The sequence below is a fragment of the Mesorhizobium sp. M8A.F.Ca.ET.165.01.1.1 genome, from assembly GCF_004792065.1.
GTDB lineage: Bacteria > Pseudomonadota > Alphaproteobacteria > Rhizobiales > Rhizobiaceae > Mesorhizobium.
Genome location: NZ_SRTH01000011.1, coordinates 1 through 56,236 on the forward strand (window position 1 = coordinate 1; position 56,236 = coordinate 56,236).

Consider the following 56,236-nt stretch of genomic DNA (forward strand, 5'->3'; position numbering starts at 1 on the left):
GGACGGCCAATGGGCACTTACCTTCCATGATTATCCGCTTGGCATCATCGACACCAGACGTATGAAGCTCGTCCGCCGCAGCGCCGCGCCAACCAAACCGCTTGGCGCTGCGGCGGATGCATAGGGGGAGAACTGTTACCTATGTATCCGGTTCAATCTGTTACCCATCTATCGGCTGGACACCGGCAGGCAGGTGAGGGGCAACACAGACGCCGAAAGCTAGCAAGCGATTCGACCTTACAATGCCAGGCACTGGGCAGGTCTGTAACAAATGCCTATGTTGGGGCGAATATCCGGTTGCAACCAAGAACGAGCCGACAAGGCTGAGGAGATCAAATGGACACCCACACCTACCCCGTCACCCGCACCGATGCCGAATGGCGCGCCCGGCTGACGCCGGAGCAATACGCGGTCATGCGCAACCACGGCACCGAGCGGCCGGGAAGCTGCGCCCTGCTCTATGAGAAGCGTGCCGGCACTTTTTCCTGCGTCGGCTGCGACCAGCCGCTGTTCCAATCCACGCTGAAGTTCGAAAGCGGCACCGGCTGGCCGAGCTTCAACGATCCCGTTCCGGGCTCGGTCGAGAACACCGTTGACCGCAGCTACGGCATGGTCCGTACCGAGTGCCACTGCTCTCGTTGCGGCAGCCATCTCGGCCATGTCTTCGAGGACGGCCCGCCGCCGACCGGCCTGCGCTACTGCATCAACGGCGTGGCGCTGAAATTCGAGCCGGCGGCCTGACCTGTCCCGGATATGACCTCGCAAAGGGCGGCTTCGGCCGCCCTTTTTCGTATGGAGCAATTCCAGGAAAGTGTGACGCGGCTCAGGCGACTGCCGTCGCAATCAACCAAAGCGCCGAGCCAAGCATCATCAGTTGAGCCTTGAAGCCACCGGCCTTCTCGGCCGCGCGCCAGACCGCAATGGTCAGGAAGATGTTGTAGGGCACAGGCAGGAAATGCACCATCAGCACCAGCCAGAGCGGCAGTTTCAGCTCGAGCAGGACAAGCGCCAGCGCCGACGAGGCGACGCTGATCAAGGTGCCGACAAGCAGCGTGTCGCGCCAGAACAGGCGGCCGAGCGGCGCTTCGCCTCTCCAGCGCGTACGGAAAAAGTCCGTCATGACCGGCGACCTATCTCTGCCCCAGAACGTCGGTCACGGCTTCCTCGAAGCGTGAGCATTCCCTCACCAGCCAGTCGGTCATGGCCGGCCAATTGTCCTCGGAGTGGCAGTTCACCCGCCACATTGAGTTGATGCCGAGCCCCTCACAGCTCTGTTCGGGTTTGAGCTTCAGCCTGGCCTCGATCGCCGGTTGAAACGGTTTCAGCCGCGACCACGAGTCCGTGGCGCCGAACTTCTCGTTGCGCCCGAAGAAGACGCCGACATGGTTCTGCGCCGGCGCGACATACATGGAAAGCACCAGTGCGAAGTCGGGCAGCCCGCGCTGCCAGAACCAGGGTCCGCGCCGCGCCAGCCGGGCTCTTTCTTCCGGATGCCGTTCGGCAAACAGCGACCAGAAGCCGCGATGGCGGAATTCCGAGGCGCGACGGCCGCCGAAGTCGAATTCGCTCATGGTTCGAACCGTATCTCCGGCAACCGCATCGGGCGCCGGCCGCGAGCCTTACTCCATGCCGAGCGCGGCCATGTAGAGATCGAGGATGGCGTCCTCTTCCTGGCGTTCGGCCTGGTCCTTCTTGCGCAGCCGGATGATGGTGCGGATTGCCTTGGTGTCGAAGCCGGTGCCCTTGGCCTCGGCGAAAACTTCCTTGATGTCGTCGGCGATCGTCTTCTTTTCTTCCTCGAGCCGCTCGATGCGCTCGATCAAGGCACGCAGCTGGCCGGCGGCAACAGTCTGGCTGGTCTCGGTGATATCGTCGGCCATTTTTTTCTCCAAAGGAACGGTCCTGCCCCGCGACTCGGGAAGCAGCGGCGGCAAATTTGAGCCGGTTCGATGCCCGACCACGGGCGGCGGGTCAAGCTGTTATCGATGAAGGAACCGAGGCTGCCGCCATGATGCGGACAGCCACGCGGCCAGGGCGCAGATCAGCTGAAGGCTATCAGCAGATCTTTGGCATCGATCTGGTCGCCGGCCTTGACCAGCACCTCGGCGACCGTGCCGTCGCGCTCGGCATGCAATGCCGTCTCCATCTTCATCGCTTCGATGGAGAGCAGCACGTCGCCGGCCTTGACCGCCTGGCCGGCGGCAACCGCGAGCGCCGAAACCACACCCGGCATCGGCGCCCCGACATGCGCCTCATTGCCGGGCTCGGCCTTGCGGCGCGCCTTGGCGGCGGAAGCGCCATGCGCGCGGTCGGGCACCTTCACACGCCGCGGCTGGCCGTTGAGCTCGAAGAACACGGTGACCATGCCCTTGTCGTCGACATCGCCGAACGCCTGGCAGCGCACGACCAAGGTCTTGCCCTTTTCGATGTCGACGAAGATCTCGTCTTCCGATTTCATGCCGTAGAAATAGGTCGGCGTCGGCAGAACGCTGACCGGGCCGTAGGTTTCCTGGGCGGCGACGAAGTCGGAAAACACCTTCGGATACATCAGCCACGAGGCGAACTCATACTCCGACAGCTTGCGCTCGAGCTTGTCCTCGATCTCCTTGCGGCTCTTCTTGAGGTCGGCCGGCTTGAGCAACGAACCGGGCCGCGCCGTGATCGCCTTGTCGCCCTTCAGTGCCTTCTTCTGCAGCGCCTGCGGCCAGCCGCCCGGGGACTGGCCGAGGTCGCCGCGCAGCATCGAGACGACCGAGTCCGGGAAGGCGATGTCGCGGGCCGGATTCTCGACATCGGCAACGGTCAGATCCTGGCTCACCATCATCAGCGCCATGTCGCCGACGACCTTCGAGGACGGCGTCACCTTGACGATGTCGCCGAACATCAGGTTGACGTCATGATAGGTCTGCGCCACTTCGTGCCAGCGTGTCTCCAGCCCGAGCGAACGCGCCTGTTCCTTGAGGTTGGTGAACTGCCCGCCCGGCATTTCGTGCAGGTAGACCTCGGAAGCTGGACCTTTCAGGTCACTCTCGAAGGCGGCGTACTGGTTGCGCACCGCTTCCCAGTAGAACGAGATTTTCCGGATCCATTGCGGGTCGAGGCCCGGATCGCGTTCGGTGCCCTTCAGCGCTTCGACGATCGAACCCAGACATGGCTGCGAAGTGTTGCCGGAAAAGGCATCCATCGCCGCGTCGATGGCGTCGACACCGCTTTCCACCGCCGCCAGCACGGTTGCCGCCGACAGGCCCGATGTGTCGTGGGTGTGGAAATGGATCGGCAGGTCGGTCGCCTCGCGCAGCGCCTTGAACAGCACGCGGGCGGCACTCGGCTTCAACAGGCCGGCCATGTCCTTGACCGCGATGATATGGGCGCCGGCGGCCTGCAATTCGCTGGCCAGCCCGACATAATATTTCAGGTCGTACTTGGCCCGCGCCGGACCGAGAATGTCGCCGGTATAGCACATCGCCGCTTCGATCAGCTTGCCCTCGGCGCCCACGGCGTCCATGGCGACACGCATGTTCTCGACCCAGTTCAGGCAGTCGAAGACGCGGAACAGGTCGATGCCGCCCGCCGCTGCCTGCTTGACGAAATGCTGCACGACATTGTCGGGGTAATTGGTGTAGCCGACGCCGTTGGCGCCGCGCAGCAGCATCTGCAGCAACAGGTTGGGGGCGGCTTCCCGCACCAGCGACAGCCGTTCCCATGGATCCTCGGTGAGGAAGCGCATGGCGACGTCGAAAGTGGCGCCGCCCCAGCATTCCAATGAAAGAAGTTGCGGCAGCGCCCGCGCATAGGTGCCGGCGATGCCGGCAATGTCGTGCGTGCGCACGCGCGTGGCGAGCAGCGACTGGTGGCCGTCGCGCATCGTCGTGTCGGTGACCAGCACTTCCTTCTGCTCGCGCATCCAGGCGGCGAACTTCTCCGGCCCGAGCACGTCGAGTTTCTGCTTGCTGCCGCTCGGCACATTGCCGTTGAGATAGGGCACCACGGGCGGCGCCGCGTCCGCCTTCGGCGTCGGCCGGCCGCGCGTCTCGGGATGGCCGTTGACGCTGACGTCGGCCAGATAGTTGAGCAGCTTGGTGGCGCGGTCCTGGCGCTTGACCTGCTGGAACAGCTCCGGCGTCGTATCGATGAATTTCGTCGTATAGGAATTGTCGGCGAAGCTCGGGTGATTGATGATCGCTTCGAGGAAGGTGAGGTTGGTGGCGACGCCGCGGATGCGGAATTCGCGCAAGGCGCGGTTCATGCGGGCGATCGTCTCGGCCGGTGTCGGCGCCCAGGCCGTGACCTTCTCCAGCAGCGGATCGTAGAAGCGGGTGATGACCGCGCCGGAATAGGCCGTGCCGCCATCCAGACGGATGCCGAAGCCGGTGGCGCCGCGATAGGCGGTGATGCGGCCATAGTCCGGAATGAAATTGTGTTCGGGATCTTCCGTGGTGATGCGGCACTGCAAGGCATGGCCGTTCAGCCGGATGTCCCGCTGCGCCGGCACGCCCGATTCCGGCGTGCCGATGGCGAAGCCGTCGAGGATGTGTATCTGCGCTTTCACGATGTCGATGCCGGTCACCATCTCGGTGACGGTGTGCTCGACCTGGATGCGCGGATTGACCTCGATGAAATAGAACTTGCCGGTATCGGCATCCTGCAGGAATTCGACGGTGCCGGCACCGATATAGCTGGTCTCGCGCGCGATCTTCAGCGCGTAGCCGCAAAGTTCCTGGCGCAGGTCCTCGCTGAGATAGGGCGCTGGCGCGCGCTCGACGACCTTCTGGTTGCGGCGCTGGATCGAGCAGTCGCGCTCGAACAAATGCACCGCATTGCCGTGCGTGTCGCCAAGCACCTGCACTTCGACATGGCGGGCGCGCTCGATCAGCTTTTCGAGATAGACCTCGTCCTTGCCGAAGGCGGCTTTCGCCTCGCGCTTGCCCTCCATGACCTCGCGGGCGAGGTCGGCCTCGGAACGGATGGCGCGCATGCCGCGCCCGCCGCCGCCCCACGAGGCCTTGAGCATGACCGGATAACCGACCGTCTTGGCGAGTTCCTTGACCGCCTCCATATCGTCAGGCAACGGCTCGGTGGCCGGCACCACGGGCACGCCGACCTCGATGGCGAGATTGCGCGCGGCGACCTTGTTGCCCAGGCGCCGCATCGTGTCGGGCTTCGGTCCGATGAAGGTGATGCCTGCTTGCGCGCAAGCTTCGGCGAATTCGGGGCTTTCCGACAGGAGCCCGTAGCCGGGGTGGATGGCGTCGGCGCCCGAAAGCCTGGCGACGCGGATCACCTCCTCGATCGACAGGTAGCTCTCGATCGGCCCCATGTCCTTTTTGAGATGCGGACCGCGCCCGACCTGGTAGCTTTCGTCGGCCTTGAAGCGATGCAGTGAGTATTTGTCTTCCTCGGCCCAGATCGCCACGGTTTTGAGGCCCAGCTCATTGGCCGCGCGAAAGACGCGGATGGCGATTTCTGACCGGTTGGCGACGAGGATCTTCGTGATGGCCAAGGACTGGGCTCCAGCAGCGGAAGGGACGGGAAATCGGGGCAATGATTAGCGTGAAAATGCTGCAGTGCAAACAAAATCGACGTTGGTTTAAACCGATTTAAATCAATTATTCGGTCAACACTCGCATGCATTCGTCCGTATGGGCGGAACAATGGCGACAATTTCGATCCTGGATGCGATCTTCCCGGCTGGCTAAGGAACGCTGGCAGGGATGTCACGGCGCCAGCGGGCATCAAAGAAAATGCCCGGCGCGAGGCGCCGGGCATCGTTTGGTTTCGGATCCGAATGAATTACGACTTCGGGAACCAGGAATACTTGCCGTCGTCCTTCTTCTTCCATTCGTACATGATGTAGCCCGGCAGCTTCGGATCGCCCTTGGCGTCATAGGCGAGATCGCCCAGGACGGTCGGGAACGGGCCGTTTTCATGCATCGCCTTGGCGACGGCCTGCGGATCGTTCGTCTTGGCGGCGGCAGCTGCCTCGGCGACCACCTGCACGGCGGCGTAGGCGTAGAGCGTGTAGGCTTCCGGCTCGAAACCCTGCGCGCGGAACTTCTCGACGAGCTCCTTGTTGGCCGGGATCAGGCGCGGGTCGGGGCCGAACGTGTTGAGCGTGCCGGCGACGGCGTCGCCCGCGATCGCGGCGAGTTCGTCCGTCACGATGCCGTCGCCCGACATCATCGGTGCCTTGAGGCCCTGGTCCGCGGATTGACGGATGATCAGGCCGGCTTCGGTGTGCAGGCCTCCCCAGTAGATCAGGGTGACGCCGGCTTCCTTCATCTTGGCGATCAGCGCCGAGAAGTCCTTGTCGCCGACATTGACGCCTTCATACATCACTTCCTTGATGCCCGCGGCGTTCATCGCCTTCTTGGTTTCGTCCGCGAGGCCCTGGCCATAAGGGGTCTTGTCATGGATCACGGCGACTTTGGCATCCTTGAAGTTCGCGGCGATGTAGCCGCCGGCGATGCTGCCCTGCTGGTCGTCGCGTCCGCAGGTACGGAACACATTCCACAGGCCGCGCTCGGTGAACTTCGGGTTGGTTGCGGCCGGCGTGATTTCGACGATGTTGTTTTCGGCGTAGACTTCGGAGGCCGGGATCGACACGCCGGAGTTGAAGTGGCCGATCACAAACTTGACGCCGTCGCCGACGAACTTGTTGGCGACCGAGATGCCCTGCTTCGGGTCGGAGACGTCGTCGCCGATTTCGAGCTTGATCTGCTCGCCGTTGATTCCGCCCTTGGCATTGATCTCGGCGACCGCCGCTTCCGCGCCCTTCTGCAGCTGCGCGCCGAAGGCCGCGTTCGGACCGGTGATCGGTCCGGCGACGGCGAACATTACATCAGCCCACGCGTTGCCGCCGAACGCGACGAGCGCGGTCAGGGCCACGGCGGACAAAAGTGACTTTTTCATTTAAACGCTCCCATTAACGGAGTGGGCGTGGATGAAGCTTTCATGCGATGCCCACCCTTATCGCAGAAAGCATAGTTTGCCGATTTTCAGGCACTTGTCACGCCGATTCATCCCTGACGCGGCGTTAATGATGACCGTCAACCTTTCGGTTTCCAGCTCAAGATTGAAGCTCTTTCGTAGAGCCAATTATACTGTGTGACCATCTGGTTGGTTCGTGTGTATTGATAGCCGACAAAGCCCAGTATCATCAGCACGATTGTGTCGACGATATAGTAATGCAGCGAGAACATCGTACCGTCGAACAGCGCGTGATGGATGAAGCGGATGCCGATGCCAAGCCCGAGCAGATAGGCAAACAGCTGGATGAAGCTGCGCCATGTCTGGGCGCTGGCCTTGCCGGTCATCCATGCCGCCCATCCGCCGAGCAGGCAGGTGACGAAGAAGAACTGCCAGATCGACGGTTCCTCGTAGAGAATGCCTTGCATGGGAAGTCTCCTGAACTCAGTGATGTCCGCCTTCGAGATAAGCGGCGCGCACTTCCGGATTGGCGAGCAACTCCTTGCCGGTGCCGCTCATCGTCACATTGCCGTTGACCATGACGTAGCCGCGCGTGGCGAGCTTGAGCGCGCCGAACGCGTTCTGCTCGACCAGGAACACGGTCAGCCCTTGGGTGCGGTTCAATTCGCGGATGGCATCGAAGATCTGCTTGACGATCAGCGGCGCCAGACCCAGCGACGGCTCGTCGAGCAGCAGCAGTTTCGGCCGCGCCATCAATGCGCGTCCGATCGACAGCATCTGCTGTTCGCCGCCCGACAAGGTGCCGCCACGCTGGGCGATCCGCTCCTTCAGTCTGGGGAACAGCGTGAACACCTTCTCGACGTCCTCGCCGTAATATTTGAGGTTGTCGAGGCTGGCGCCCATCTGCAGGTTTTCCATCACCGTCATGCGCGGGAAGATGCGCCGGCCCTCGGGTGACTGGGCAATGCGCATGCGTGCGATTTCGTGCGTCGGCAGCTGGGTGATATCGGTCCCGGCGAAGGTGATGGTGCCGGTGCGGGCGCGTGGGGCCCCGAAGATGGTCATCATCAGCGTCGACTTGCCGGCGCCGTTGGCGCCGATCAGCGCCACGATCTCCCCTTGCTTGACGGTGACATTGACGCCGTTCAGCGCCCGGATGTTGCCGTAGTAGGTCTCCACGCCCTTGATATCGAGCAGCGTTGTCGTGGCCATCACTTGCCCCCTCCACGCTTGCCCTGAACGGGCTTGCCTGTGCTCGCGGCCTTGCCGGAAGCATGACTCGTCGCCACCTTGCCCGCATCGACGCGGCGCGAGAATTCCGTATCCTTGCCCTGACCGAGCAGCTTCGCCTGCTTGACCCACTCCTCGCGCGCGATGCGCCCGTCAAAGTCGAGATAGGCCTCGACCGCCTCGACGTCGGCCTTCTTCCAGGCGCCGATCTGGTCGAAGTGGAAGATGCCGTGTTCGTTGAGCTTCTTCTCGTTGACCGTACCGATGCCCTTGATGCGGGTCAGATTGTCGGCCTTGCCGCCACGGGGGGCAGCGAGGCGGTTCGAAACACCTTCGGCCTTCGTGGCAGGCGCCTTTGCGGCCGTTTTCCTTGGCGCCGCCTTCTTCGCGGCGGATTTGGCCGGCGTCGGGGTCGGCGCGACAGGCCTGCTTGCCACGGTGGCGGCGCGGGCGTCGACCTGCGCTGCCTTCGAGGCGCCTTTCGACACGGTCACCCGTTCGCCTTCGCTATGGCCGACGGTGTCGCTCACCGGCCCGGCCAGATACGACGCCGATGTCCCCGGGCCATGCGTGGAGTCGGGGCCGATATCGAGCTGTTCGATGACGTCCTCGTCGCCGACTTCGGTGAGCACGGTCTCGACCTCCTCGTCATCGACGCCGAGATAGGCGGCGATGACGCGCGGATCGGTGCGCACCGACTGCGGATTGCCGTCGGAGATCTTGCGGCCATATTCCAGCACCACGACGTGGTCGGAAATCTGCATGACCACGGACATGTCGTGCTCGATCAAGAGGATCGAGGTGCCGGTCGTATGCTTGATTCCCATCAGCAGTTCGTTGAGAGCCGCCGATTCCTTCGGGTTGAGGCCGGCCGCCGGTTCGTCGAGGCACAGCAGCTCAGGACCGGTGCACATGGCGCGCGCGATTTCGAGCCGCCGCTGCGCGCCATAGGGCAAGTCGCCTGCCGGATCGTCGGCACGATCGACGAGATCGGCCTTCTCCAGCCAGTGCTTGGCAAGCTCTACCGATTCGGCCGAGGCCTTGCGGTAACCGCTGAAGCCGAACAGGCCCAGGATCGTATAGCCCGAAGCCTTCATCAGCTTGTTGTGCTGGGCGACAAGCAGGTTCTCCAGCAGCGTCATGCCCGAGAACAGGCGGATGTTCTGGAAGGTGCGCGCCACCTTGGCTCGCGCCGGGATCTCGTGGTTGGGCAGCCGTTCCAGCAGGTAGCTGGAACCGTCGGCCCGGTTGAGCGTGATCATGCCTTCCGACGGTTTGTAGAAGCCGGTGATGCAATTGAACACCGTGGTCTTGCCGGCGCCGTTGGGACCGATCAGCGCGGTGATTTCGCCGCGCCTGGCGGTGAAGGACAGGTCGCCGATGGCGACCAGACCGCCGAACTTCATCGACAGATGCTCGACCTGCAGGATGGCGTCGTTCATTTGCGTGGTCGCATTCATCAGCCGTGGCCCTCCTTGGTGAAGGAGCCTGAGACAGCCCTTCGCTCCTTAAGGAAGGCGGTTGGTTCACGACTGCCGACAAAGCCGCGCGGCTTCCATAGCATGACGATGACCATGGCCATGCCGAACAGAAGCATGCGATAGAGTTCCGGTGTGAAATCGGGCCCGAAGACCTGCTTGAGGAAATCGAGTTCGCGCAGCGCCTCGGTGCCGCCGATCATCACCATCGCGGCGACGGCGATGCCGACCAGCGAGCCCATGCCGCCAAGGACGACGATGGCCAGGATAATGGCCGATTCCAGGAAGACGAAGGATTCCGGGCTGACAAAACCTTGCCGGGCGGCGAAGAAGGAGCCGGCAAAACCGCCGAACATGGCGCCGGTGGCAAAGGCGGTGAGCTTGGTCGTGGTGGTGTTGATGCCCAGCGAGCGGCAGGCGATCTCGTCCTCACGCAAGGCTTCCCAGGCGCGGCCGACCGGCAGGCGCCGCAGCCGGATGGTGACGAAGGCGGTTAACAGGCAGAGCCCAAGGATCAGGTAGTAGAGGAAGATCTTGTAGTAGGCGCTGGACGTGGCGATGTTCAGCACCTTGGCGATGTAGTTCGGGTCCGACACGTTGAAGGTCATCAGGCCGAAGAAGCTGACCTTGGGAATGCCGGAGATGCCGGCCGACCCATTGGTGACCTCGCGCCAGTTGATCAGCACGAGGCGGATGATCTCGCCGAAGGCGAGCGTCACGATCGCCAGATAGTCGCCGCGCAGGCGCAGCACGGGAAAGCCGAGCAGCACCCCCCAGAGCGCTGCCATGGCGCCCGCGGCGGGCAACAATATCCAGAACGACAGGCCGAAATGCGTGGCCAGAAGCGCATAGGCATAGGCGCCAAGCGCATAAAAAGCGACGTAGCCGAGATCGAGCAGACCGGCGAGGCCGACGACGATGTTCAGTCCCCAGGCCAGCATCACATAGATCAGGATCTGGATGCCGAAATTATCGACCCATTTCAACGAACCCTGCAGCCCTCCGGTGATCGACCAGGCGTTGAGCGACAGCACGGCGACCACGAGGATCGGGTACAGCACCAGGGCCGAGATGCCCAATTTGGTGAAGTTGGCATGGATGAAGGCGCGGAAGTAATAGATCACGCAGGCCAGCACATAGATGACCGACAGGGCACGCAGGAATTGCAGATAGCCGGCCGGCTCTGCCCCAACCCATCCGGCGAGAGAGCTGTTGAACACGAACAGCAGCACCATGGCGACCGCCGCTCCGATGAAGGCCGGCAGGGTGAAGAAGCGGGATGCCACGCTTGCCGGCATGAGGCCGGTGGTCACGTTGGCGACCTTCTGGTTGGCCATGAAGGGCTGGCCGTAGGCAACGTAAAGGAAGCGTCCGACGGCGGTGGCGATCACCACCGCGGCAAGCAGGCCCCAGCGCTGCACCACGACCAGTTCGTTGGACATGTTCTGGTCGGTCTTGAGGCCGATGAACAGCACGAACAGGCCAAGCGCGATGGCGCCGGCATAGAATGCCTCGCGCAGGGCGCGCTGCACGGGACTGGCGACGGTGTCGCGCTCTGGAGATACGGTTACGGCCATGGTCTCAGACCTTTTCGACTTCTGGCCGGCCCAATATGCCGGAAGGCAGGAAGATCAGGACGATCGCCAGGATCGAGAAGGCGGCGACATCCTTGTAGTCGATCGAGAAATAGGCCGACCACATGCTCTCGATGAAGCCGATCAGCAGTCCGCCGAGCACGGCCCCCGGAAGCGAGCCGATGCCGCCAAGCACCGCAGCCGTGAAGGCCTTCACACCCGGCACGAAGCCGTCGGAGAAGGCGATGACGCCGTAGTACATCAGGAAAAGCGTGCCGGCGACGGCGGCAAGGGCCGCACCCATGATGAAGGTGATCGAGATGGTGCGGTCGACGTCGATGCCCAGCAGTGCCGCCATCTTGCGGTCCTGCTCGCAGGCGCGTTGCGCCCGGCCAAGCGAGGTCTTGTTGACCAGGTACCAGAACACCGCCAGCAGCAAAGCTGTGACGATGACGATGATGATCTGCTTCAGCGACACACTGACGCCGTTGATGTTGTAGACTTGGCTGACCATCGGCGGGATCGGCTTGTTGCGCGGCCCTTGCGTCACCTGGACGAAGTTCGACAGCGCGATCGACATGCCGATGGCGGTGATCAGCGGCGCCAACCGGAACGAACCGCGCAGCGGCCGGTAGGCCACTTTCTCGATCGTCCAGTTGTAGAGGCTGGTGAGCAGCATCGCCACGATCATCATGACCAGCAGCGCGATGACCACGGGCACCGAATAAAACAGCGCGCCGAGGATGAGGAAGACGATCAGCGCCGTGAAAGCGCCCACCATGAAGATGTCGCCATGGGCGAAATTGATCATGCCGATGATGCCGTAGACCATCGTGTAGCCGATCGCGATCAGCCCATAGATCGATCCCAGCGTCAGCCCATTGATAAGCTGCTGGACGAAGTACTGCATGTGTACATGGCTCCCCTGGAATGTCGCCCATGCAGACGCATTCCTTTTCGTATTTCCCCTAGTCGTAAAGTTTCGAGGCCGGATTGCAACGTGATTTTTTTTGATCGCTCCGCGTGTTTCCAACCACGCCTTCCCGATCGCCCGTTTTTTCCACCCAGCCCCTGGACTATCGCGGACCCTATCATTGGCATAACGCAATGTCTTTGACGATTGCGCCTCATCATGCGCTCCGTTTCGAAGAAATCACCGTCAAAATTAGGTGATGAGAAGAATCGTTGCGTTCCTGACACGGTTCGTTTTTTCGTCACACTCCTTTCCGTAGGGTCAGGATTCTCCCTACTTGACCACAAAACCATGCGCGAACGGATCGCGGTCGTCGATGAAGATGGTGTTCAGTCCGGTCATCCTCGCCCAACCGCCAATCGAGGGGATGATTGCCTGCTTCCCGGCCAAGTTGACCTCCTTTTCGACCTTGCCCTTGAACAGCGACCCGATGATCGATTCATGGACGAAAGCGTCTCCGGCCTTGAGCTTGCCTTTGGCATGGAGCTGCGCCATGCGCGCCGAGGTGCCGGTGCCGCAGGGTGAGCGATCAATCGCCTTGTCGCCGTAGAAGACGGCATTGCGCGCATCCGCGCCCTCGACCGTCGGCTTGCCGGTCCACAGCATGTGCGACAGCCGGTTGATCCCTGGGTTTTCCGGATGCACGAAGGTATATTTCTCGTTGAGCCGTTGCCGCACCACCGGGCTCCAGGCGATGAGGTCGCCGGCCGAATAATCCGCCATGTCGCGATAATTCGCCTGCGGCTCGACGATGGCGTAGAAATTGCCGCCATAGGCGACATCCACCGTAATCTCGCCGAGGCCTGGACATTCGACCGTCAGCCCTTCGGCATGGAGGAACGACGGCACGTTGGTGATGCGCACCTCCTCGACATACTCGCCGACCTGTTTGTATTCGGCGATGACGAGGCCGGCCGGCGTGTCGAGCCTGAGCACGCCAGGCGTCTTCGGCACGATCAGCCCGTGCTCGATGGCCATCGTCACCGTGCCGATGGTGCCGTGGCCGCACATGGGCAGGCAGCCTGAAGTCTCGATGAACAGGATGGCGATGTCGCAGTCCTCGCGCGTCGGCGGATAGAGGATCGAGCCCGACATCACGTCATGGCCGCGTGGCTCGAACATCAGGCCGGTGCGGATCCAGTCGTATTCGGCGAGGAAATGCGCGCGCCGTTCCATCATTGTCGAGCCCTGCAGCAGCGGGCCGCCGCCGGCGACCAGCCGCACCGGGTTGCCGCAGGTGTGACCGTCGATGCAGAAGAAGGATTTCTTGGCCATGTCGCTCCTCGAAAATCAAAACCCGAAAAAATCAAAATCGTTGTGGGCTGAAGGGGACCAGATCGACGGACGAAGTCTGCCCCAGAACGAATTCCCTGATCAACCGCCCGGTTGCCGCAGCCTGGGTCAGGCCGAGATGGCCGTGGCCGAAGGCATAGATGACCGACCGGCTTCGCGCTGCCTTGCCTATGACGGGCACCGAATCCGGCAGCGAGGGCCGGAACCCCATCCATTCGCGTCCGCCCGTGGGATCGAGCCCCGGCAGGAATGCCTGCGCCTTCCGCAAGAGCGCTTTCGCCCTGTTGAAATTGGGCGGCCGTTCGATGCCGCCAAGCTCGACGGCACCGCCGACGCGCAGGCCCGTGTCGAGCGGGGTGATGACGAAGCCGTGGCCGGAGAAGATCAGTTGCCGCCTCACGTCGAACGCGGCTCTCGGCAATGTCGTGTTGTAGCCGCGTTCGGTTTCCAGCGGAATGCGGTCGCCGAGCTGCCGCGCCAGCAGGTGCGACCAGGCGCCCGCGGCAATGACGAGGTGCCTGGCCTGCCTGTTCGAGCCGTCTGCCAGCGTCAGTGTCGCGCCGTCTTGACCGGCGGCGACCCGGTCGATGCGGGCCATCTCGAAACGGGCACCCTTGGACTGCGCGTAGGCCCACACGGCCTTGCCGAGCAGTTTTGGATCGGCGACCGTCTTCCATCCCGGCACGAAGGTGCCCCTGACGAAACGCGGTGACAGCCCCGGCTGCAAGTCCGCCAGGTCCTTGCCCTCGACGTGCCGGAAGCCGATGCCGAAGCGCTCGCGCGCCGCCCAGCCCGACATCGAGGCGCGAAACTCGGCTTCGCTTTCATAGAGCTCGAGCGAACCGTCCTCACGCAGCATCGGCCGCGTGCCGGAACGATCGAGCAGATCCATCCACTCGGCCTCAGCAAGCTTCATCATGCCGGACTGCGCCGCCAGGCTCGCCTCGTATTTCCCTGGCGCGCCGGCGCGCCAGAAGCGAACCAGCCAGGGTAGCAGCTTCGGCAGGTAGACGGGCGGAATGCTGAGCGGGCCGAGCGGATCGGCGAGCCATTTCGGCAGCTGCCGGATCATGCCCTTGTGCGCCAGCGGCAGCACGTCGGAAAAGGCGAAGGCGGCGGCGTTGCCGGAACTCGTCTCCTCGCAGATACCGGTGCGGTCGAAGACCGTGACATCCAGTCCCGCCTCGGCAAGGAAGGCCGCCGCGCAGATGCCGATGATGCCGCCACCGATGATGGCGATGTCGATTACGGCATTGTTACTCATGGCGGCGCACAGTGCAAAACGCCCTCTCTCGCTTCTCCGTGCAGCCCCCTCATCCGGCCCTTCGGGCCACCTTCTCCCCGCTGGGGAGAAGAGGCTGACGCCAACGCTGGCGAACTCTTCTCCCCCTGGGGAGAAGGTGGCCGCGAAGCGGCCGGATGAGGGGGCCTGGGCCATCGCCAATTCAGAACTGCGGCAGCGTCGGCCGCACCGCGAGCGCATCCTTGACGATCTTCTCGACCGCTTTGCGGCGTTCGCCCGACAGCGGCATGCGCGGCATGCGCACGCGGTCATTGGTGTTGATGGCGAACACTTCGGCAAGCTTGATGTTCTGCACCAGATAGGTCGAGACATCGAGGTCGAGCAGCGGCCGGAACCAGCGGTAGATGGCGAGCGCCTCTTCGCGGCGTCCCTGCTTCATCAGCTGGTAGATGGCGACGGTCTCGCGCGGGAAGGCGGTGACCAGGCCAGCCACCCAGCCGATGGCGCCCACCGACAGCGCCTCGAAGGCGAGATTGTCGACGCCGGTGAACAGGTCGTAGCGGCTGCCCAGGCGGTTGATGATCTCGGTCGAGCGGCGGATGTCGTCGGAGGATTCCTTGATGGCGACGAAACGCTTGTCCGACGCAAGCTCCTCCATCTGGTCGACGGTGACATCGACGCGGTAGGCGAGCCGATTGGAATAGATCATGACCGGTAGGTCGCCGGCCTCGGCCACGGCGCGCAGCGCCGCCACGGTCTCTTCCGCGTTGGTATGATAGATCGGGCTCGGCACCACCATCAGGCCGTTGGCGCCTTCCTTGGCGGCGCGCCTGGCGATGCTGGCGGCCTCGCGGGTGCCGGCCTCGTTGACCGTCAGCAGCACCGGCTTCTTGCCAGCGACCTTCTGCGCGGTCTTCAGCACCTCGATCTTCTCGTCAGGCGACAGCATCGGCCCCTCGCCAAGCGAGCCGCAGACGATGATGCCGTCGCAGCCGGCCTCCATCTGCAGGCTGAAGCAACGCTCCATCTCGGCATGATCGAGCCGGTCGTCGGCGGTGAATTTGGTCGTGACGGCGGGGAAAACTCCGGTCCACATGACTATCTCTCCATCTGATATATCAGCCGTATATCTGTTAGGAAAGCCGCTGTCAATGCGGAATCTGTTATGATATATTTTAGATATATCAGGAGACCGCCTTTGATATCCATGGAAGCAAGCACCGTGTCCGAGCCCGCGGCGACCAGGGCTTATCGCGTCCTCGAACACATGATCGTGACGCTCGAACTGGCGCCGGCGAGTTTTGTCACCGAGGGCTCCCTGATCGAGCGGCTGGCGCTCGGCCGCACGCCGGTGCGCGAGGCGATCCAGCGGCTGGCCTGGGAGGGACTGCTCGATGTCAGGCCGCGTGCCGGCATCGCGATCGCACCGCTGCATCCCGGCGACTGGCTGCGCGTGCTCGACGCAAGGCGCGGCGTCGAGGTGGTGCTGGCACGATCGGCCGCACGCTTCGTCACCCGCGAAGCCGCCGACCTGTTTCACGAGGCCGCGCTTGCCATGCAGAAGGCGGTGATCTCGGGCAATGTGCTTGCCTTCATCCAGGCCGACAAGGCGCTCGACGAAGCGCTGGCGCTGGCCGCCGACAATCCGTTCGCCGCCCGGCTGGCCGCCCCGTTGCAGACCCACAGCCGCCGCTTCTGGTTCCGCTACAAGGCGGACACCGGGCTGGCGGAATCCGCTGAGCACCATGTCGCGTTGATCCGCTCGATCCTCGACGGCGACGAGGAGGGCGCCGCCAAGGACGCCAAGAAGCTGATGGCGCTGCTGCGCGGCCATGCCGAGGTGGCTGCGACACGATAGGCTCGGTCAGGCGTCGGCGGAGCCCTTTTGCGCCGCCCATTTCAACAGGGCATCGAGAGCCGGGCACAGGGCCTGACCCCAATCGGTCAGGCAATACTCGACCTTTGGCGGTACTTGATGGTGAACGATACGGCGGACAATCCCGTCGGCGCCCATCTGCCGGAGCTGCTGGATCAGCATTTTCTGCGAAATAGCCGGTATCGCCCGCTCGAGGTCTGAAAAGCGCAGCACTTTGCCGCCGAACAGATGGAACAGGATCACCAGCTTCCAACGGCCCTCGAGGATGCGTAGCACGTTTTCCACACCGCTCGCTGCGGAGAGCGGCGTCAGCGTCTCAGCCTCACTTTCGGGTAAGTACCTTACTTTTTCGTCGGTTCTTGTCATTTCTCCAGCATACCTCATCTTAGCGGCCGACAACAGCCGCCCCCTCCCACAGACGGCGGCATCCAATTGGAGACAAACCGTGACCGTGACCCTTCCTCCGCCGCTGGCGGATTATTTCGCCGCCAACAACCGCCACGACATCGGCGCGATGCTCGCGCCTTTCACGCTGGACGCCATCGTCAAGGACGAAGGCGAGACCCATCGCGGAACCGAAGCGATCCGCAGGTGGATGCAAAGTACGACCGACAAATATCACGCGACAGTCGAGGTGAAGGAGGCCGGTGTCACAGCCAACGCATGGCGGATCGCCGGTATCGTCTCCGGTGACTTCCCCGGCAGCCCGATAACGCTCCACTACAATTTCACGCTGGGCGGCGACCGGATCGCGAAACTGGAGATTGGCCTATGACCATCCGGCAGACATTCGCGATCGATGACCAGGAGTTCCGGGGCAGGCGCGTGCTGGTCACCGGCGGCACCAAAGGCGCCGGCGAAGCTATCGTTCACCGGCTTGCCGCAGCAGGTGCAACGGTCGCGACGACAGCCCGTTCGCCCGACGCCGGATCACCGGCGGAACTCTTCGTGCAAGCTGACGTCGCCACTCTCGACGGTGCGGCAAACGTGGCCGCCGCCATCATCGACCGTCTTGGCGGCATCGACATCGTCATTCACAGCGTTGGCGGGTCGAAAAGCCCAGGCGGCGGTTTCGCGGCGCTGTCCGACCGGATCTGGCAGGATGAACTCAATCTTAATCTGCTTGCGGCGGTGCGGCTCGACCGCCTGCTTGTCCCGCGCATGATCGAGCAGGGCTCCGGGGCGATCGTACACATCTCGTCGATCCAGCGCCGGTTGCCGCTCCACGAATCCACCATCGCCTATGCGGCGGCGAAGGCGGCCCTTTCAAATTACAGCAAGGCGCTGTCCAAGGAACTCGGCCCACAAGGCATTCGCGTGAACATAGTGGCGCCGGGCTGGATCCACACCACCGCCTCGGAGGCAATGGTGAAGCGGCTGGCGGCCCATTCGGGCTCGGATGAGGAGACCGCCCGCCAAGGTATCATGGACGCGATGGGCGGCATCCCAATCGGCCGGCCGGCATGGCCGCAAGAGATCGCGGAACTGGTGGCCTTCCTCGTTTCGGATCGCGCATCCGCAATCCACGGCGCCGAGTACGTCATCGATGGCGGCACAATTCCGACGGTCTGAAGGCCGCCGCCGGGAGGTCCCGCTGCAGCGTCGCGCCGTCAAGCGCCCGGCATCGCCGCGGTGATGGTCGGGCTGTCCCAGCCTTCGCCGACCGACAGAACACAACTCTGGCCTTTGGTGTCCGAGGCCAGCACGGTCCAGCTACCCTTATCCGAGATGAAGATCTCGAGGACGACGTTCGGATTGATCAGGCCGCGCCCGGCCTCGGTTTCGTGGAATTTGTCGCCGAGCGCCTTGATGATGTCCGCGCGCGCCGCGCATTGCGCCGCCGCGTTCGCTGGCGCGATTCCACCGGTCATCGCGGCCGCCGCCAAAAGTGTCGCCATAAGAAATCGTGTCATCTGACACCTCCTTGCGCCAGACGAGAACCCCGGCTGCCACCGGCGCTGTTTGATTGCCTGCACGCGTGGCAGGAATAAAGCCTAAGGCGGATGGTGGTCTGTTGGTTCCATCACACGGCGATGGAATTATTAGAATGTGGAGATGCTCGCGGGGCGCGAGGCATTGGCATAATGTACCTGACGTTGCGCTCGCGGCGGCGCAGCTGGACGGCGCAAGGCTTAAGCGGACGAAAGCCCCCACATTCCCGACGCCCATGAAAAAGAAGCGCGGTTTGCACCGCGCTTTCTCAACTTCGGTTTAGGGGAGCGTCAGGTCAGCTCATCGTCGGGATGACGAACTCGGTTCCGTCCTTGATGCCGGCCCGCGCGCCCGCAGCCGAAGGCGAGGACGCGCAGCCAAGAAACCGTCCGGCTTAGTTCATCGTCGGGATGACGAACTCGGCACCGTCCTTGATGCCGGACGGCCAGCGCGAGGTCACCGTCTTGGTCTTGGTGTAGAAGCGGAAGGCGTCCGGGCCGTGCTGGTTGAGGTCGCCGAAGGAAGACGCCTTCCAGCCGCCGAACGTGTAGTAGGCGATCGGCACCGGGATCGGCACGTTGACGCCGACCATGCCGACCTGGACCCGGCTGGCGAAGTCGCGGGCGGCATCGCCGTCGCGGGTGAAGATGGCGACGCCATTGCCCATCTCGTGGTCGTTGGCGAGCTTGATCGCATCCTCATAGCGCGGCGCACGCACAACCGAGAGCACCGGTCCGAAGATCTCTTCCTTGTAGATGCGCATGTCCGCGGTCACGTTGTCGAACAGGCAGCCGCCCATATAGTAGCCGTCCTCGTAACCCTGCATCTTGAAGCCGCGGCCGTCGACCACCAGCTTGGCGCCTTCCTTGACGCCGGTGTCGACATAACCCTTGACGCGCTCCAGCGCCTGGGCGGTGACCAGCGGGCCGAAATCGGCGGCCGAATCCGTCGACGGACCGACCTTCAGGCTCTCGACGCGAGGGATCAGCTTTTCCATCAGCCGGTTGGCGGTGTCGTTGCCGACTGGCACGGCGACCGAGATTGCCATGCAGCGCTCGCCGGCCGAACCGTAGCCGGCGCCGATCAGCGCGTCGACGGTCTGGTCCATGTCGGCATCGGGCATGATGATCATGTGGTTCTTGGCGCCGCCGAAGCACTGCACGCGTTTGCCGGCCGCCGTGCCGCGCGAATAGATGTAGTGGGCGATCGGCGTCGAGCCGACAAAGCCGATGGCCTTGATGTCGGGATCGTCGAGGATGGCGTCGACGACATCCTTGTCGCCATTGACGACGTTGAGGATGCCGGCAGGCAGGCCGGCCTCGATGAACAGTTCGGCAATGCGCATCGGCACGCCCGGATCACGCTCCGAAGGCTTCAGGATGAAGGCATTGCCGCAAGCGATCGCCGGCGCGATTTTCCAAAGCGGGATCATGGCGGGGAAATTGAACGGCGTGATGCCTGCGACCACGCCGAGCGGCTGGCGCATCGAATAGACGTCGATGCCGGGGCCGGCGCCGTCGGTGAATTCGCCCTTCATCATATGCGGCGCGCCGATGCAGACCTCGACCACTTCGAGGCCGCGCTGGATGTCGCCCTTGGCGTCGGCGATGGTCTTGCCGTGTTCGCGCGCCAGGATGTCGGCCAGTTCGTCATAGTCGCGGGCGACCAGTTCGAGGAATTTCATCAGCACGCGCACGCGGCGCTGCGGATTGGTGGCCGCCCATGCGGGCTGCGCGGCCTTGGCATTTTCGACCGCCGCGCGCAGTTCCGCCTGCGAGGCCAGCGCCACGGTGCCGCGCACCGAGCCGTCCATCGGCTGCATGACGTCCTGCTTGCGCCCGCTGGTGCCGGCGACACGCTTGCCGCCGATGAAATGACCGTAGTCGATCATGATTTCTCTCCCTTGTTTGTGATGGCGCATTGTCCGCCTTTGTGGTGGCGAAGGCAACGCGAGGGAGAACGCAACCGTTGTGCGGAAAATAGATAACGGTGGGTGCCTGTGCATCAATTGTCGCAAATGGTAGGGTGAGTTTGTCATCGCTGGAATCGTTAAGTTGAGTTCCCTCACACGCCCCTCCGTCCTGTCGGACCACGCCCTTGAACTGGGATGACGTGCGCATCTTCCTCGCCGTGGCGCGCGCCGGCCAGATCCTTGGCGCCGCGCGGCGGCTGGAGCTCAACCATGCCACCGTCTCGCGCCGCATCGCGGCCCTGGAGGAAGCACTGAGGACAAAACTCTTCCGCCGCCTGACCACCGGCAGCGAGCTGACGCCGGCAGGCGAGCGCTTCCTCGACATCGCCGAGCGCATGGAAGGCGACATGATCGCCGCCCGCTCGACCATATCGGGCGAAGGCGACGACGTGTCCGGAACCGTGCGCATCGGTGCACCCGACGGCTTCGGCGTCGCCTTCCTGGCCAAGCGGCTGGGCGAACTCACCGCCCTGCACCGCGAACTCACCATCCAGCTCGTGCCGGTGCCGCGCTCCTTTTCGCTGTCGCGGCGCGAGGCCGATATCGCGATTACCGTCGAGCGGCCGACCGAAGGGCGGCTGGTTGCCGGAAAGCTGGTCGACTATTCGCTCGGCCTGTTCGCGTCGCGCGCCTACGCCGAAGCCAATGGACTGCCCAGAACCGCCGCCGAACTCGGCCGGCACACCCTCATCGGCTATGTGCCGGACCTCATCGTCAGCCCGTCGCTCGACTACGCGGCCGAATTCAGCGCGGACTGGCGCACCAGCTTCGCCATCTCTTCTGCGCTCGGCCAAGCCGAAGCCGTGCGCTCGGGCGCCGGCATCGGCATCCTGCACACCTTCGTCGCCCGCTCGATGCCGGAGCTGGTGGCCGTCGACGTGGTCGCGCCCATCCGCCGCGCCTACTGGCTGGTCTACCATGAATCGGTGAGGCCGCTGCGCCGCGTCCAGATCGTCGCCAGCTTCATCACCAAGGCGGTTGAGCGTGAGCGGGGCCTCTTCCTGTAGAAGCGCCGTCACGGCACAAACACGGCCGGTCCCCACACGCCGCCTTTTCCTTGCCACAAAACCAGCCAGTGTGGCATCAGGCGTGCGGCCCTCGGCCACGCAAGGCGGGCGCCGGGTGGGGACATCTTTCAGAAAGCTGGCGCGGATAGACATGCGAGCCGTTCTTGCCATCCTGCCGCTGCTTCTTGTCTCCGCATGCGCCAATCCATGGACAAAGGTACCGGAAGCCGAATTGCCCAGGCCGATCCGCTACGCCATGGCGCGCCCCTCGCCTTTCGTCATCGGCAATTACTGCGGTCCCGGCACCCGCACCGGCGATCTGTCGGCCCGGCCGGTCGACCGCCTCGACGCCGTTTGCCGAACCCATGACGCCTGCTACATCGCCCGCCGCGACCATTGCGACTGCGACGGCGCCCTTGTCGCCTCGGCGCGGGCAATCCGCGACGACAAGACGGCACCGCGCAAGACGCGCAGCGAGGCCGAACTGCTGATCGCCACCTTCGCCATACCCGTCTGCAAGGTTTTTCCGCAAGGTTTCATGCCGCCGCGCGACCCGGCGCAGTTGAGCGCCATGAAGGCCGGAGCCAACGGGTGAATAGCCGCACGATCGTCATCCTCGCCCTGTTCGGGCTGGCTGCCCTTGCCGGTTGTGCCGGTGCGGGTAGCAATGCCTGCGACTTCCTGGCGGGACAGGAAGCTTGCGCGCGGCCCTCGCTGTCGGCCGGCACGCCCGGGCCACAGGTCGCGGCGGCGTGGTTCTTCGGCAATGCCATCGACAGCGACTACGAAAGACGGTTCCTGGCGCTGCTTGCCAACAACCAGCTCGGCGCCATGGACCGAGCCAACGGCACCGGCCCGTTCGGGCGCAACCGCCGCGATGTCCAGAACCGCGATTTCCAGGCAACATATTCGACACTACGGCAACTGGCCGGACCGGTCGCCAACGCACATCTGCCGCCGGCCAGTGGGGGCGGCGGCGACGGCCATTTCGACGGCCGCTGGCGGGTGTCGCGGCAGACGCTCTACATCGATGCGGCGGCGCGGGCCTCGGCTTCCAAGACCTTCGATTTTTCCGGCTTGCAGGCACGCAGCACCGAGATCGTCGTGCGCCAGGCCGGCCAGCAGCCAGCCGATATCGAAGGCAGTTGCGACGGCGCATTGGCGATCCGCGCCGCCGGAGCCTCACGCACCATTGCCGCCGGCGCGGCATTCCGCCTTCGCCTGTCGAGCGAGAACGACACGGTCAGCCTGTTTCCGGCCGATGACCTGAACCGGTGCACGGCAAGGATCCGCTCCAGCCTCGCGCCCACCGGCGCGCCGCTCACCATCCGGCGCGAAGAGACCGCCGATCCGGCGCTCGCCAGTTTGGATAGCCGCTACCAGCGCTGCCCGGTCCCCGACGGCGTCGGCCTCGACGCCCTCGAGCGCGCCTTCTATGCCGGCCGGTGGCTGTCGCAGACCTGCGCCATGCCGATCGGTGAGCCCACGCTGCTGCGCAAATCGCGCGACGGCTTCAACGCCAAGGTCGAGGCGCTGATGGGCGCGCCTCTGTCCGATGCGGCAATAGACAAGGGCGATCCGGAATTGCCGCTCGATTTCTCGAAGGCGCCAAGGCTGAAGCTGATCTATCTGTCCTCGCTCGAATTCAAGGCCGACTTTTCCGGGCGCATCATCGAACGGCTGATCCGCCATCATGCAGCGCTTGGCGCCAAGGTGCGCATCATGGTCACCGACGTGCTTGAACGTGACAAGGACGACGCCATGCTGCAGCGCCTGGCGGCCGAATTCCCCAATGTCGAGCTGCAGGAATACCGCTGGCTGGCGGATCATGGCGCGCCGATCGACGAGCAGATTTCACAGCTGCACAAGACCCATCATATCAAGATGCTGGCGACGCTGGCGCAGGACCCCGCGCGTTCGCGCGTGATCATCGGCGGCCGCAACATCCATGATGGCTTCCTGTTCCATCGGCCGATCGACCTGTCCCGCTATCCGGACCTCGAGCAATACGGCAAGACCGATGGCCTTTCGCTGAACTACTATTCGAACTGGAGCGACTTCGACATCGAGTTCGCCGACAGGGCGATGGTCGAGACGCTCGCCGCGCATCTGTCGACAATATGGCTGCGCGACGCCGACACAAACCTGGCGCGTCCCTTCTCCATCCCGTTCCACGGAGATGGCCTGCCATCTGGCAATGCCCGGCATTTCATTTCGGTTCCCTATGAGGATGACCACGCGCTGGAGGCCTATTTCGTCGAGCTGGTCGACGCCGCCCAGCACCATATCCAGATCGTCAACCCTTACCTCAATCTGACGCCGAGCCTCGCCCGGGCCTTCGATCGGGCGCTCGCCCGAGGCGTCAAGATCGACATTGTCGGCCGCATCGACCTCAAGGGCGATATCGGCGGCAGGTTCCTCACCGCGCTCAACAAGCTGTTCGTCGAGAAATATGGCGACCGCATCGACATCCGCGAATTCAAGGCACCTGACGTGGTGCTGCATTCCAAGATCATGCTGATCGATGAAAAGCTGGTCGCCATCTCCTCGGTCAACCTCAACAACCGCAGCTTCTTCCACGATTCCGAGAACGGCATGATGGTGCTCGACCCCGCCTTCTACGCCAGGATGAAGCCGGTCTATGACGACTATCTCGCCCACTCGAACCCGGTTTCCACCAAACTGACGATCCCGTGGGCCTACCGGCTGCTGTTCGACGAGGCCTGGGTCAGGCAGGCGTTCTGATGCAATTCCAGGAAAAGTGCGAAGCGGTTTTCCGCCCGGAACTGCATCCACCCAAGAGATGTCGCCCAAAAGTGGCCCCGGTTTTGGGCAACGACATGCATCAAAGCAAGGAACAGAGCGCGCCGGCGAGACGCGCGCGGGCTATTTAAGATAACGCTCCTGCGCCAGGGCACGCACGTCGATGTCGGGTACCCGGTTCGAGATGATGTCGGCCAGCACCTTGGCCGAGCCGCAGGCCATGGTCCAGCCCAGCGTTCCATGGCCGGTGTTGAGATAGAGGTTGGACAGTTCGGTGCGGCCGATCAGCGGTGGTCCATCCGGCGTCATCGGCCGCAGCCCGCACCAGAACGTCGCCTCGCGCATGGCGCCGGCGCCCGGAAAGAGATCGCCGACCGAGTGTTCCAGGGTGCGGCGTCGCGATTCGTGCAGCCTGAGATCGAAGCCGGAAATCTCGGCCGTGCCGCCGACGCGGATGCGGTCACCAAGCCGGGTGATCGCGACCTTGTAGGTCTCGTCCATTACGGTCGACACCGGTGCGGCGGCGGCGTCCTTGATCGGCACCGTGATCGAGTAGCCTTTGACCGGATAGACCGGGATCGACCGCTTCATCCGGCGCATGAAACCCGCCGAATAGCTGCCCAGCGCCATGACATAGGCGTCTGCCGCCTTCCAGCCAGCACTGGTGCTCAGATTGGCGACACGATTGCGGCTGCGGATGACGCGCCAGATGGTCACGTCGTACTCGAACTTGACGCCGCGCGCCACGCAGAGCTCGGTCAGCCTGTCGGTGAACATCTTGCAGTCGCCGGTCTCGTCATGCGGCAGTCTCAGCCCCCCGACGAACTTCTCGCGCACGCCGGCCAGCCCCGGCTCTGCCGCGATGCAGCCATCCTGGTCGAGGATTTCGTACGGCACGCCATATTTCTTCAGCACCTCGACATCGCCTCCGGTGCCGTCGAGTTGCTTTTGCGTGCGAAACAATTGCAGCGTGCCCTGGGTCCGCTCGTCATAGGCAATGCCGGTCGCTTCGCGCAGCGCCTTCAGCGTGTCGCGGCTGTATTCCGCCAGCGGCACCATACGCGCTTTGTTGATGGCGTAGCGCTCGGCGGTGCAGTTGCGCAGCATCTTGACCAGCCATGTCCACATATGCGGGTCGAAGGCCGGCCGCACCACCAGCGGGCCGTGCTTCATCAGGAGCCACTTGATCGCCTTGAGCGGAATGCCGGGGCCGGCCCAGGGCGAGGCATAGCCGGGCGAAATCTCGCCGGCATTGGCAAAGCTGGTCTCCAGCGCCGGGCCTTTCTGGCGGTCGATCACCGTCACCTCATGGCCGGCCTCAGCGAGATAATAGGCCGTGGTCACCCCGATGACGCCACTGCCCAGCACCATGATCTTCATCATTCACTCCTTACGCCGTGTCCTTCATGCCGAAGGACACGGCCACATCTGCGATTTGCGCACGATCGCCGGCGAAAATCGATTCCGATCTTCTCAACCATGCGCCGTGGCTTTTCACGCCGCCGACGGACCGGGATCGTCGTCTTTCCCTGTCTGCCGCATTCCTGCCGTCTCGCCAAGAGGCCGGATAGACGTGTCAGCGCTGTAGACGAGGGTCAGCCCATGTGGCCGCGATCCGCCAGCGGAAGCTCTTTCCCGGGCTGCCCGCCGCGCGGCTTCCGGCTGATAGAGCACCGCCTTGATCCGGATCGATTCGCGCCTGCCGTCGGGGTGTTCGAGCGATGCCGTCTGGCCTTGCGCCATGCCAAGCATGCACAGGCCGCGCCTGGTTGCCACCGACAGGCTGGAGCCGACCGGTCCGCGCACGTCGTTCTGCACCAGGGTGCGCGTCTCGGCCGCACCGGCATCGACGCAAAACACCACCCGGCTGTTCAGCGTCACGATATCGGGTTCGACCGACTCGATGGGCACGACGCCGGCATTGGAAAGCTTCTCTTCGATCATCGCGACCATCGGATCCGCGAATGCCCGCCGGCGCTCGAGCATTACTTCCAGGACGGCGAAATCCTTCGTCGTCAGGCGGCAGCTTCCGTTTTTCATTATCGCCTCCACGATCAGTGCTCGCCGCCGCCGGCGGGCGTATCGACCGCCTCCACGGTTGCCGACAGTTTGCGGCCGCCACGGCCGCTCCAGCACACCACCTGTCCGGTGCTGACGCCGACAAGCGCCGTTCCCATCGGCGTCAGCACCGAGATCCGGTTTTCGGCAATGTCGGCGTCGCCTGGATAGACCAGCGTGATGCGCCTGATATCACCGCCTTCACCGCGAACCGTGACTGTCGACCCCATTCGCACGACGCCGGCCGGAATTGCCGCCGCTTCCGTAATCACCGCCCGGTCCAATTCCGCGAGCAGCTCATCGGCCGTCTCGGGCGCGCGGTCGAGCACGGTCCGGGCCAGGCCGGCCAATCTGTCATGGTCGGTGTCGCTGATTAGAATCTGGGCGGATGGATGCAGTCCCGTTGCATGTTGCATGGCAAACCTCATGGATCGGCGCATCGAGCGGATGCGCGCTTGCCGCCGCGTTGACGGCGGCCTGATGAAAGCCGGCAGCCGCGGAGAGCGGTGCGGCTTGATGGCGATGGGTGGATGTATGGATGCCCCGGTACGGACGAACGCCGAAAGGCGGCCGCGCCGGGGCTACGATCCCGCGATCGGGCAGACCCTGAACAAGGTTCTGATATAAGCGAGGTTGCTCATGCGCCGAACCTTGCCGACAGGCGTCCGCTTGTCAAGCGCGGCCAAACCGCTCAACCGCCGACAAAGCGCCGGTGGAAGCGCGTGCCGAGACTGGCCAGGATTTCGTAGCCGATGGTGCCGGCATGGCCGGCGGCGTCGTCGACGGTTTGCGAAGGGCCGAGCAGTTCGACGAGATCCCCTTCGCGAAGCTTGCCGGGCGGCAGGGCGGAAATGTCGAGAATGATCGAATCCATCGACACCCGTCCGAGGAAGGGCAGGCGCACCCCCTCGAACCAGGCGGCCGACGCGGACCGGCGCAGCCAGCCATCCGCATAGCCGAACGAGATCGTCGCCAGGCTGAGCGGCGCTTCCGCGTGATAGGTGTGGCCATAGCCGATGCCGGTGCCCTGTTCGACGCTGCGCGTCTGCGCCACCTTGGCCTGCAGCCGCACCACGGGCAGCATCGGGTTGGGTTCGGCGGGCGTCGGATTGATGCCGTAGAGCGCGGCGCCAGGGCGGGCCAGATCATAATGGTACGACGGCCCGAGAAAAATGCCGGAGGAATTGGCGAGCGAAGCGGGTGCCTCGGGCAGCCTGGCGCGCAACCGCTCGAAGGCCAGCCGCTGCTGTTCATTGGCGGGATGGCGCGGCTCGTCCGCGCATGCCAGATGGCTCATCACATATCTGACGGCGATGCCGTCGAACGCGGCGGCATCACCGGCCATCGCCTCGACTTCGGCCGGCGCCATGCCAAGCCGCGACATGCCGCTGTCGACCTGGATGGCGGCTGGAAGTTTTCGGCCAACGCGATGCGCCGCCGCGCGCCAGGCTTTCAACTGCGCGCCACTGTTGACGACCGCGCACAGATCCGACGCGACCGCCTCCGGCTCGGAGCCTGGCGGCAATCCGTTCAGCACGTAGATCTCAGGTCCGGCCCCGATCGCCTTGCGCAGCGCGATGCCTTCGGCCAGCAGCGCGACGAAGAAGATGCCGCAGCCTTCCTTCATCAGCGCCGATGCCACTTGGCTCGCGCCAAGACCGTAGCCGTTGGCTTTGACCACGCCGGCGCAGCGCACGCCGCCCAGCCTTGCCTTCAGCCGCCGGTAGTTTTCACGGATCGCACCGAGATCGATGGTCAAGATCGCCCCGACAGCCGCTTGGCTTACGGCGGCGACGTCATGGGGCAGCGACCTTGCGGGGGCGTCGTTCATGGCGACCCTCCTTGTAGCGGATTAACATCAATAGGACCGACGCGCCGGCACGGCAACCAAGGTCCTTCGAACCCGGTCGCAACTCGTCCAGCTACGGCACCAGGTGCCGGAACGCCGCCACCACGTCTTCATAGACCTTGCGCTTGAACGGCACGATCAGGTCGGGAAGATCCTGCATCGGCCGCCACGACCATTTGTCGAATTCGGCGGTGTGGCCGCCCGGCGGCGGGTTGATCTGGATTTCGCTGGTATCGCCGTGGAAGCGGAACGCGAACCATTTCTGGGTCTGGCCGCGATACCTGCCCTTGAAGGCAATGCCGACGAGATGATCCGGCAGGTCGTAGTTGATCCAGTCCGGCGCCTCGGCCAGCAGCGAGACGCTGCGCATGCCGGTCTCCTCATAGAGCTCCCGCTCCGCCGCCTGCAGCGGCTCCTCGCCCTTGTCGATGCCGCCCTGCGGCATCTGCCAGAGCTGCGTCGTGCCGGCGAATTCGCTGTCGGGTTCGGCAATGCGATGCCCGACCCAGACCAGGCCATCGCCATTGAGGATCATCAGCCCGACACAGGGCCGATAGGGCAGCGTTTCGCGGTCGATCGTCTTTTTGGACATTAGTCAGTTTCCAGCTGTTTTGAGAATCGCTCCGACGACGCGGTGCGACTGGGCGGATCGAGAACGGAGCGTACCCAAACTGGGCTTACACCGGAAGCGCGGAAACTGCGCCGCGTTCGAGTTGGCTGTCACCCAGCCTGTTGCCGCTGTTGCGGTCGAATGCGAAAATACATCTTATGAAAAATATCCAAATCATCGACGGCGCTCTGAACGCTACCTTCAGCATATTCCAGGCAACCGAGGAGGAGTTCGCCGCCATCTTCCCCGACGGGCGAGATATGGAATTGGCCGAAGACCTCTTCGAACGGCTAGGCGAAGAGGAGGCTGGCCGCGTGCTAGCTCCGCTTTGGAGCCGCCCTACCCTTAAGCGCGATGCGCTCGGAATCCATGGGACACTATTCTACAACAATGAACATCGGCAAATCCCGCGACCTAAGCGCGAGGTCGATTGGGATAGCGCGCTCAACGAAGCACAGAGAAAGCTCTTCTCTCGCCATCGCTGAAATCGTCACAAGCTGATTGTCCACATCGTCTATCCTTTTTGCGGATCGACGGCCACCGCTGAAACCGGCACGATCTCGATGCCACGCTTCTTCGCTTCAGCGATCCAGGCGGTGACGGTGTCGACCGTCAGGTCGAAAGCCGAGCCGATACCGACAGCGGTACCCTTGGCACGCGCGGTCGCTTCGAGACTGTCGAGCTTCTTCAGGATGGCGCCGCGATCCTGCACCGCGTCGATCGCCGTGTCGCCGGCGACGAAGGGCACGCCATCCTTCAACGCCATGTCCGGAGCCAGGCTGCGCGCCGACGAGCCGTCGTCGATATAGGCGAGGCCCCTTTTGCCGAGCTCGGCCATGAACGGCTGCATCGCCGCCGCGTCGGAGGAAAAACGCGCGCCCATATAGTTCATGACGCCGGTATAGTTCGTCGTCCGCGACAGCGCCCAATGCAGATTCGCGAGATTCTCGTCGGGGGTCGCCGCCACCGTCAGCGTGTTGCGGCCGGGGTTGACATTGGGATAGTCGAACGGTTCGAGCGGCACCTGCATGACGATCTCATGGCCGCTCTGCCTCGCGGCCTGCATCCAGCGGCCGATGCTGTTGCCCTGCGGCGCGAAGGCCAGCGTCACTTCCGCCGGCAGTTTGGCGATCGCCGCCTGGGTGCCGGTCTGTGAAACAGCGAGCCCGCCAATGACGATTGCAACACGTGCGCCACGCGTGCCGGACCATGGCCGCGCATAGACGTCGAACGGCCGCCGGCCATCGGCGGAGCGCATCGGCAAAGGCCCGGTTTCACTGGTTTCGATCAGCGCCCTGTCGGGAATATGCGCGATCTTGAGGTTCTGGCCGACTGTCGACGGATCGCGAATGACGATTGCCGCCTTGGGAGGGCCATCACCTTCTTCCGTCTGCACATGGATGATCTGCGGACCGCCGCTCTTGGTCGACAAGTCCTTCGCCGGCGTCTCCACCTTTGGCGTCGCTGCCGGGGCCAATGCGGGAGGCGACACGGCGGGCTCCGCCGCCGCGGTCACTTTCGGCGTCGAAACGGCGACTTCCTGCGGTTTTCGAAACGGCTTTTCCCTGAGCGCGATCGCGGCCGAGACTCCGACCACGGCCAGCACGACCGCGCTCGCCGCGATCACGCCTACGCTGATCTTGCCGGCGGCACGCGGCGCCCGGACCGTCTGTCCAAGCGGGCGTTCGATGTCCTTGCCGATATCAGCCAAGCCCTGTCCCCGGTGCACGGTCCGAAGGCGACCTCCTTCGGGAAGCACGAATTCATCAATCCTGGCGCCCCCCTTGGCGCCGTCCCTGGAGGCCTGGTCCTGCCCCGAATCAAACTGCCGGAACCTCACGGTCCCGGCAGCATCGCATTGCTTCGTTCAACCGGCCAGACCGGTTGCCCGCCTTACTGGTTGAGCACGGCCTTTTCCGGATTGGGCGGGAAGGCCGGATCGGTCTTCTGGCCGCGCAGCAGCTGCTCGGCATAGATGAGCTGCAGGTCGTCCTTCGGATCCGGCGGCACATAGGCTGCGGAGCCGGAGCCGGTCTTGCTCTCGTCGGCGCCCTTGATATGGCCCTTGAGATCGGACTCGCCGCGCGTCAGGTCCCTGCCCTGCAGTTCCGGCGGCAACGGCTGGTCGACCTTGATATCGGGCGTGATGCCCTTGCCCTGGATCGACTTGCCCGACGGCGTGTAATAGAGCGCCGTCGTCAGCCTGAGCGCGCCATTCTCGCCGAGCGGGATGATGGTCTGCACCGAGCCCTTGCCGAAGGACTGCGTGCCGACCACCGTGACGCGGCGCAGATCCTGCAGCGCACCCGCGACGATTTCCGAAGCGCTGGCCGAGCCGCCATTGACGAGCACGATCATCGGCTTGCCGTTGATGTCGTCGGTCTGCTTGGGCTTGGCGTCGAAGCGGGTAACGTCCTTGGGATCGCGGCCGCGCGTCGAGACGATCTCGCCGCGCTTGAGGAAGGCATCCGACACGCTCACCGCCTGGTCGAGCAGGCCACCAGGGTTGAGGCGCAAGTCGAGCACATAGCCCTTCAGCTTGTCGTCCGGCACCTGCTTCTTGATGGTGTCGATGGCGTTCTCGAGGTCGTCATAGGTCTTTTCGGTGAAGGAGGTGATCTTCATGTAGCCGATGTCGTTCTCGACCCGGAACTTGACCGCCTTGACCTTGATGATGTCGCGCACGACCGTCAGTTCGATCGGCTTGTCGGCGCCCTGGCGCAGGATGGTCAGCTTGATCGGCGTGTTGACCAGGCCGCGCATCTTGTCGACCGCGTCGTTGAGCGTCAGGCCGCGAACCTCCTCGCCGTCGATCTTGGCGATATAGTCGCCGGCCAGCACGCCCGCCTTGGCGGCCGGCGTGTCGTCGATCGGCGTGATCACCTTGACCAGGTCGTTCTCCATGGTGACCTCGATGCCGAGGCCGCCAAATTCGCCCTTGGTCTGCACGCGCATGTCCTGCGCCTGTTCGGCGTTCATGTAGGAGGAGTGCGGATCGAGCGAGGAAAGCATGCCGTTGATGGCGTTCTCGACCAGCGACTTGTCGTCGGGCGGGGTCACATACTGCGCTCGCACCCGCTCGAAGATGTCGCCGAAGATCGCCAGTTGCTTGTAGGTCTCCGATCCCGCAGCGTTCGCCGCCGAGCCGGGTGCGCCATAGACAAGGCTCATGGCGGACGCGCCCATCAGCGCACCGGCAAACAGAAGCGACAGTTTCCGCATCATTTCACGTCCTTCCAGAAAAACGGTCCGCCCACCATGGGGCCGGATCGACGGGTTTTCCATCCTTGCGGAACTCGACATAGAGTTCCGGCGTGGCATTTCCATTCTTCGAAACCGAGGTGCTTGCCACCCGGGCTTCTCCCATCGCGCCGACCGGCTCTCCTGCGAGCACTGACTGGCCAGTCGCGACGCTGATTCTGCTCATCCCAGCCAAGACGACATGATAACCGTCGCCGGCATTGAGGATCAAGAGTTGACCATAGGAACGAAACGGCCCCGCATAAAGCACATTCCCATCCGCCGGCGCGGTAACGATGGCTCCCGATTGTGTCGCAACCATGTCCCCAAGCATCAAGGCGCCGTTACCGTCGTCGGCGCCGAACCGGCGTTTGATGCGGCCTGTGACCGGCAGGGCGATCTGTCCCTGCAGCGCCGAGAAAGGCGCTGCCGCCGTCAACCGGTTGCCCTCGGGAACCGGCAACGATGCCGTCTGGTCGCCTCCGGGCTCGGTACCGCCGGCCTGGCTCGCGGCGGCTGCCTTCGCCGCATCCGCGGCCTTGCGGTTCTTGTCCGCCTGCGCTTCGAGCGAGGCGATCAGATCCTTCAGGCTGCTGGCCTTGGCCGCCAATTGCTCGGAACGCTGCTGTTCGGCCGCCATCTGCGCCTTCGTGTCGGCCTCGAGCTTCTGCTTGGCTTCGAGCAGCATGCCAAGACGTCTCTTCTCCGCCGCCTGGTCGCCGACCGCGGCCGTCAGCCGCGCCCGTTCGGCCTCGATCGAGGCCGTCACCCGGGTCTGTTCCTTGAGATCGGCCAGCAGCGCATCGGTCTGCTGGCGCAGTTCCGGCACCACGGCGCCGAGCAGGATGGCGCTGCGCACCGACGACAGCGCGTCCTCCGGCTTGACCAGGATCGCCGGCGGCGGATTGAGCCCCATGCGCTGCAGGGCGCCCAGCACTTCGGCCAGCACGTCGCGCCGCGCCGACAGTGAAGCGCGTATCTTCTGTTGCTGGCCCTTCAGCCCCTCCAGCTTGGCGCCGATGTCCTCGATGTCCTGGCCGAGCTTCTGTTCGGTCATCGCCGACTGGATCAGCGCGGCGGTGATCGAGGCGTGGTCCTTCTTGACCGCGGCGATATCGGCGGCGAGCTTGGCCAGCCGTTCCGACGACAGCGTTATTTCCTTGGAAACCTGCTCGTATTCGGCGCGGCTCTGGTCCGGATCGGGAGCCATGTCGAGCGTGTTTTCCGCCCGCGCCGCATGGAGCGATAGAAGCATCACCGCCGCAGCGATGCCGCAGCGCGCGCTCCAGGAGCCCCCGGTCGATGAGCCCGTCGTCGATTTATAGCCTTCAGACATTCGCGATCGATTCTATCCGCGGCTTCGTTAACGAATCATCAACCATGTTAGCGCCCGTCGCCCAAAGGGTTCGCAAAAACGCCCTGCAAAGCAAAAGCAGCCCCCAGATGAATTTACGCGGCATTGGGGCTAAATTCGGTGCGACCCGGCGCTTTCAGGACCTGTGATAGGGATGGCCCGACAGGATGGTCGCCACCCTGTAGAGTTGTTCGCCCAGCATCACGCGCACCAGCTGATGCGGCCAGGTGAGCGCCCCGAACGACATCACCAGCTCGGCCCGGTCACGCAGCGGCGGATCGTGGCCGTCGGCGCCGCCAATGGCGAGCACCAGCGCCTTGCGCCCACCATCGCGCAACTGTCCGATATGGCTGGCGAAATCCTGGGAGGACAGGCTCTTGCCTCGCTCGTCGAGCAGGATGAGGGCAGTGCCTGGCTGCAGCTGCGCCTGCAGGCGCGAGCCTTCGTCGCGCTGGCGCTCGCTGGCGCTCTGCGCGCGGCCCTCGGCGATCTCGGTGATCCCGGCGAATTCGAGCCCCACGGCGGGCCCGCTCTTGGCGAAACGCTCGAAATAGCGGTCGGCCAACTCCCGCTCGGGGCCGGCTTTCATTCGGCCCACGGCATGAACTGAAATCTTCATCCTCGCCTCTATGAGCCGCTAATGCATGTCACCCAAGTGGGAACCGGTTTAGGCAACGACATGCATCAGACAAAATCGGCTTAGTGGAGGGTCTCTTCCTCGAGATCCGGCGCCTGCCACATCTTTTCGAGATTGTAGAATTCGCGGACTTCGGGACGGAAGACATGGACGATGATATCGCCAGAATCGATCAGGACCCAGTCGGCGCCGGACAGCCCCTCGACGCGCGCCGTGCCGAGGCCGGCATCCTTGAGCGCCTTGAGGAGATGGTCGGCGACAGCCGAGACATGACGGTGCGATCGGCCCGACGCGACGACCATGTAGTCGCCGAGGCTCGATTTCCCCTGAATGTCGATTGAGACAATATTTTCGGCCTTGGAGTCTTCCAGACTGGCAAGGACTGTCTTGATGGCACGGGACACGGCGTCGTCTACGCTGATCCTGGCCGGCGAAGGCATGATATCGGCCTTCTTCCGCAGTGCTGTTCTCAGTGTATTTCCTTTCGCAGCAAGAACAACCAAATCACCCCTGAAAGCAGGTGACACCACTTAGATAGGCAGAGTTCCGTTGCAGTTTCAAGACGGAGCCCCAACTGACGCGAACTTGCCGACTGGCATATTGTTCCGCGCGACACGCAAAAACATCGGAACCCAGGCGTCCGGCAGCGGTTATCGGCTGACCGACCAACCGGAATCCCGCCATGCCGATCGACCCGCAAAACACCCTTCTCACCGTCCAGGCCGGCCTCGCTCAGCTCAGTACGCTGATCGTCTCCTATTCCTTCTCGGCCATCGGCGCCGTCATCCTCCTGGTGGTCGGCTACATCGTTGCCAACCTTGCCGAGCGCTCGATCTCGGCTGGCCTCGGCCACATCCACGGGTTCGACGCGACGCTGCGGCATTTCTTTTCCAAGATCGTGCGCTACGCCATCCTGATCCTTGTCGTCATCATGGTGCTCGGCCAGTTCGGCGTGCAGACCGCATCGATCATCGCCGCGATCGGCGCCATCGGCCTGGCCATCGGTCTCGCCCTGCAAGGCACGCTGCAGAACATCGCGGCCGGCATCATGCTGCTCGCGCTGCGGCCGTTCCGCATCGGCGAATCCGTCGAGGTCGGCGCCATTGCCGGTTCGGTCGAGGAAATCGGCCTCTTCGCCACGAAGCTCAGGACCGCCGACGGCGTCTACATACTGGCCCCCAATTCGACGCTGTGGAATCAGCCGGTACGCAATTTCACCCGCAACGGCGTGCGCCGCACCGACATCACGCTCAGCATCGGCTCCTGGAACGACATAGATGGGGCGCAGAAGACATTGCTTGCCATTGCCGGCGCCGAGAAGCGCATTCGCCGCGAACCGGCGCCGATCGCCTTCGTGGCCGCACTCGGCGACACGACCGTTTCGCTCACCTTGCGCTACTGGACCGCGGCGGCGGACTATTTCGCCACCCAGATCGACATGACGAAACGCGCCAAGCAGGCCTTCGACAGCGAAGGCATCTCCATCCCGCTGCCACCCCCGGAAGCGCCGCCACCCGAGGTCCGCAAACAATAATCAGCCGCCCCTGTGGCGGACCTCTTCGTCCGGCGCGAAGGCGAGTTCCACCGGCAACGGTGTTTGCGCCGACATCGGCGCGAAACTGCCCGTGGCGGCCGCCGGAACGGGCCGCGCCGCGATCACCCGCCACAGCACGAACAGGCAGAATACCGAGGCGATGACGATGCCGACATAGATGAAGGTTGCCGTGCCGAAGACGGCGGAAAGCGCAGTGACGATGCCCGGCACGATGAAGCCGGCGAGCGACCAGGCAAACAGCATCGAACTCGACAGCGCGAGCAGTTCATCCTTCCTGGCGCGGTCGGCGGCATGCGCGCTGGAGAGAGCGTAGATCGATTCCGCCGCCCCGTCCCAGATCAGGTAGATCACCAACAGGACCATCAGCGCACCGCCGTCGAAGGCGATGGCAAGCACGCTGGCGACGACCGCCAGCGCCGCGGCGCCGGCAAGCACGTAACGCCGGTCGGTGCGATCCGAAAGCCAGCCGAGCGGTATCTGCAGGATCAGCGTGCCGACTGGCATCGCCGACAGCAGCAGCGCGACATCGGCCTGGCTGTAGCCCTTGGAGGTGGCGTGGATGGGCGCGAAGCCGGAAATGATCATCGACAGGCCGCCGACCGCCAGCATGCCGGCGACGCCGACCGGCGAGATCCGCCAGGCCTGGCGCAACGCCACCGAAGCCGCCTGCGGCGCTGGCGGCTGGGCAAGCCGCGTCATGCCGACAGGCAGGATCGACAGGGCGGTAAAGGTGATGCCGATCAACGACGCCGCGGCCGTGTGGATGTCGATGACGGCAAGCGTCGCGTAGCCGACGCCAAGGCCGGCAATATAGGCGACGTAAAACACAGCCATCACCCGGCCGCGTATGGCGTTCGGCAGCGCATCGTTGAGCCAGCTCTGCGCGACGATGAACAGGCCGCATATGGCAAAGCCGTAAAGCGCGCGCGCCACGATCCACAGCAGCGGGTGCGGTCCGGCGCCGATAGCGGCATTGGACAGCGCGATCAGCGCCGACAGCACCATGAAGGCGCGTGCATGGCCGACCCTGCGCACCAGCGGCCCGGTCAGGATGCAGCCGGCAAGGCCGCCCGCCGACAGGCCGGTGACGATCAGCCCGGCCCAGACCGGATCGAACCCCTCCACGCCGAGCCGCACGGGGATGTAGGCGAACATCAGCCCATTGCCGATGGCAATCAGCGCCATCGATACGATGACGCTGGCAATCGCGATCAGCGGCGCGGGCGTGTCGCCTTGCTCGGGATCGAGTGTGGGGTGGGTCTTTTCCAGCATGCCCGATCAGCATCGCCTATTGATTGGGCGGATGCCGCTGCAAAAACGACATCGCTGGCCCGATGATTCCGCCACCCGAACCGGCCGCTCAGCCCTTCGCCATCTCGCGGATCGCGCTCGACGACAGCGATGAACGCGGACCGTGGATAAAGGTCCAGGCCGGCGCCTTCATGCGGGCGAGCAGCGGTGCGTCGCCCTCGTCGATGCGGGCGTAGTCGAAGGTCTTGGCAACCACCGACGACAGGAACGACAGCGTGGCGCCCGGACGGTCGATGACCGCGATCGGAAAGGTGAGCACAATCTCGCGCCAGCGCTGCCAGCGGTGGAAATCGCGCAGCGAGTCGGCGCCCATGATCCAGACGAAGTCGACGCCGGGATTGCGCGCCTTGACCAGAGCCAGCGTGTCCGCGGTGTAGCGCACATTGTGTGCCGCCTCGAAGGCCGTGACCTTGATCTTCGGGTTCTTGGCGATCTTCTCGGAAAACGCGATGCGCTCGCTCAGCGGCGCTAGCTCGCGCGTGCTTTTCAACGGATTGCCCGGCGTCACCATCCACCATAGCTGGTCGAGTGCCAGGCGCCGCAAAGCGATTTCGGCAACCAGCGCATGGCCGGCATGCGGCGGGTTGAACGAGCCGCCGAACAGACCCACCGCGAGGCCCTTTTCGGCGTGCGGCATGCGAAGATAGTGGGAGGGTACCGCCGGTTCGGAAGAAGCCAGCATCGCTTCAGGCTCTGGCGACGAACAGCGTCAAGGTCTCACCTGTCCGGACCCGCGTACACGGTATTTGAACGAGGTCAGCTGTTCGACGCCGACCGGCCCGCGCGCATGCATCTTGCCGGTGGCGATGCCGATCTCAGCGCCCATGCCGAATTCGCCGCCATCGGCGAACTGCGTCGAGGCGTTGTGCAGCAGGATCGCCGAATCGATCTCGTTGAAGAACCGTTCCACCGCCTGGCCATCCTCGGCGACGATCGCCTCGGTGTGATGCGAGGAAAAGGTCTCGATGTGGTCGATCGCGCCACTGATCCCGTCGACCAGCTTCACCGCGATGATGGCGTCGAGATATTCCGTTACCCAGTCGGCATCGGTCGCCGGCTTGGCGTCGAAGAAGACTTTCATCACTTCGGCATCGGCATGGAGCTCGCAGCCGGCGGCGCGCAGGGCATCGAGGATCGGCACCAGATGGCTGGGGGCGACCGCGCGGTCGACCAGCAGCGTTTCGGCGGCACCACAGACACCGGTTCGCCGCATCTTGGCGTTGACCGCGATCCGCACCGCCATGTCGAGATTGGCCGACCGGTCGATATAGAGATGGCAGATGCCTTCGAGATGGGCGAAGACCGGCACCCGCGCCTCACTCTGCACCCGCCCGACCAGGCTTTTGCCGCCGCGCGGAATGATGACGTCGAGATTGCCGCCAAGCCCTTTGAGCATTTCGCCGACCGCGGCGCGGTCGGTGGTCGGCACCAACTGGATGGCATCCTCGGGCAGACCGGCCGCCTTCAGCCCCTCGACCAGGCAGGCGTGGATCGCCGAGGAGGAATTGAGCGAATCCGAGCCGCCGCGCAAGATCACCGGATTGCCGGCCTTGAGGCAAAGCGCGCCGGCATCCGCCGTCACGTTCGGCCGGCTTTCATAGATGACGCCGACGACACCGAGCGGCGTACGCACGCGCTCTATGTGCAGGCCGTTGGGGCGATCCCATGCGGCAATGACGTCGCCAACCGGATCCTTGAGCTCGGCAATTTCGCGGATGCCATCCGCCATGGCGCGGATGCGCGCCGGATTGAGTTTCAGCCGGTCCATGAACGAGGCCGACAGCCCGGATTCCTCACCATTCGAGACGTCGACGGCGTTGGCGTCGAGAATGTCCCGTTCCCGGGCGAGGATTGCCTCGGCCATGGCGACAAGCGCGGCATTCTTGGCGGCGGTGGTGGCGATGGCCAGCGGTCGCGCGGCAGCGCGGGCACGGCGGCCGATATTGGCCATCAGCGCCACGGTATCGTCCCCGGATTTTTCATGCAGCTTCAGCATGGCTCATCCTCCGCTTATGTCGCCTCCAGCGTGACTCACCACGAGATCATCGCGGTGGATCATCGCCGAACGCGCCTCGTAGCCGAGCACGGTTTCGATCTCGGCCGTCTTCAGGCCTGCGATCCTTACGGCATCGGCGGCATCGTAGGCAACCAGCCCGCGCGCGATCTCGCGGCCCTCGGGCGACAGGATCGCCACCGTATCGCCGCGCGAGAAATTGCCGCTGACCAGTTTCACGCCGGCCGGCAGCAGCGACTTGCCCGAAATGAGCGCGCCGATGGCGCCGGCATCGACGGTCAGCCGCCCGGCCGGTTCGAGCTGGCCGGCGATCCAGGTCTTGTAGCCCTTGACCGGATTTGCGCTCGGCTTGAAGAAGGTGGCGCGCTCGCCGCGCTCGATCGCCATCAGCGGCGAGAGCCGGGTCCCCGAGGTGATGATCATTGCCGTGCCGGCGGCCGTGGCGATCTTGCCGGCATCGAGCTTTGTGCGCATGCCGCCGCGCGACAGCTCGGACGCCGCCGCACCCGCCATCGCCTCGATGTCGGGCGTGATGCGGTCGACCAACGGAATGAATTTGGCTTGCGGGTCGCGCGCCGGCGGCGCGGTGTAGAGCCCGTCAATGTCGGACAGCAGCACCAGAAGGTCCGCCCCCATCATCGTCGCCACCCGCGCGGCCAGCCGGTCATTGTCGCCATAGCGGATTTCGGAGGTCGCCACCGTGTCGTTCTCGTTGATGACCGGCACCGCCTTCATCTTCAAGAGCGTCGATATCGTCGCGCGTGCATTGAGGTAGCGGCGGCGTTCCTCGGTGTCGCCGAGTGTCAAAAGGATCTGGCCCGATTTCAGGGCGCCTTTGCCGAGCGCATCCGACCAGGCGCCGGCGAGCGCGATCTGGCCGACGGCCGCCGCTGCCTGGCTTTCCTCGAGCTTCAGCGCCCTCTTGCCGAGGTCGAGAATGGTACGGCCAAGCGCGATGGCGCCCGACGACACGACGAGGATCTCGGCGCCGCCATTGGCAAGCACGGCAATATCGTCGGCGAGCGAGGCGAGCCAGTCGCGCTTCAGGCCGCTGGTGCGGTCGACGAGCAGCGCCGAGCCGATCTTGACGGTGATGCGCCGGTATTTCCTGAGCGACTGCATGGCCCTACTTTTCCCAGCGCGTCTCGACCGGGGCGGCAATTTGCGCGCGGGCTTCGGCGATCACCGCCATCAGCGCGCGCTGCACCGCCTCGACACCCTCGCCGGTGACGGCAGACAGCAGCATCGGCGCACGCCCGGCGGCGCGCTTGAGTGAAGCAACCTTCTTCTTGCGTGCGTCGGCGTCGAGCGTGTCGACCTGGCTCAGCGCCAGGATCTCGACCTTGTCGGTCAGGCCGTGGCCATAGGCTTCGAGTTCGGCGCGCACGGTCTTGTAGGCCTTGCCCGGATTTTCCTCCTGTGCCGAAACCAGATGCAGCAGCACACGCGTGCGCTCGACATGGCCGAGGAAGCGGTCGCCGATGCCGACGCCTTCATGCGCGCCTTCGATGAGGCCGGGAATATCGGCGATGACGAATTCGCGTGCATCGATGCGCGCGACGCCGAGGCCCGGATGCAGCGTCGTGAACGGATAGTCCGCGATCTTCGGCTTGGCCGCGGTGACGGCCGCCAGGAACGTCGACTTGCCGGCATTGGGCAGCCCGACCAGTCCCGCATCGGCGATCAGCTTTAGCCTGAGCCAGATATTGAACTCCTCGCCCGGCAGGCCTGGATTGGCGCGGCGCGGCGCCTGGTTGGTGGAGGTCTTGAAATGCTGGTTGCCGAAGCCGCCATTGCCACCCTTGGCGAGCAGGAAGCGCTGGCCGACCACGGTCAGGTCGCAGATCAGCGTCTCGTTGTCTTCCTCGAAGACCTGCGTTCCGGCCGGCACTTTCAGTGTGACGTCGGCACCCTTGGCGCCGGTCATGTTGCGGCCCATGCCGTGGACGCCAGTCTTGGCCTTGAAGTGCTGCTGGTAGCGATAGTCGATCAGCGTGTTCAGCCCATCGACCGCTTCCAGCCAGACATCGCCGCCGCGACCGCCATCGCCGCCATCCGGCCCGCCGAACTCGATGAATTTTTCGCGCCGGAACGACACCGAACCGGCGCCGCCGGCGCCGGAGCGGACATAGACCTTGGCTTGATCAAGAAATTTCATGGGATCGCAGTTTCTTTTATTGGCCTTGCGGCATTGCTCTAAACCTTGGGCCTTGCTCTAAACCAAGGCGCGGCCAAGGGCGAGGCCGTTTTGTGACAATGGCCGTGTGGGGTCGGCCGGAGATGTCGGAATGAAGCTTGTAACCTACAACATCCAGTACGGCATCGGTCTCGATGGGCGCTACGATGTCGGGCGCATCGCCGATGCCGTGCGCGGCGCCGACGTGATCGCGCTGCAGGAGGTCACCCGCAACAATCCCAGGAACGGCGGCCGCGACATGGTCGCCGAGATCGGCGAGGCGCTGCCCGATTATTTCGCCGTCTATGGCAGCAATTTCGAGGCCAATATCGGCTCGCGCATCGAGAACGGCCGCGCCATCACCACCACCTTCCAGCTCGGCAACATGGTCCTGTCGAGGACGCCCATTCATCTGTCGCGCAATCTGCTCTTGCCGCGCAGCCGCAGCTTCGAGATGATGAACTTCCAGCGCGGCGCACTCGAAGCGCTGATCGAGACGCCGCTTGGTTTCATCCGCTTCTATTCCATCCATCTCGATCACCGCAGCCCGGTCGAGCGCGCCAGCCAGATTCAGTTCCTGCGCCAGCGCCTGTTGAATTATGCGCTCGAAGGCGGCGCATTGTCCGGCGTCGCCGAGATCGGCCTGCCGGAACTGCCCCATCCGGAAGCCTTTGTCGGCATGGGCGATTTCAACATGCTGGCCGGCTCGCCGGAATATGTCGAACTTGCCGGCCAGCCGGACCATGAATTCGGCATGCCGTTGACCGCCGACTTCGCCGTCGATGCCGCCGTGCGCCTCGATGTCGCCGGCGAGGATCTCGTCTCCTGGGTCGATCCCAAGGACCCCACCAACGCCAGCCGCCACAAGCGCATCGACTATGTCTTCACCAGCGCGTCGCTTGCCCGCTCGCTGAAGCGCCTGTGGGTCGACCGGCAAGCCGTCGGATCCGACCACCGGCCGGTCTGGGTCGAACTGGGCTGAGGCCAAGTCTGGTCCGCAGTTGATCAAGTCTGGTCCGCAGTTGATTTTGTCGTGTTCCGCACCACGCACCGAGATTCAGGTCAGGCCGAGCCGAAGATGATGGCTTCCGAGAACCGGAGCGGAGCGTACTGAAGCACGCGAGCACCGGAAGCGCAGGAAGCCGCCATTCGCAGGCCGGCCTGACCTGAATATCGACGCGCCTAGAAATGGATCCAATTGCGCAGGCTGGTCCACGTCTTCCGGTCCAGCCTGTATCGCTCCACTGGCACCTGGCCGGCGACGATCGAGTTCAGCATGCCCTGGCCGGCATACTGGAAGCCGCACTTGTGGATCACCCGGCGCGAGGCCGGGTTGATGACCCGCGTCGAGGCATGCAGCACCTGGATCGACGTCTTCTGGAAGGCGAGATCGACCAGCGCGTGCGCTGCTTCGGTCGCATAGCCGCGCTTCCAGTGGGGCTCGCCGATCCAGTAGCCGAGCTCCAGTCCGCGATCGGTGGTGTTCAAGCCCGCGCAGCCGACGAAAGTGTCGGTGCCGGCCAGCGTCAGCGCATAGGCGATGCCGGCGCGGCGCGCCTTGGTCATGGCGAGGAAGGCACGCCCCTCGGCTTCGCCATAGGGGTGCGGCATGCGGGCCAGCATTTCGGCGACGTGACGGTTGTCGGCAAGCTCGACCAGTTGGGCGATATCCCGCTCCTCGGGAGCGCGCATGACCAGCCGCTCCGTAACCAGCACCGGACAATCTATCGCGTAACTTTCGTCTTCTGAGTCTTCCGCTTCGGCAACCATTTCAACGTCCTCCAGGCAAAAGAAAAAGGGGAGATGGAAACCCATCTCCCCTGATCCTTTTCCTGGCTTTGCCAGACACCGGTTCCCGAGATGGGCGCCGGTGTTCTAGTGCGGAACCGGCTACTCCGCGGCTTTGGCAATCGGGTTGACCGATACGTAGGTTCGGCCGTTGGCTTTTTTGTTGAACGTCACGGCGCCTGTTTCGAGCGCGAAAAGCGTATGGTCCGTGCCCATGCCGACATTGACGCCGGGATGCCAGGTCGTGCCGCGTTGACGAATGATGATGTTGCCCGGGATGACGGCTTCGCCGCCGAACTTCTTCACGCCCAGACGCTTGGAATGCGAGTCGCGACCGTTGCGCGACGAGCCGCCAGCTTTCTTGTGTGCCATCTAACTAACTCCGTTGCGCCGCAAGGCGCCTAAAAGGCCTTATGAACGCGTTCGCGTTCCGTTTCAAGTCCGATCCGGCTGATGTTTCGCCGGAAAAATTACTTCTTCGCCAGTTCCTTGGCCTGTTCGCGCCAGTCCTTGATCTGGTCGGCGCTGAACGGCATGTGCTCGTCGATCTTGGCGACATCCTTGTCGCTGAGCTTGGCGAGCTGCGCGAAGGTGATGATGCCCTGCTCGGCGAGATCCTTGGCGGCGACCGGGCCGATGCCCTTGATCACGGTCAGGTCGTCCGGCTCGCCCTTCGGCGCCTTGAACAGCGGCGCGGCGACGGCCTCGGCCTTCGCCTCTTCCTTGGGGGCGTCCTTCTTGGCCTTGGCTTCCTTCGGCGCGGCCTCGGCAGCAACCTCAGCCTTGGCTTCCGCCTTGACGGGGGCCTTCTTGGCGGGCTTGGCGCCACCCAGCAGGATCTCGGAGATCCGCACGGTGGTCAAAAGCTGGCGATGGCCGATCTTGCGGCGCGAATTCTGGCGGCGGCGCTTCTTGAAAGCGATGACCGTGCGGTTCTTGCCCTGCTCGACGACTTCGGCGGTGACCAGAGCGCCATCGACGAACGGCGCGCCGAACGTGACATTCTCGCCCTCGCCATGCGCGAGCACGTGGCCGATCTCGACGATGTCGCCGACATTGGCTTCGACTTTTTCGATCTTCAGGAGATCGTTGGCGGCAACGCGATACTGCTTACCGCCCGTTTTAATGACTGCGAACATTTTTTGCCTTTCGCTGTTCGGTCGGCCTTGATGAACCGCCTCTGGCGGTTCGTCCGTCTTTTTGTCAGTCTGCGGGTTCAAAAAACAAGCGGCGCGGAAGAACCCTCCACGCCGATTGCGCGCTGTCCCTAACCGAAGGTTGCGTGGGAGTCAAGGCAAACAGCCCGATTCCTCGCCCTGGCGGACCAGCCGACATTGCCTGCCGGGGACGGGCGGCATCGGTCCAGGCAAGGTCCGGGACGGCAAGCTGAATTTCCGGCGGATTTGGCCTTGTAACCTGCCCGATCAGCCGTTATCTAGTGCGCCGCGCCGGCAACGGCGGACCATGACCGCGGAGAGGTGGCAGAGTGGTCGAATGCACCGCACTCGAAATGCGGCATGGGTGCAAGCCCATCGGGGGTTCGAATCCCTCCCTCTCCGCCATTTAGCTTCCATAATAATCGTTTCCTTTCAAAAGCTTCCTTGTTGCGCTTGACCAGCGCGAAGCGAAACTTATCTTAGACTGTGTAACAAACTGTGTAACATTAGAGAAAGATAATGCGACGTTCCGCAGCGCCAAAGCCGCATAAACGTGAAGGCATCTGGTATCTCGTCCGCAGGGTGCCGAAGGAATTCGCGGCGTTTGATCGCCGCTGCCTAGTACGCATTTCCACGGGCGTCGCCGTGGCTGACGATCCCCGCGGTGTACGGGCGCGAGATGCAGTGCAAAGCCTCGGCGCGGGGCTGGAGGCGTATTGGCGTAGACTGCGGGAAGGCCAATCCGCCGAGGCGGGGCTGCGTTTCGAAGCCGCGAGGAAGCGCGCGCGGTCATTTGGATTGGCCTATCGCTCTAACGAGGAACTAGCAGCGGGGCCGCTCGACGAACTCATGGCCCGTATCAAGCTGCTCCTCGACAAAAAATCGATCGAGGACGCGCAGGACGTCTCGGCCGTCATGGGTGGGGAGAAGCGGCCAGCGGTCCGCCTGAGCGGTCTTATCAAGGAATTCGAGACGATCGAGCAACAGAACTTGCTGACCATGTCGCCTAACCAAATCAAGAAATGGCGTAACCCCAAAAAGCGCGCAGTTGCCAATCTGGTTGGAGTCATTGGCGACAAGGAGATCGCAAGCCTCACTCGGGACGACGCAATCGCGTTCCGCGAGTGGTGGCAAAAGCGGATCGTTGAGGATGGACTTGATATCGGTACGGCCAACAAGGACATCGGCCATGTTTCGAAAATGCTGCGCGTCGTCGATCTGACTCACCAGCTCAAGCTGGAGCCGGTTTTTCGAAACCTGCGTCTTTCCGGCGCCGTCCCCGGGCAACGCGCTGCGTTCACAGCGGAGTTCATTCAGGAGAAGATACTCGCTGAAGGCGCGCTCGACGGACTCAATGACGAAGCCCGCCATCTAATCTATGTGATTGCCGATACCGGACTCAGGCTTTCTGAAGCGGCAAACCTCACCACCGAAACAATCCACCTCGATCAAGAAATCCCGCATGTGCGGGTGCGCCCCAATGGCCGTCGCTTGAAGACCGGTCATTCAGCCCGTGACATTCCCTTGGTTGGCGGCGCACTTGCAGCCATCAAGCTCCATCCGGACGGCTTTCCTCGTTATCGCGACAAGGCCGCGTCACTTTCAGCGCTCGTCAACAAGGTGCTCGCCAGCAAGGAACTTCTGCCGACTTCCGAGCATAGTCTTTATAGCCTGCGACACACTTTCGAGGACCGGCTGACGGCAGTTGAGGCGCCGGAGAAGGTAATTGCTTCTCTGATGGGCCACAAATGGATCCGGCCCAAATACGGCGCGGGACCTTCGTTAGCGCAAAAGCGCGAGTGGCTTCAAAAAATCGCTTTTACCCCGCCCGGGCGAATGTGATTGCGGCGCCATCCAGGCCTTGAGAACCAACCTCACGGCTCCAGCTGTCCGAGCCATTTAGGTTGAGCGTGGCCAGCACGCGCTGCGCTCGCTCGCGATTTCCGAGCTTCCGCCGCATTTGTTCGACCTCGTATTCCAGCCTTTCGAAGGTCGGTATATAGGCATCTCCATGCCGGATGACCAAGTAGGCGGCAACAGCTAGACAGCATTCTAGCTCCGTGGCCGATGGATCGGAAAAAGGGGCGACGCCATACCAAGACGAGCAACGCCTCTCGAGGGCTTCCGAACTAGGCAAACGGCCAGCATGTGGCATGGGATACAAACCTATGCCTGATCGACGAACCTAAAGTGCTCACGAAGCTTGACCGGTACGCGGGCCATCGGAGGGTTCTGCCTAAAACCGCCAAAAATTTTGAAACACCCATTCATCCGGCTCGAATTCAAAGGGATCGGCGATTTTTGGGTTATGGCTTGCAAGCATAGTTCAGCCCAGACAAGAACGCCTGATATCTTGTCGTTCACTGTCACCCTGCCAAATATGGTGCCGGTGACAACGGCAGTTTGGCGAGCAGAAGAATTCCCGAGACTGAGACGTTCTACGGCTTGGCCCATGTTCGCGCTCCTCCTCGATTGGAGACAGGATGGGCCATATGGAAGCGAATAAAAGGAGGTTGGTGACGAGTCTCGGTAGTGGAGTAGAAACGGGTGGAAAAGCTTGCGCTATTCGCCGTCGGCGCCGCTAAGCGCATTTGAGAGAAGGGGCAACGATCGCCAAGAGATGACGTCCGATCGCAAGCCGGCTAGAAATGCGACAGTGACGCGCCTTTTTTGGCACGACCTTAGCACCCGATCGGGCCTCAGCTGGTCGTCGTTGCGCAGCCGATCGGGTGCGATTTTTATAAAGCTCTCTTGGCTTTAGCTTTGAGAGCCCGTCATCGAGACAAATGCAAGGGAACGGTCCCGCCCCCTGGGGACATTCGACATGCCGTGGCAGCTTCCTATGGTGAGCCAGCGCATTCCGATACACGTTTTCCGCGCTCTACCGTTGCTCCAGCACCTGTGCTGAGGCTGAGCGCTTGATCAGGACCCGACCGCTGCTGTTGCGGGATGGTGACTGGGTTGAGGTCGCGAAAACCTTGACCGCGGGTACGTTGTTCATCCAGATGAGCGCTGAGCCGAGAAGCAGCCAAGAACGCTTCCCGTAATCGAATCCTACGGGAACCGCGAAACCAGCGTCCAAGGGACGCAATTCTCCGACGTCGTTCACTCAAGCTCATCTCGCAACTTGAACGCTTGTATGAAGCCGCTGCATGTGCGCCGGTGGACCGGATTGCTGCTATCCAAACCACGTGCTCAGTTTCGCCCCCGTAATAACTCTACCGTCCGAAACGGCTTTCGCGCGTCAGGTCCACCCCACATGAAAGTTCCGCGAGCAGCACGGACGGAGAGGCCGGTCACAACTCCTTCGCGTGCTCTTTTACTACCGAATCAAGTGCCAAATGGAGAGGCACTGCCTTAGAGAACAGGAAGCCCTGCGCGGTTCTGCAGCCAAGCTTGTACAGAGTTTGCCGATCTGCCTCTGTTTCAACGCCCTCGGCCATGACCTCGATCCCGAGCGTCCTACCAAGGTCAATCACCGCTTTGACAAGCAGCCGATTCTCCCGGGACTTGGCTAAGCCGCGAATGAAGCCCTGATCTATTTTCACTTTCCTGATCCGACTGTCCTTGAGCGATGCCAACGTCGAAAAACCGGTGCCGAAGTCCTCGAGCGCGATAGAAATGCCAGCATGTGAAAGCTGGCCGAGCTTTTCATCCACTCTGTCCGGATCCACTGGGGCTTCTTCGGTAATCTCGATGTCGAACATCGTTGCAGGGAGGTCTTTTGCCGCCAGACCATTAAGAATCATCTCGTCAATATCGCCAGCTTCCAACTCGCGCGGTGAAACATTCATCGCCACACGAACATCACGACGGTCAGCTTTGACCAAGCCCTCGATAAGAGCGCAACAGTCGGCGAATACCGTTTGAGTTAGCAGCTGAAGCATTCCAGTTTCGCGTGCCGCTGTCATGATCTCGGGCGGAGAAATGGGACCGTGAAGCGGGTGAGACCATCTTAGCAAGGCTTCAAAACCGACGACGCTTCAGTTTCGAGTCTTACGATTGGCTGAAACCAAGCGACCAAGCTTCTCATCGTTATCGCCGAATGAAGATCGCGTTCGATTGACTGGCGGCGTTGCAGTTCCCGGGCTAGCTCGGCACCGAACAGACAAAATTCATTCCTGCCGCGGCGCTTAGCTGTGTAAAGGGCGATGTCGGCCCGCAACAACATTTCCGTCAGTCCGGGGTTTTCAGCCAAGTAGATTCCTATAGACGCTCCAATGCGGACGGATGCGATCCCAGGATAGGGGCGAGCAAGCTTGGCTATGAGATTGGACGCGAGATTGGTGGGAGAAGGAGAATTCTTTCGCGAAGAAAAAACCAGCACGAATTCATCCCCACCGATGCGGGCGAGCGTTGAGCCCTCCGGTGCTTCTTCCTCTATTCGGCGGGCGATCCTGGCAAGCAGCTCGTCACCCGTTCTGTGACCGTAGGTACCGTTGACAGATTTGAACCCGTCCAGATCAATCAGCATGGCCACAAAGGGTCCATCGGTGTTCTCAAACTGATCGATTGCATGTTCGAGGCCCCGCCTGTTGAGGAGCGCGGTAAGATGGTCCTCCCTGGAATTGCGCTCCATTTCCGCGGCAAGCCGCTCGGCTTGATGTCTCAGGCGGCTCGCGTCACGGAAGCGCGCTTGTCCAACGAACGAGGATCGAACCAGGCCGCCCTCGAAAAGCAGGACGGCAAAAGCCAGAATGTAGTTTTCCGGGGCTCCCTTCGTCAGCAAACATGCGGCGGCAATGAGGAGTGGCGGTGTGATGAAGCATATCGCTGCCGCAGCATATGAGCTGCCGTACGTGACCGCGCCAGCTGAAATGCCCGCCAGAATTATTAGATGCAGCGATGCTTGAGACGTCGTGTATCCAGCCGTTAGGATGGCAAGGAATGACCAGGTGAATCCCGCCAGAAGAGCAAGCCTGCCAAACCAGCGAAGCCGCAGCCAAACCCGTGTCAGATCATCCTGGACTCCGGGTTCCTTCAGCTGATGACGGGCGAGTGCAAGGCGGGCGGCATTTATCGCATTAACGACCGAAAACCAGGCCGCGCCAGCAAGACCGTTCCCGGAAAGGGCCTGCACGGTCAAAATCAGCCCGGACAGCACAATGCTTATCGGCATTGAGACGAAAAGGCCTGCCCTCAGATCAGCGAGCTGGTCCTGAAGGATTCTCGCCTCCAGCGGATCTTCTTTTCCAAGGCTGGACGGGTCAGCTTGCTTACTCCTGCTTGTCCGCAGCCTATGCAGCCCCCCTGAAGGACGGGTTAATTCTTCAATCGGAGATCAGCGTCGGGGAGCAGGATTACTCCGGTGCATCATGCACTCTCTCCCATCGCTCGCCCAGCACGCGCAAAAATGCGACTGCTGGTGCAGTATCACCGCTGGAGCTCCGCCGATATCCCATGCCGGACAAGGGGAACATGTTGGGCAAAGCGAAGCCCCAGATGCCTTGCAAGCCGTGCCGCCAGGTGGTCTCTGGAGTAGAGTCCAATCAATATGTTCGTTGCATGGTAGAGCGGCGCCGCCGACAGGCGCAGCCGCCTTTCGTATATATGCAGCATGTCGGGGTCGCCAACATTGCGGCCGTCGCGGCACGCAGTCATGATTCCACGGGCGAGTTGCTTCTGGCTGCTGAGACCGATGTTGAATCCGTGAGCGGTCACCGGGTGCATGCCGATGGCAGCGTCGCCGATGAGTGCGGCGCTCGGCGCCCGGAATTTGTGCGCCCAGGTCGTGACCAGCGGATAGGTGTGGCGCTTGCTTGCCAAGGTCATTTTTCCAAGGCGCCCTCGACACCGTTTCGTCAACTCCGACAGGAACAAATCATCATCGAAGGCAAGCAGTCTATAGGCCTCGTTTGAGCGCAATGTGAGCAGCAGCGACGACATGCCCTCCGCGAGGGGCAACATCGCTATCGTCTGATGGTGATCGAACCATTCGATGGCGATCTGGTGGTGGGCGCGCTCGTGCCTCACTCGGCAAATCAGCATCGAGTGGCCAAGCCGGTTGATATCGGCGCCGATGCCTAGCAGATCACGCGTGGCGGACAAACGCGAATCCGCGGCAACAACCAGCCGAGCAGTTAAACGCGCGCCATTAGAGAGCGTTACGACTGCTCCTTCTTGGCTGTTTGTTGCATCGACGACCGAGTGGCCGCACAACAGCCGGGCGCGATCCTGCAAGCGGACGATTTTGAACAGCGCCTCGCGGATCCGGCAATTTGGAACCAAAACCCCCAGCGGTTCTCCAGAGTTGCTGGGAGGATCGAAACGAAGAGCGAATGCGCTCGAGCCGTTGAGCACGCGCGCGCCTTGAAGTGCTGATTTGTCCGAAGCCGGGATGACATCCCAGGCGCCGAGCTCGCGAAGGGTTCTGATCGAAGCGTTGGTCAGCGCGATTTCGCGACCATCGAAAGCCGGATTCGCCAGACTATCGAATGTGTTCTGTTCAACAACTGCCACCTTGAGTTCGCTTTGGGCAAGCGACGCAGCGAACGAAAGGCCGACCGGGCCGGCTCCAACGACAACGATGTCAAAATTATCGTCAGAGCCCATCAGCGTGCCGCCATCCGGTCGCCTATCCTCGTGTAACGGTGGAACTGAGCCGAGTGACATGAGCTCCGTGGCCGCCGCATTGCCTAAAGGCGCTGGGCCGGGAGATTCGCATCGATCGGCAACGAAGCACTCAAAGCGCTCAGAGGTGGATGCGGCTAACCGATCCCGCCCTTTGGCCGCGCAGCCGCGCAGATCGCCGCCAGCAAGCGAGACACTCGCGACGCTGGTCAGCCACGGCCGCGCCGCATCGATCGCCACATTCCACCTGGAACCCTTGCGCATACTACTCACGCTCCACGACGTCGAAGCGGGCTCTCTTGCGAGGGTATCGAACGTAGCGCTCTCTCTCGTCATCCCAGCCAAGGTAGCGGAAACTTTTATCCACGACCGCGCATATCTCATCAAGAACCTGCTGCATGGCTTCGATGTCGATGTCCTTGCAATTCAGTCGCCGATAGAGCAAAGCCCACGCGGCGACATAGTCGTCGAAATAGCGCGCGTCACTCGAACCAATGATCAACTTCGGACGGTTGATCGATCTCGAAAACGCACGTCCCAACCCCGATGATGCTCCGCAGCACGTTGACATCACGAGGATCTTCGGCGCTGGATGCGAGCCCTGGAACATTTCTACGAAGTCAGCCCAAAGAAGGCCACTTTCGACGCACACAACCCATCAAAGGCGAAAGCTGTTGATCGGCCCCCGTGTCCGCGCAGCCACGCGGATGGTCAGCCAGCAAGCGAGATACACACGACGCCGGTCAGCTAATGGCTGCGCCGTAAGCACAAGGCATGGCCGACCACACGACAGAAAACCCAGAACCGTGAAGGTGCTGATAATGACGACCAATCTTTCCGTAAGTCATGCATTTCTCCGTCGAAGACTGGTCAATAGAACACACCGATGAGTATGACCCTGATCTGGATCAGCCAGACATGACCAATCGGCACTGGCGGTTCACGGTCAGGTGATCGACCGTGACGTTCCACTTTGGAACCCGTGCGCACATGGCCAAGCTCTCGTCCGGCCACGCGAGGTACTCTCGTGGCATCAGCCGCCTCATACTGGGTGCAATGGGAGGCAGTCCTTCGCACGACAGAGGCTTTTCACAAATGTAGTGTGCAGCTTAGGTCAAGATGGTCATGGAGCATGGAGCATGGAGCATGGACAGCTTGTTCCCGACCGAGCCGGCTCGACTGACGAGCGCGATCCGCGCATCTTATGCACAGCGGATTGAAATCAGCGTTCCGGTTTGTCGTCCCGATCAATTAGTATCCGCTCGGCGGCTCCGTCGAGATCTTCGTATTGACCGCTTCGCAATGCCCAGACGAAGCCGGACACACCCAGTGCACCCAGAAAAAGGGCCACTGGTATGAGATAGAGCAACGTCGTCACGAGGATTATGCCGAATAGCTGACTGCGGAGCGTCCGACTTTTTGAATAACTTGCAGCGTCGCATTCGCCCCGAAGCCGTGCAAGCGCAATGCGTTTCCAATAACAAGCACCGATGAGGCAGACATGGCAATCGCCGCTAACAAAGGCGTGGCGTGCCCGAGGATGGCGATTGGTACTGCCACCGCATTGTAGACGATCGCAATCGCGATGTTCTGGCGGATCAGGTGTCCCGCCTTGCGCGAGACGTCCAGCGCGAGAGGCACTGCCAGAAGGCTTTCGCGCAGGAATACGAAGTCGGCGGCATTGCGGCCAATGTCGGCGGCGGTAGCTGGAGCGATCGAGACATGCGCCGCGCTGAGCGCCGGCGTGTCGTTGAGGCCGTCGCCAACCATCAGAACCTTGTGTCCGTCTTTCGCCAGGGTCTCGATGCGCTCGACCTTGCCGGATGGCAGCAGGCACGGAACGAAGTCCTTGACACCCAGCATTTCTGCGACTTCACCGCAGGCACCCGCAGTATCGCCCGACAGCATTTCCACTGACACCCCGGCATGGCTCAATTGCCCGATCGCCGCCTTGGCGTCTGCGCGCAGCGCGTCCTCAAAATCGAAGGTCGCGACAATGAACCCGTCTTTTGTCAGCACGGTTCCGCCATGTTTGCCTTCACCACCGGTCCGGGCTCTCCATCCAGCCCATCCGCGTCGGCCTAGCCGCCAGGTGCTTCCGGCTCCAGTGGCTTCGATTCCAAACCCTGGATGCTCGGTGACGGCATCAAATTTGTACTGCCCGCCGGGATGGGCAAAACCGGCTATGGCCTTTGAAAAAGGATGGCGGGAATGCGTAGCCATGTCTCCCGCGACTGCCAGCATGGCCGGATCGATCGACGATGCATTGACCAGCCGGGGCTGGCCGAGCGTGAGCGTTCCGGTCTTGTCGAACACCGCTGTATCAATCGTCGCCAGGCGCTCCATGGCAGAACCGTCCTTTACCATGATGCCGTTCTCAAACAGGCGCCGCGCGGCGACCACCTGAACGATCGGTACGGCGAGGCCGAGCGCGCACGGGCAGGTGATGATCAGAACGGCAATGGCGATGGTTATCGCCCGGTGCCAGTCGCCGGTCACCGCCATCCAGCCAAGGAACGTCGCGAAGGCTGTGAGATGAACCACCGGGGCATAGAGCGCTGAAACGCGATCGGCGATCCGGCGATAATGCGCGCGGCCGCCCTCTGCGGCTTCCATAAGACGAACCATTTCCGCCAGAAACGAATCCTTCGCGGCGGCTGTCGCCTCAATCGTCAGCGGGCCGGTAAGATTGAGCACGCCGGCCTGAACTGCTTCGCCCGGCGCCACGTTTTTCGGCGTGCTTTCGCCTGAGGCCAGCGAGCAGTCGAGATCCGACGTTCCCTGGATGATCTTGCCGTCGACGGGGATCCTCTCACCGGCTGCGATCAACAACCGCATGCCTGGTTCGATCTCGCCGACCGGCAAATAGTCGCGCGCGCCGTCGCTGCGCAGCACCATGGCGCCATGTGCGGCCAACTGGGACAGGCCTTTCACAGCGGTCCGGGCACGTTCGCGCATCACGTGATCCAACGTGCGGCCGATCAACAGGAAGAACAGCAGCGATACCGACGCGTCAAAATAGGCGTGATCGCCATGGTTGATCGTCTCGTAGAGGCTCATGGCGTAGGCGAGCGAAACACCGACCGCGATCGGCACGTCCATATTCATGCGGCCATGGCGCAAAGCATTCCAGGCCGAACGGAAGAAGATGCCGCCGGCGAAGGCGAGGGCAGGAATGGCGATCAGCGCCGAGACCCAGTGAAACAGGTCGCGGGTAGCACCTTCGGCGCCGGACCAGACCGAGACCGAAAGCAGCATGATGTTGCCCGCCGCAAAGCCGGCAACCGCGACCGCGCGGATCAAATCCGATAACGTCCTGTCCTTGTCGCCGACCTCGGAAGGGAAGAGATGCGCCTGGTAGCCTAGCCGCCCAAGCGCGACGACGAACGGTGGGACCTCGTCACCACGCCACCGGACAGAGACCCGTTTCGTCGACAGGTTGACGCGGGCGCTCTCGACGCGATCGAGCTTTCCCAGCGCCGTCTCGATCGTCTGGATGCAGCCTGCGCAATGAACCGTCGGTACTGAAAGATCGGTCTGGTGAAGATCATCGCCAAGCGATCGGCTCGCCAGCCTGATCTCCTGGCTGGACGGCAGGACCGATCCGGTGTTGACCAGATCAAGCGCCATTTCGGCGCCCGGTGCACAACAACTCATTGCAGCGCTCCATTGGAAATCATGATCCGGCGGACGTCGCGATACGGTTTGTCCAGACCGGCGTCGGCGTCGACTTCGACAATCCAGACGCCGTCCTTCGGCATGTGCTGGGCTGCGAATTCCTGGCCCGAGGCGGGTGCGAGGGTGACCGACTTGTCCTCCTTCTCGTACGCGGGATGGCGAAACAGCACCTTGACGCCGTGCAAGGGAACCGGCTTGCCGGCGACGTCGGCGAGGCCATAGCGAACTTCGCCCCATGCGATGGTCAGCTTGCCGGTCCAGCCAAGTGCTGCCTGCGCCCGTCCTTCCTCGGCCTTCTTGTTGAATTGCTGGCTCGCCACATAGGTGTTTTCGACGACGAGGCCAGTCCAGCTTGTGCTGGCGAGCGTTGCCATGGTCAGATTGACTGCGATGACCACGCCGAAAAAGGCCAGGATGATGACCAGCATGTGCCTGCCGGTGAATTCACGAGGCTTTTGTACATTGGCAGTCATCTGAGGGGCTCCGGCGCGTTGAAGGTGGCGGTGTACTCGTTCGACTCAAAGCTGGCTCTGTCCTCGACGCGGAACTTGAAGGTCTGTGCCGGAGCGCGGATCTGGTCCGCCGGCTGGCGAACGAAGACCCTCAGCATTTTCAGGCGGTCGGGTTCGACCGGAATGGCGAAGGAACGGCCTGCGGGGATGTCGTCGCCGACGACGACCATGTCAGCGCCTTCAAGGCCCTGCATGGTTACGACGATCGTCCTCGGCTCGGGGATCATGTTGAGCAGCTTGACGGTATAGCCATTGCGGATGGATCCGTCGGTCAGCGTGACGAACTGGGGATTGCGATCATGCAATACGTTCAGTTCGAGCCGATCGCGCGTCAGCAGCGAATAGAGCAGGCCGAGGCCGATCAGCGACCACAAGCCCATGTAGACGTAGGTGCGCGGCCGAAAGATCTTGCGGATGTGAAAATGCGCCACCTTGTCGGAGAACAGGCCATCAGCGGTCCTGATCAGCGATGGATTGACTGAGCTGGACCCGCCTGCAGTCGCCAGCATCATGTTGGCGTTGTAGTCGGAGAGCGTCGCATAGGCGATCAGCCCACGCTCCTTGCCGAGCTTGTCCATGACGCCGTCACAGGCGTCGATGCAGAGCGCGCAAGTGATGCATTCGAGCTGCTGGCCGTCGCGAATGTCTATCCCCATCGGGCAGACCGCGACACAGGCATTGCAGTCGACGCAGTCGCCCACGGGCTGGCCTGCGGCCAGCACCTTCTTGGCGTGGCGCGAACGCGGTTCGCCGCGCCAGTCATTGTAGGTGACAGTGAGGGAATTTTCATCGAGCATGGCCGCCTGGATGCGGGGCCACGGGCACATATAGGTGCAGACCTGTTCGCGCATCAGACCGCCGAACGTGTAGGTGGTAGCCGTCAGGACGGCGACAGTGATGTAGGCGACGGGCGCCGCAGTGCCGGTGAAGAGCTCGCCGAGCAGCGTCGGTGCATCGGCAAAGTAGAAGATCCAGGCGCCGCCAGTCGCCGCCCCTATGACCAGCCAGATGGTGTGCTTGGACACACGCAGCATGAGCTTGCGCGCGGTCCAGGGACCTGCGTCAAGTTTCATGCGGGCGTTGCGGTCCCCCTCGATCGCACGTTCGACGACGAGGAACAGATCGACCCACACCGTCTGAGGGCATGCATAGCCGCACCAGGCACGGCCGACAGTCGAGGTGATCAGGAAAAGACCGACGCCCGCCATGACCAGGAGGCCGGCCACATAGAAGAATTCCTGGGGCCATATCTCGATGAAGAAGAAGTAGAAGCGCCGGTTCGCGAGATCGAGCAGGACTGCCTGGTCCGGGGCAAATGGACCGCGAGCCCAAGGCAGCCACGCAGCCAGGTAGTAGATGCCAAGTGTGATCGTCATCACCAGCCATTTGAAGCGACGAAAGTTGCCCGAGGCGCGCTTCGGAAAGATCTTTTGACGCGCGGCATAAAGCGGCTTGCGGG

At 63.0% G+C, this 56,236-nt stretch carries 54 protein-coding genes and 1 tRNA gene (1 of these 55 cut by a window edge); 13 read left to right on the forward strand and 42 right to left on the reverse strand.

Annotated elements, in window-relative coordinates:
- Positions 1–336 precede the first annotated feature (336 nt).
- On the forward strand, positions 337–741 hold the full coding sequence (gene msrB / locus EN808_RS24600) for a peptide-methionine (R)-S-oxide reductase MsrB (RefSeq protein WP_027141754.1): 405 nt from the start codon (positions 337–339) through the stop codon (positions 739–741).
- A gap of 82 nt (positions 742–823) precedes the next feature.
- On the opposite strand, the gene EN808_RS24605 is transcribed toward msrB, so the two are convergent.
- From EN808_RS24605 to EN808_RS24665, 13 genes are all read right to left on the reverse strand, one after another.
- On the reverse strand, positions 824–1,120 hold the full coding sequence (locus EN808_RS24605; protein WP_135917100.1) for a hypothetical protein: 297 nt from the start codon (positions 1,118–1,120) through the stop codon (positions 824–826).
- 10 nt (positions 1,121–1,130) lie between these two features.
- Complete coding sequence (locus tag EN808_RS24610; RefSeq protein ID WP_135917101.1) at positions 1,131–1,571, reverse strand: hypothetical protein; 441 nt, start codon at positions 1,569–1,571, stop codon at positions 1,131–1,133.
- 48 nt (positions 1,572–1,619) lie between these two features.
- Positions 1,620–1,880 carry a DUF2312 domain-containing protein gene (locus EN808_RS24615; RefSeq protein WP_027053014.1) on the reverse strand — a complete coding sequence of 87 codons (261 nt, stop codon included), beginning with the start codon at positions 1,878–1,880 and terminating at the stop codon, positions 1,620–1,622.
- 161 nt (positions 1,881–2,041) lie between these two features.
- On the reverse strand, positions 2,042–5,500 hold the full coding sequence (pyc, locus tag EN808_RS24620) for a pyruvate carboxylase (protein WP_135917102.1): 3,459 nt from the start codon (positions 5,498–5,500) through the stop codon (positions 2,042–2,044).
- Positions 5,501–5,790: 290 nt separating this feature from the next.
- Positions 5,791–6,909 (reverse strand): branched-chain amino acid ABC transporter substrate-binding protein, encoded by a 1,119-nt coding sequence (locus EN808_RS24625; RefSeq protein ID WP_127276516.1) that lies wholly within the window; start codon positions 6,907–6,909, stop codon positions 5,791–5,793.
- A 137-nt stretch (positions 6,910–7,046) separates the two neighbouring features.
- Positions 7,047–7,394, reverse strand: a complete 348-nt coding sequence (locus EN808_RS24630) for a DUF6867 family protein (RefSeq protein WP_013892487.1) — start codon at positions 7,392–7,394, stop codon at positions 7,047–7,049.
- A gap of 16 nt (positions 7,395–7,410) precedes the next feature.
- Positions 7,411–8,139, reverse strand: coding sequence for an ABC transporter ATP-binding protein (locus EN808_RS24635; protein WP_127276520.1), 729 nt, complete (start codon positions 8,137–8,139; stop codon positions 7,411–7,413).
- Positions 8,139–9,617 carry an ATP-binding cassette domain-containing protein gene (locus EN808_RS24640; protein ID WP_127276522.1) on the reverse strand — a complete coding sequence of 493 codons (1,479 nt, stop codon included), beginning with the start codon at positions 9,615–9,617 and terminating at the stop codon, positions 8,139–8,141. Before EN808_RS24640 ends, EN808_RS24635 begins: the two co-directional genes overlap by 1 nt.
- The gene (gene livM, locus EN808_RS24645) at positions 9,617–11,212 is read right to left on the reverse strand and encodes a high-affinity branched-chain amino acid ABC transporter permease LivM (protein ID WP_127276524.1); all 1,596 of its coding nucleotides are present in this window, start codon (positions 11,210–11,212) and stop codon (positions 9,617–9,619) included. The genes EN808_RS24640 and livM overlap by 1 nt, the downstream gene beginning before the upstream one ends.
- A 4-nt stretch (positions 11,213–11,216) precedes the next feature.
- Entirely contained in the window at positions 11,217–12,119 is a 903-nt protein-coding gene (locus tag EN808_RS24650) for a branched-chain amino acid ABC transporter permease LivH (protein WP_127276526.1), read from the reverse strand.
- Between the two features lie 336 nt (positions 12,120–12,455).
- On the reverse strand, positions 12,456–13,457 hold the full coding sequence (locus EN808_RS24655; RefSeq protein WP_127872150.1) for a 4-hydroxyproline epimerase: 1,002 nt from the start codon (positions 13,455–13,457) through the stop codon (positions 12,456–12,458).
- A gap of 31 nt (positions 13,458–13,488) precedes the next feature.
- Positions 13,489–14,739 (reverse strand): FAD-dependent oxidoreductase, encoded by a 1,251-nt coding sequence (locus EN808_RS24660; protein WP_189522201.1) that lies wholly within the window; start codon positions 14,737–14,739, stop codon positions 13,489–13,491.
- A 181-nt stretch (positions 14,740–14,920) separates the two neighbouring features.
- Positions 14,921–15,814 (reverse strand): dihydrodipicolinate synthase family protein, encoded by an 894-nt coding sequence (locus tag EN808_RS24665; protein WP_127276532.1) that lies wholly within the window; start codon positions 15,812–15,814, stop codon positions 14,921–14,923.
- A 69-nt stretch (positions 15,815–15,883) separates the two neighbouring features.
- Here EN808_RS24665 and EN808_RS24670 point away from each other — a divergent pair, with 69 nt between their 5' ends.
- A complete protein-coding gene (locus tag EN808_RS24670; RefSeq protein ID WP_167531415.1) occupies positions 15,884–16,576 on the forward strand; it encodes a GntR family transcriptional regulator in 693 nt (230 codons plus the stop codon).
- Between the two features lie 6 nt (positions 16,577–16,582).
- Here EN808_RS24670 and EN808_RS24675 read toward each other — a convergent pair whose 3' ends face one another.
- Entirely contained in the window at positions 16,583–16,960 is a 378-nt protein-coding gene (locus tag EN808_RS24675; RefSeq protein ID WP_127276536.1) for a winged helix-turn-helix transcriptional regulator, read from the reverse strand.
- Between the two features lie 79 nt (positions 16,961–17,039).
- Here EN808_RS24675 and EN808_RS24680 point away from each other — a divergent pair, with 79 nt between their 5' ends.
- Together EN808_RS24680 and EN808_RS24685 are read left to right on the forward strand one after the other, a co-directional pair.
- On the forward strand, positions 17,040–17,369 hold the full coding sequence (locus tag EN808_RS24680; protein ID WP_127276538.1) for a nuclear transport factor 2 family protein: 330 nt from the start codon (positions 17,040–17,042) through the stop codon (positions 17,367–17,369).
- Positions 17,366–18,166 (forward strand): SDR family oxidoreductase, encoded by an 801-nt coding sequence (locus tag EN808_RS24685; protein ID WP_127872152.1) that lies wholly within the window; start codon positions 17,366–17,368, stop codon positions 18,164–18,166. The genes EN808_RS24680 and EN808_RS24685 overlap by 4 nt, the downstream gene beginning before the upstream one ends.
- Before the next feature lie 38 nt (positions 18,167–18,204).
- Here EN808_RS24685 and EN808_RS24690 read toward each other — a convergent pair whose 3' ends face one another.
- Positions 18,205–18,507, reverse strand: coding sequence for a hypothetical protein (locus EN808_RS24690; protein ID WP_127280981.1), 303 nt, complete (start codon positions 18,505–18,507; stop codon positions 18,205–18,207).
- Between the two features lie 413 nt (positions 18,508–18,920).
- Complete coding sequence (locus EN808_RS24695) at positions 18,921–20,417, reverse strand: CoA-acylating methylmalonate-semialdehyde dehydrogenase (protein WP_127872153.1); 1,497 nt, start codon at positions 20,415–20,417, stop codon at positions 18,921–18,923.
- A 206-nt stretch (positions 20,418–20,623) separates the two neighbouring features.
- Here EN808_RS24695 and EN808_RS24700 point away from each other — a divergent pair, with 206 nt between their 5' ends.
- The 3 genes from EN808_RS24700 (at position 20,624) to EN808_RS24710 (ending at position 24,250) form a co-directional block, all read left to right on the forward strand.
- Complete coding sequence (locus EN808_RS24700) at positions 20,624–21,505, forward strand: LysR family transcriptional regulator (RefSeq protein WP_127872154.1); 882 nt, start codon at positions 20,624–20,626, stop codon at positions 21,503–21,505.
- Positions 21,506–21,656: 151 nt separating this feature from the next.
- Positions 21,657–22,100, forward strand: a complete 444-nt coding sequence (locus tag EN808_RS24705) for a hypothetical protein (RefSeq protein WP_127281232.1) — start codon at positions 21,657–21,659, stop codon at positions 22,098–22,100.
- Complete coding sequence (locus EN808_RS24710) at positions 22,097–24,250, forward strand: phosphatidylserine/phosphatidylglycerophosphate/cardiolipin synthase family protein (protein WP_135917103.1); 2,154 nt, start codon at positions 22,097–22,099, stop codon at positions 24,248–24,250. The genes EN808_RS24705 and EN808_RS24710 overlap by 4 nt, the downstream gene beginning before the upstream one ends.
- A 141-nt stretch (positions 24,251–24,391) precedes the next feature.
- Here the strand turns inward: EN808_RS24710 and EN808_RS24715 are convergent, their stop codons facing one another.
- The 3 genes from EN808_RS24715 to rnk all read right to left on the reverse strand — a co-directional run bounded on the left by EN808_RS24715 (position 24,392) and on the right by rnk (position 26,742).
- Positions 24,392–25,648, reverse strand: coding sequence for a D-amino acid dehydrogenase (locus EN808_RS24715; RefSeq protein WP_127280556.1), 1,257 nt, complete (start codon positions 25,646–25,648; stop codon positions 24,392–24,394).
- A 114-nt stretch (positions 25,649–25,762) separates the two neighbouring features.
- A complete protein-coding gene (locus tag EN808_RS24720; RefSeq protein ID WP_127872156.1) occupies positions 25,763–26,308 on the reverse strand; it encodes a GreA/GreB family elongation factor in 546 nt (181 codons plus the stop codon).
- A gap of 14 nt (positions 26,309–26,322) precedes the next feature.
- A complete protein-coding gene (rnk, locus tag EN808_RS24725) occupies positions 26,323–26,742 on the reverse strand; it encodes a nucleoside diphosphate kinase regulator (protein WP_127281266.1) in 420 nt (139 codons plus the stop codon).
- Positions 26,743–26,752: 10 nt separating this feature from the next.
- On the opposite strand from rnk, the gene EN808_RS24730 reads away from it, so the two are divergent.
- Positions 26,753–26,953 carry a hypothetical protein gene (locus EN808_RS24730; RefSeq protein WP_127281267.1) on the forward strand — a complete coding sequence of 67 codons (201 nt, stop codon included), beginning with the start codon at positions 26,753–26,755 and terminating at the stop codon, positions 26,951–26,953.
- Positions 26,954–27,017: 64 nt separating this feature from the next.
- Here the strand turns inward: EN808_RS24730 and alr are convergent, their stop codons facing one another.
- Both alr and EN808_RS24740 read right to left on the reverse strand, forming a co-directional pair.
- The gene (alr, locus tag EN808_RS24735) at positions 27,018–28,157 is read right to left on the reverse strand and encodes an alanine racemase (RefSeq protein ID WP_135917104.1); all 1,140 of its coding nucleotides are present in this window, start codon (positions 28,155–28,157) and stop codon (positions 27,018–27,020) included.
- Positions 28,158–28,248: 91 nt separating this feature from the next.
- Complete coding sequence (locus EN808_RS24740; protein ID WP_135917105.1) at positions 28,249–28,767, reverse strand: RNA pyrophosphohydrolase; 519 nt, start codon at positions 28,765–28,767, stop codon at positions 28,249–28,251.
- A 176-nt stretch (positions 28,768–28,943) separates the two neighbouring features.
- Here EN808_RS24740 and EN808_RS24745 point away from each other — a divergent pair, with 176 nt between their 5' ends.
- Entirely contained in the window at positions 28,944–29,270 is a 327-nt protein-coding gene (locus tag EN808_RS24745; RefSeq protein WP_135917106.1) for a hypothetical protein, read from the forward strand.
- A gap of 29 nt (positions 29,271–29,299) precedes the next feature.
- On the opposite strand, the gene EN808_RS24750 is transcribed toward EN808_RS24745, so the two are convergent.
- The 5 genes from EN808_RS24750 to rsfS all read right to left on the reverse strand — a co-directional run bounded on the left by EN808_RS24750 (position 29,300) and on the right by rsfS (position 34,456).
- Positions 29,300–30,496 (reverse strand): divergent polysaccharide deacetylase family protein, encoded by a 1,197-nt coding sequence (locus EN808_RS24750; protein WP_135917107.1) that lies wholly within the window; start codon positions 30,494–30,496, stop codon positions 29,300–29,302.
- 182 nt (positions 30,497–30,678) lie between these two features.
- A complete protein-coding gene (locus EN808_RS24755) occupies positions 30,679–32,010 on the reverse strand; it encodes a S41 family peptidase (protein ID WP_167531416.1) in 1,332 nt (443 codons plus the stop codon).
- A gap of 1 nt (position 32,011) precedes the next feature.
- Positions 32,012–33,361, reverse strand: coding sequence for a murein hydrolase activator EnvC (locus tag EN808_RS24760; RefSeq protein WP_127275332.1), 1,350 nt, complete (start codon positions 33,359–33,361; stop codon positions 32,012–32,014).
- A gap of 154 nt (positions 33,362–33,515) precedes the next feature.
- Positions 33,516–33,998: a 23S rRNA (pseudouridine(1915)-N(3))-methyltransferase RlmH gene (gene rlmH, locus EN808_RS24765; protein WP_135917108.1), complete on the reverse strand. Its 483-nt coding sequence runs from the start codon at positions 33,996–33,998 to the stop codon at positions 33,516–33,518.
- An 80-nt stretch (positions 33,999–34,078) separates the two neighbouring features.
- Positions 34,079–34,456 (reverse strand): ribosome silencing factor, encoded by a 378-nt coding sequence (rsfS, locus tag EN808_RS24770; RefSeq protein WP_023777607.1) that lies wholly within the window; start codon positions 34,454–34,456, stop codon positions 34,079–34,081.
- Between the two features lie 242 nt (positions 34,457–34,698).
- Here rsfS and EN808_RS24775 point away from each other — a divergent pair, with 242 nt between their 5' ends.
- Positions 34,699–35,550, forward strand: a complete 852-nt coding sequence (locus EN808_RS24775) for a mechanosensitive ion channel domain-containing protein (RefSeq protein ID WP_135917109.1) — start codon at positions 34,699–34,701, stop codon at positions 35,548–35,550.
- Here EN808_RS24775 and EN808_RS24780 read toward each other — a convergent pair whose 3' ends face one another.
- The 5 genes from EN808_RS24780 to obgE all read right to left on the reverse strand — a co-directional run bounded on the left by EN808_RS24780 (position 35,551) and on the right by obgE (position 41,054).
- Positions 35,551–36,843: an MFS transporter gene (locus EN808_RS24780; protein ID WP_135917110.1), complete on the reverse strand. Its 1,293-nt coding sequence runs from the start codon at positions 36,841–36,843 to the stop codon at positions 35,551–35,553. It lies immediately after the preceding gene.
- A gap of 88 nt (positions 36,844–36,931) precedes the next feature.
- Positions 36,932–37,564, reverse strand: a complete 633-nt coding sequence (locus EN808_RS24785) for a nicotinate-nucleotide adenylyltransferase (protein WP_245520748.1) — start codon at positions 37,562–37,564, stop codon at positions 36,932–36,934.
- A 27-nt stretch (positions 37,565–37,591) separates the two neighbouring features.
- Positions 37,592–38,878: a glutamate-5-semialdehyde dehydrogenase gene (locus EN808_RS24790; protein ID WP_135917111.1), complete on the reverse strand. Its 1,287-nt coding sequence runs from the start codon at positions 38,876–38,878 to the stop codon at positions 37,592–37,594.
- Positions 38,879–38,881: 3 nt separating this feature from the next.
- Positions 38,882–40,018, reverse strand: a complete 1,137-nt coding sequence (gene proB, locus EN808_RS24795) for a glutamate 5-kinase (RefSeq protein WP_127872160.1) — start codon at positions 40,016–40,018, stop codon at positions 38,882–38,884.
- Positions 40,019–40,022: 4 nt separating this feature from the next.
- On the reverse strand, positions 40,023–41,054 hold the full coding sequence (gene obgE, locus EN808_RS24800) for a GTPase ObgE (protein WP_135917112.1): 1,032 nt from the start codon (positions 41,052–41,054) through the stop codon (positions 40,023–40,025).
- Between the two features lie 130 nt (positions 41,055–41,184).
- Here obgE and EN808_RS24805 point away from each other — a divergent pair, with 130 nt between their 5' ends.
- Entirely contained in the window at positions 41,185–42,054 is an 870-nt protein-coding gene (locus EN808_RS24805; protein WP_127872162.1) for an endonuclease/exonuclease/phosphatase family protein, read from the forward strand.
- 200 nt (positions 42,055–42,254) lie between these two features.
- Here the strand turns inward: EN808_RS24805 and EN808_RS24810 are convergent, their stop codons facing one another.
- The 3 genes from EN808_RS24810 to EN808_RS24820 form a co-directional block, all read right to left on the reverse strand.
- The gene (locus EN808_RS24810) at positions 42,255–42,842 is read right to left on the reverse strand and encodes a GNAT family protein (RefSeq protein ID WP_167531417.1); all 588 of its coding nucleotides are present in this window, start codon (positions 42,840–42,842) and stop codon (positions 42,255–42,257) included.
- A 120-nt stretch (positions 42,843–42,962) separates the two neighbouring features.
- Positions 42,963–43,232 carry a 50S ribosomal protein L27 gene (gene rpmA, locus EN808_RS24815; RefSeq protein WP_013529063.1) on the reverse strand — a complete coding sequence of 90 codons (270 nt, stop codon included), beginning with the start codon at positions 43,230–43,232 and terminating at the stop codon, positions 42,963–42,965.
- A 98-nt stretch (positions 43,233–43,330) separates the two neighbouring features.
- Positions 43,331–43,999 carry a 50S ribosomal protein L21 gene (locus EN808_RS24820; protein WP_135863263.1) on the reverse strand — a complete coding sequence of 223 codons (669 nt, stop codon included), beginning with the start codon at positions 43,997–43,999 and terminating at the stop codon, positions 43,331–43,333.
- 333 nt (positions 44,000–44,332) lie between these two features.
- Between EN808_RS24820 and EN808_RS24825 the strand changes: the two genes are divergently transcribed.
- A tRNA-Ser gene (locus EN808_RS24825) sits at positions 44,333–44,422 on the forward strand.
- A gap of 114 nt (positions 44,423–44,536) precedes the next feature.
- Entirely contained in the window at positions 44,537–45,859 is a 1,323-nt protein-coding gene (locus tag EN808_RS24830; RefSeq protein WP_126057794.1) for an integrase, read from the forward strand.
- 1,454 nt (positions 45,860–47,313) lie between these two features.
- On the opposite strand, the gene EN808_RS37125 is transcribed toward EN808_RS24830, so the two are convergent.
- The 8 genes from EN808_RS37125 to ccoG form a co-directional block, all read right to left on the reverse strand.
- The gene (locus EN808_RS37125; protein ID WP_245454739.1) at positions 47,314–47,979 is read right to left on the reverse strand and encodes an EAL domain-containing protein; all 666 of its coding nucleotides are present in this window, start codon (positions 47,977–47,979) and stop codon (positions 47,314–47,316) included.
- Entirely contained in the window at positions 47,973–49,136 is a 1,164-nt protein-coding gene (locus EN808_RS37130; RefSeq protein ID WP_245455339.1) for a GGDEF domain-containing protein, read from the reverse strand. Before EN808_RS37130 ends, EN808_RS37125 begins: the two co-directional genes overlap by 7 nt.
- Before the next feature lie 254 nt (positions 49,137–49,390).
- Positions 49,391–50,572 carry a 5-demethoxyubiquinol-8 5-hydroxylase UbiM gene (gene ubiM / locus EN808_RS24840; protein ID WP_185928959.1) on the reverse strand — a complete coding sequence of 394 codons (1,182 nt, stop codon included), beginning with the start codon at positions 50,570–50,572 and terminating at the stop codon, positions 49,391–49,393.
- Between the two features lie 280 nt (positions 50,573–50,852).
- Positions 50,853–51,128, reverse strand: coding sequence for a hypothetical protein (locus EN808_RS24845; RefSeq protein WP_126063931.1), 276 nt, complete (start codon positions 51,126–51,128; stop codon positions 50,853–50,855).
- Positions 51,129–51,809: 681 nt separating this feature from the next.
- On the reverse strand, positions 51,810–51,965 hold the full coding sequence (gene ccoS / locus EN808_RS24850) for a cbb3-type cytochrome oxidase assembly protein CcoS (protein WP_081714250.1): 156 nt from the start codon (positions 51,963–51,965) through the stop codon (positions 51,810–51,812).
- 5 nt (positions 51,966–51,970) lie between these two features.
- On the reverse strand, positions 51,971–54,244 hold the full coding sequence (locus EN808_RS24855; RefSeq protein ID WP_126059322.1) for a cation-translocating P-type ATPase: 2,274 nt from the start codon (positions 54,242–54,244) through the stop codon (positions 51,971–51,973).
- A complete protein-coding gene (locus EN808_RS24860) occupies positions 54,241–54,738 on the reverse strand; it encodes a FixH family protein (RefSeq protein ID WP_126057792.1) in 498 nt (165 codons plus the stop codon). The genes EN808_RS24855 and EN808_RS24860 overlap by 4 nt, the downstream gene beginning before the upstream one ends.
- Positions 54,735–56,236, reverse strand: the 3' portion of a protein-coding gene (gene ccoG / locus EN808_RS24865) for a cytochrome c oxidase accessory protein CcoG (protein WP_126057791.1). Its footprint extends 58 nt past the window's final position; 1,502 of the gene's 1,560 nt are visible here — the last part of the coding sequence; its start codon lies beyond the right edge, outside the window; it ends in the stop codon at positions 54,735–54,737. The genes EN808_RS24860 and ccoG overlap by 4 nt, the downstream gene beginning before the upstream one ends.

What these genes read in the sequence shown, in the direction of transcription:
- EN808_RS24775 (WP_135917109.1), top strand. Translation starts at nt 34,699, where the DNA reads ATGCCGATCGACCCGCAAAACACCCTTCTCACCGTCCAGGCCGGCCTC.
- EN808_RS24685 (WP_127872152.1), top strand. Translation starts at nt 17,366, where the DNA reads ATGACCATCCGGCAGACATTCGCGATCGATGACCAGGAGTTCCGGGGC.
- EN808_RS24855 (WP_126059322.1), bottom strand. Translation starts at nt 54,244, where the DNA reads ATGAGTTGTTGTGCACCGGGCGCCGAAATGGCGCTTGATCTGGTCAAC.
- EN808_RS24610 (WP_135917101.1), bottom strand. Translation starts at nt 1,571, where the DNA reads ATGAGCGAATTCGACTTCGGCGGCCGTCGCGCCTCGGAATTCCGCCAT.
- rlmH (WP_135917108.1), bottom strand. Translation starts at nt 33,998, where the DNA reads ATGAAGATTTCAGTTCATGCCGTGGGCCGAATGAAAGCCGGCCCCGAG.
- EN808_RS24745 (WP_135917106.1), top strand. Translation starts at nt 28,944, where the DNA reads ATGAAAAATATCCAAATCATCGACGGCGCTCTGAACGCTACCTTCAGC.
- EN808_RS24615 (WP_027053014.1), bottom strand. Translation starts at nt 1,880, where the DNA reads ATGGCCGACGATATCACCGAGACCAGCCAGACTGTTGCCGCCGGCCAG.
- EN808_RS24860 (WP_126057792.1), bottom strand. Translation starts at nt 54,738, where the DNA reads ATGACTGCCAATGTACAAAAGCCTCGTGAATTCACCGGCAGGCACATG.
- EN808_RS24740 (WP_135917105.1), bottom strand. Translation starts at nt 28,767, where the DNA reads ATGTCCAAAAAGACGATCGACCGCGAAACGCTGCCCTATCGGCCCTGT.
- EN808_RS24630 (WP_013892487.1), bottom strand. Translation starts at nt 7,394, where the DNA reads ATGCAAGGCATTCTCTACGAGGAACCGTCGATCTGGCAGTTCTTCTTC.
- EN808_RS24730 (WP_127281267.1), top strand. Translation starts at nt 26,753, where the DNA reads ATGGATCGGCGCATCGAGCGGATGCGCGCTTGCCGCCGCGTTGACGGC.
- EN808_RS24635 (WP_127276520.1), bottom strand. Translation starts at nt 8,139, where the DNA reads ATGGCCACGACAACGCTGCTCGATATCAAGGGCGTGGAGACCTACTAC.
- EN808_RS24665 (WP_127276532.1), bottom strand. Translation starts at nt 15,814, where the DNA reads ATGTGGACCGGAGTTTTCCCCGCCGTCACGACCAAATTCACCGCCGAC.
- EN808_RS37130 (WP_245455339.1), bottom strand. Translation starts at nt 49,136, where the DNA reads ATGCCGATAAGCATTGTGCTGTCCGGGCTGATTTTGACCGTGCAGGCC.
- EN808_RS24780 (WP_135917110.1), bottom strand. Translation starts at nt 36,843, where the DNA reads ATGCTGGAAAAGACCCACCCCACACTCGATCCCGAGCAAGGCGACACG.
- EN808_RS24650 (WP_127276526.1), bottom strand. Translation starts at nt 12,119, where the DNA reads ATGCAGTACTTCGTCCAGCAGCTTATCAATGGGCTGACGCTGGGATCG.
- rnk (WP_127281266.1), bottom strand. Translation starts at nt 26,742, where the DNA reads ATGCAACATGCAACGGGACTGCATCCATCCGCCCAGATTCTAATCAGC.
- alr (WP_135917104.1), bottom strand. Translation starts at nt 28,157, where the DNA reads ATGAACGACGCCCCCGCAAGGTCGCTGCCCCATGACGTCGCCGCCGTA.
- rsfS (WP_023777607.1), bottom strand. Translation starts at nt 34,456, where the DNA reads ATGCCTTCGCCGGCCAGGATCAGCGTAGACGACGCCGTGTCCCGTGCC.
- EN808_RS24805 (WP_127872162.1), top strand. Translation starts at nt 41,185, where the DNA reads ATGAAGCTTGTAACCTACAACATCCAGTACGGCATCGGTCTCGATGGG.
- EN808_RS24830 (WP_126057794.1), top strand. Translation starts at nt 44,537, where the DNA reads ATGCGACGTTCCGCAGCGCCAAAGCCGCATAAACGTGAAGGCATCTGG.
- EN808_RS24705 (WP_127281232.1), top strand. Translation starts at nt 21,657, where the DNA reads ATGCGAGCCGTTCTTGCCATCCTGCCGCTGCTTCTTGTCTCCGCATGC.
- proB (WP_127872160.1), bottom strand. Translation starts at nt 40,018, where the DNA reads ATGCAGTCGCTCAGGAAATACCGGCGCATCACCGTCAAGATCGGCTCG.
- EN808_RS24760 (WP_127275332.1), bottom strand. Translation starts at nt 33,361, where the DNA reads ATGTCTGAAGGCTATAAATCGACGACGGGCTCATCGACCGGGGGCTCC.
- EN808_RS24625 (WP_127276516.1), bottom strand. Translation starts at nt 6,909, where the DNA reads ATGAAAAAGTCACTTTTGTCCGCCGTGGCCCTGACCGCGCTCGTCGCG.
- EN808_RS24715 (WP_127280556.1), bottom strand. Translation starts at nt 25,648, where the DNA reads ATGAAGATCATGGTGCTGGGCAGTGGCGTCATCGGGGTGACCACGGCC.
- EN808_RS24675 (WP_127276536.1), bottom strand. Translation starts at nt 16,960, where the DNA reads ATGACAAGAACCGACGAAAAAGTAAGGTACTTACCCGAAAGTGAGGCT.
- EN808_RS24755 (WP_167531416.1), bottom strand. Translation starts at nt 32,010, where the DNA reads ATGATGCGGAAACTGTCGCTTCTGTTTGCCGGTGCGCTGATGGGCGCG.
- rpmA (WP_013529063.1), bottom strand. Translation starts at nt 43,232, where the DNA reads ATGGCACACAAGAAAGCTGGCGGCTCGTCGCGCAACGGTCGCGACTCG.
- EN808_RS24790 (WP_135917111.1), bottom strand. Translation starts at nt 38,878, where the DNA reads ATGCTGAAGCTGCATGAAAAATCCGGGGACGATACCGTGGCGCTGATG.
- EN808_RS24810 (WP_167531417.1), bottom strand. Translation starts at nt 42,842, where the DNA reads ATGGTTGCCGAAGCGGAAGACTCAGAAGACGAAAGTTACGCGATAGAT.
- EN808_RS24605 (WP_135917100.1), bottom strand. Translation starts at nt 1,120, where the DNA reads ATGACGGACTTTTTCCGTACGCGCTGGAGAGGCGAAGCGCCGCTCGGC.
- EN808_RS24670 (WP_167531415.1), top strand. Translation starts at nt 15,884, where the DNA reads ATGATATATTTTAGATATATCAGGAGACCGCCTTTGATATCCATGGAA.
- EN808_RS24820 (WP_135863263.1), bottom strand. Translation starts at nt 43,999, where the DNA reads ATGTTCGCAGTCATTAAAACGGGCGGTAAGCAGTATCGCGTTGCCGCC.
- obgE (WP_135917112.1), bottom strand. Translation starts at nt 41,054, where the DNA reads ATGAAATTTCTTGATCAAGCCAAGGTCTATGTCCGCTCCGGCGCCGGC.
- EN808_RS24785 (WP_245520748.1), bottom strand. Translation starts at nt 37,564, where the DNA reads ATGCTGGCTTCTTCCGAACCGGCGGTACCCTCCCACTATCTTCGCATG.
- EN808_RS24660 (WP_189522201.1), bottom strand. Translation starts at nt 14,739, where the DNA reads ATGAGTAACAATGCCGTAATCGACATCGCCATCATCGGTGGCGGCATC.
- EN808_RS24655 (WP_127872150.1), bottom strand. Translation starts at nt 13,457, where the DNA reads ATGGCCAAGAAATCCTTCTTCTGCATCGACGGTCACACCTGCGGCAAC.
- EN808_RS24690 (WP_127280981.1), bottom strand. Translation starts at nt 18,507, where the DNA reads ATGACACGATTTCTTATGGCGACACTTTTGGCGGCGGCCGCGATGACC.
- EN808_RS24720 (WP_127872156.1), bottom strand. Translation starts at nt 26,308, where the DNA reads ATGAAAAACGGAAGCTGCCGCCTGACGACGAAGGATTTCGCCGTCCTG.
- livM (WP_127276524.1), bottom strand. Translation starts at nt 11,212, where the DNA reads ATGGCCGTAACCGTATCTCCAGAGCGCGACACCGTCGCCAGTCCCGTG.
- msrB (WP_027141754.1), top strand. Translation starts at nt 337, where the DNA reads ATGGACACCCACACCTACCCCGTCACCCGCACCGATGCCGAATGGCGC.
- EN808_RS24695 (WP_127872153.1), bottom strand. Translation starts at nt 20,417, where the DNA reads ATGATCGACTACGGTCATTTCATCGGCGGCAAGCGTGTCGCCGGCACC.
- EN808_RS24640 (WP_127276522.1), bottom strand. Translation starts at nt 9,617, where the DNA reads ATGAATGCGACCACGCAAATGAACGACGCCATCCTGCAGGTCGAGCAT.